We start from the raw sequence: 54,853 nt of genomic DNA, 5'->3' as shown, positions 1-54,853 counted from the left end.
AGGAACAGCGCATACGGCTGCTTGAGTTCGAACACGACCGTATGCGGGTCCGGCGTGCGCACGGCGAGCACGTGCGCGCCACGGCTGCCCTCGAACACGCCGCGGCAGACGAAGTTCGAGCGCGGGTCCATGAGGTAGTCGAAGCTCCATTTCACTTCGGCCGACGTGACGGGTGCGCCGTTGTGGAACTTCACACCCTCGCGCAGGCGGAACGTGTACACGGTGCCGTCGGGCGAGATCGTCCAGCTATCGGCCAGCATGGGTGCGACCGACATGTCGCTGCGCAGCGCGACGAGCGATTCCACCACGTGACCGAGTATGTCGTCGGTGCTCGTGTTGCGCGCGACGTTGCCGGGCATCGAGGTGGGCGTGTCGATCGGCTCGGCGTAGCGGATTTCGGGCATGGCGCTCGTGCTTGCCGGAGCCGGAGCCGCAGCGGCGGCAGGGGCGCTTTGCGCGGTGTTCAGGAGCAGCAGCGAGAGCGCGAGGGGGCGAAGGACAAAACGCATCATGACGCCGCCACGCACTGCACGCCCGGCCGCACGCGCGCGCCGCTGTTGGTATTGACGCCGCGCTCGAAGCGCAGCGCGCCGTTTTCGAACGTGCAGGCCACGCGGTCGCAGAACGTCGTCTCGTCGAAGCACCAGCGCATGTCGAAGCGCTCCGGCGTGGTCCATACGCCTTGCGCCACGACGCTTAGCGTGTCCGGCTGATATTCGTGGTGCAGCTTGTTGCCCGTCATCGTTGTGGTGCCGCGAATCTGCTGGCCGATACCCGCGACGATCGTGTGTTCGCCGCGCGCATCGACATAGTTGAAAGTGCAACGATCGTGTTCGAACGCGAGTGCGATCGAAACGATGCCGTCGTCGTTCGGCTCGGCGAGCCAGAGGCGGCCGTTCACCGCCTGGGCGAGGGCCGATGTGGGCAGGCCCGCTGGCAGGCCGGGCAGCGAGAGGGCGGTCAGGCGCGCGCAGAGGGCATCGTCAGCCTGGCCATCATGGACGATGTCGTCCACGGCGGGCAGCAGGTGCTCCCAGATGAGCGGCTTGAGCGCCTTGTCGTCGATGGAAAGCGCGGCGTTGAACACGAGCACAAGGTCAAGCGCAGGAAACACATAGCAGCGCTGGCCAAAAAAGCCGGAAGCGAGAAAGCCGCCGTCTTCGGTCATCCACCACTGGTAGCCGTAGCCGGGGCGGCGCTGGCTCGCATCGGGCTCGGCGCGGCCGTCGCGGCTAAAGCACATGCCCGCGAGCGAGCCGATCCACGCCACGTCCACCTGGTTGCGCGTGGCGTCGCGCACCCAGGCTTCGGGCAGCACGCGCTGGCCTTGCCAGAGGCCGCCGCGCAGATGCAGCAGGCCGAACTTTGCCATGTCCTCGGGCGAGCACGACAGGCCGTTGCCGCCCGTGTTGTAGCCCTCGGGCGACACGTCCCACGTGACCGAATGCATGCCGAGCGGCGCGAATACGCGCGCGTCGAGCAGTTCGTGCGCGGTCTTGCCGCTCGCCTTGCTCACGATGGCCGAGAGCATGTAGCTGGTGCCGCTGCAATACATGAAGTTGCCGCCGGGCGCGTCTTCCACGGGCACTTCAAGAAAGAGGCGCACCCAGCTTTCGTTGCGCCCGCGCCATTCGCCGCCCGAGATGCCCACGCGATGGCCCGTGCGCATGGTCAGCAGATCGCGCACGGTCATGGCCGCGAGGTTCGCGCTCACGGTGGCCGGCAGATGCTCGGGGAAGTAGTCGATCACGCGGTCGTCGAGGGCGACGAGACCATCGCCCACGGCCACGCCCATGGCGGCGGCGGTCCAGCTTTTCGTGGCCGAGTGCTGCATGTGGCGGCTGCCGCGCGCATAGGGTCGCCACGCGCCTTCGGCGATCACGGCGTCGCGGCGCACCATCATGAAGTGGTGCAGTTCCAGCCCGGCTGCTGCCGCCGCGTCGAGGAACCGCTCGACGCGCGCCGCATTCACGCCCGCTTCGGAAGGACGCCGTCGCTCCAGCGCGCCCTTCACGGTGTCTTGATTCATTGCCTGCTCCATTGAACGAACGGGTCTCGCGCCCATCCTGGTCTTCTTCGCTTGCCCGCGTCGTGTGCCGTCGGGTAAGTGGGATGCGGCGAAGTGTGGACTAAAAAAATAAAAAAAACAATAAATCAGGAGATGAAAATGTAAGAAACGAGAGGCTAGACGGTTCTGCATCCCTTCGGTGAAGCAGGAGAATCGGCATAAATTGCCATGTTTATTGAGTTTTGTGTGATCTCGGCATGCCGTGAAGACAATCTTAAGCCCTGTTTCGCCTGTATCGCGAAGTTGTATTTTTTTGTTGTTTAGATCAGAATGCGCTCAGGCAAAACCCGAGGACCCTCTATGCATTCCCCGTCTCAACTCTCCGCTGCACCCGCCACGGGCCGCGACGCCTTCTGGATGCCGTTCACCGCCAACCGTCGCTTCAAGTCCGTATCGCAGCCGCTGTTCGTCGAAGCGGACGGCATGTATTACGTGCGCGACGACGGCAAACGCGTGCTGGACGGCATCGCCGGGCTGTGGTGCGTGAACGCGGGCCACCGGCGCACGGAAATCGTCGACGCCATCGCGCACGCGGCGTACCGGCTCGACTACGCCTCGTCGTTCCAGATGGGCCATCCGCTCGCCTTCGAATACGCCGAGGCGCTGCTCGACACCGCGCCCGCCGGCTTCGGCCAGGTGTTCTTTTCCAACTCCGGCTCGGAGGCCGTGGACACCGCGCTCAAGATCGCGCTCGCCTATCACCGCGCGCGCGGCGAGGGCCAGCGCGTGAGACTCATCGGCCGCGAGCGCAGCTATCACGGCGTGGGCTTCGGCGGCCTTTCGGTCGCGGGCATCGGCGGGCAGCGCAAGGCGTTCGGCAACCTGCTGCCGTTCGTCGATCACCTGCCGAGCACCTACGACCGCTCGCAGATGGCGTTTTCGCGCGGCCAGCCCGCATGGGGCGCGCATCTTGCCGAAGACCTGGTGCGCCGCATCGCGCTGCACGATCCTTCGACCATCGCGGCGGTGATCGTCGAGCCGATCGCGGGTTCGACGGGCGTGCTGGTGCCGCCCGTGGGCTATCTGGAGCGTCTGCGCGAAATCTGCGACGCGCACGGCATCCTGCTGATCTTCGACGAGGTCATCAGCGGCTTCGGGCGCGTGGGCGACACGTTCGCGGCCACGCGCCTGAACGTCACGCCGGATCTCATCACGAGTGCGAAGGGCCTCACCAACGGCGCCGTGCCGATGGGCGCGACCTTCGTGCGCGCGCCGGTGTACGAAGCGCTGATGCAAGGCTCGATCGACAGCATCGAGTTCTCGCACGGCTATACCTATTCGGGCCACCCGCTCGCCTGTGCGGCGGGTCTCGCGGCGCTTCAGATCTATCGGCGCGAAAATCTGTTCGAGCGTGCGCGCGGGCTCGAAGCGCACTGGGAGAAGGCCGCGCATGAACTGGCTTCGCGCCGGGGCGTGCTCGACATCCGTAATTTCGGACTGCTTGCGGCTATCGATCTCGCGCCGTGGCCCGGCGCGCCGGGCAAGCGCGGCTACGACGCGCACCGGCGCTGCCTCGAAGCGGGCGTGCTGATACGCGCGGCGGGCGACACGATGCTGCTTTCGCCGCCGCTCATCGTCACGCCGGAGCAGATCGACACGCTGTTCGCAACGCTCGCCGACGCGCTCGACGCGAATGCCGACGGAGCGAGCGCATGACCCTGGACGCACAACAGCCGCACATGTTCATCGGCGGCGCATGGACGGCGGGCGAGGGGCACCCGCTCGTGCTGCGCGACCCGGCCACGGCGCAGCCGTTCGCCGAGTATCGCGGCGCGTCGTCCGCACAGGTTGCGCAGGCGCTCGACCGCGCGGACGCTGCGTTCCCGCGCTGGGCGGCCACGCCCGCGCGCGAGCGGCGCGCGCTGCTGCGCGACGCCGCGGCGCGGCTCGTGGAGCGCATGACGCCGCTCGCGGCGCAGCTCACGCGCGAGCAGGGCAAGCCGCTCGCCGAAGCGGTGGGCGAATGGCAGGCCGCCGTCGATACGCTGATCTGGTACGCGGACGAAGCGGTGCGCGCGTATGGCCGCCTGGTGCCCGCCCGCCAGGACGGCGTGCAGCAGGGCGTGCAGCACGAGCCGATCGGCCCGGTCGCGGCCTTCGCGCCGTGGAACTTTCCGGCGCTCACGCCCATGCGCAAGATCGGCGCGGCGCTCGCGGCGGGCTGCACCTGCATCATCAAGCCCGCCGAGGAAACGCCGCTCAGCACGCTCGCCATCGCGCAGGCGCTGCGCGAAGCGGGATTGCCGGACGGCGTGCTCAACGTCGTGTATGGCGACGCGCCCGCCATCGCGGCGGCGCTGATCGAGAGCCCCCTCATCCGCAAGATTTCGTTTACCGGGTCGACGCCGGTGGGCAAGGCGCTCGCCGCGCGCGCGGGCGCGCATGCGAAGCCGCTCACGCTGGAGCTGGGCGGCCACGCGCCGGTGGTGGTGTTCGACGACGCCGATCTCGATCTCGTGGTGCGCCAGGCCGGTGCGGGCAAGTTCCGCAACGCGGGGCAGATTTGCGTGGCGCCGACGCGCTTTATCGTCCACGAGGCCGTGCACGATGCGTTCGTCGCGAAGCTCGGCGCTTACGCGCAGGCCTTGCAGACCGGCGCGGGCGCGCACGCGGGCACGCAGATGGGGCCGCTTGCGAACGCGCGGCGCGTCGCCCATATGGCGGCGCTCGTGGAGGACGCGCGCGCGGGCGGCGCCGTGGTCACGACGGGGCGCACGCACGACGGCCCGGGCTTTTTCTGGCCCGCGACCGTGCTGCACAATCTCGCGCCCGACGCACGCATCCTGCACGACGAGCCATTCGGCCCGCTCGCGCCGTGCGTGCGCTTCGGCCACTTCGACGAGGCGATGCGCATCGCCAACGGCGTGCCGTTCGGGCTCGCCGCCTATTGCTTCACGCGCTCGCTCGACACGGCGCACCGCGCGGGCAACACCTTGCACGCGGGCATGGTGGGCGTGAACACGACGCGCGTTTCCCTGCCCGAGCTGCCGTTCGGCGGCGTGGGCGAAAGCGGTTATGGGCGCGAGGGCGGCGTGGAGGGGCTGGAGCCGTATCGGGTCACGAAGTCGGTGAGTCTCGCGTGGGGCGCGGCATGAGCGGCGCGCCGGGGTCCGGTAGAATCCGCGAGTATCTTCTTTCGACCGGATTGCCCGCATGAGCCGTTCCGCCGCCACGCCCGATGCCGCCGAGCACTTCAGCCCGCTCCAGATCGATCTCGCTCGCCGCCTCACGCAGCAGATCGTGAGCGGCGATCTCGCGCCGGGCCGCCATCTCTCCGAAAACAGTCTCGCGGCGGAGTTCCAGGTCTCGCGCACGCCGGTGCGCAGGGCGTTGCAGTTGCTCGTCGAACACGGGCTCGCGGAATTTCGCGCGCAGGAGGGCACGTTCGTGGCCGCCGCGCCGCCGCGCGTGGCCCCCGATATTGGCGGCAGCATGACGAGCGACGAGCTGTGCCACCGCCTGCTCGACGACTACGCGCACGGCCGGCTGCCGAGCGCGTGGAACGAGTCGGAACTGCTGGAGCGCTACGACGCGCCGCGCAGCGTGCTGAACAAGGCGCTCGTGAGCCTCGCTTCCGACGGCCTGATCGAGAAGCGCAAGGGGCACGGCTGGCGTTTCCTGCAACCGGTGAGCGAGCCGGGCACGACGGAGGAGAGCTACCGCTTTCGCATCATTCTCGAATGCGGGGCGATGCGCGAGCCCGGCTTCCGGCCCGACCCGGCGCAGCTTGCGCGCCTGCGCGAGACGCACGAAAGGCTGCTCGCCCAGACCGACGCGCAGCCGCACGCGGCGGAACTCTTCGCCGTGGGCACCGACTTTCACGAAACCATCGCGAGCTTTTCCAACAACCGCTTCGTGCTGCAAGCCATCCAGCAGCAGAACCAGATGCGCCGGCTCTCGGAGCATCTCTCGCACTTCAACGGGCCGTGGCACGTGCCGTCCTGCAACGAGCACCTCGACATCATCGCGGCGCTCGAAGAAGGCGACATCGACTGGGCGATGGCGCTCATGCGGCGCCATCTGATGCAGTCGCTCACGCGCAGCGCGGAAATTTGAGCGCCGGGCCCGCGGGTGCCTGACCCCGCGCGGCTTACTTCGGCGAAACGTCGATATCGCCGAAGTATTTACGCGCGAGCGACGTGACCGTGCCATCGGACTCCAGCTTCGCGATAGCCGCGTTCAGGCGCTCGCGCAACGCGGTGTCGCCCTTGCGCAGGCCAAACGCCACGCCGCTGCCAAGAATCTTGTCGTCGCGCGCGGCTTCGCCCACGAAGGCAAAGCCCTTTCCTTCGGGCTGCGAAAGAAAGCCCTTCTGTCCGGCGGGTGCGAGCACGAGCGTGCCGTCCAGGCGCCCCGCGCCGAGATCCGCGTAGATCTGGTTCTGGTCCTGGTAGGGCACGACGGTCACGCCCGCGGGCTCCCAGTGCACCTTCGCGTATGTTTCCTGAATCGACGACTGGAGCACGCCCACGCGCTTGCCCTTGAGCGACTCGGGCGTGGCCACGAGCCCGCTGTCGCTGCGCGCGATGAGCCGGCTCGGCACGCGGTAGATCACGGTCGTGAAGTCGATGGCCTCGCGGCGCTTGGCCGTGGCGTTCATGGCCGAATTGATGGCGTCGAACTTGCGGCCCTGGAGCGCGGGGATCAACCCGTCGAACGAGGTTTCAACCCATTTGCAGGTCATGTGAGCCGTGGCGCACACGGCGTTGCCGATGTCGATGTCGAAGCCCTGCAGCGTGCCGTCGGCGGCCTTGGTTTCGAACGGCGGGTACTGCGCCTCCACGCCGAAGCGCAGCAGGTTCGTATCGGCATAGGCCGAGGCCGGGCCGAGCACGCCGGCTACGCATGCCAGCGCGAGGAGCGCGTTGAGTCGCTTCATGGGAAATCTCCGTGCCGTGTGGTTCTGTGATGCCGTGAATGCGGTGGGCTCAGATCGTGCAAAGCCGGCGTGCGCCCTCAAGCAATGTTTCGTCATCCTTCGCAAAGCTCAGGCGGATCAGGCCTTCGTCGGTGCCGTCGGTGTAGAACGCCGAAAGCGGAATGGTCGCCACGCGCGCGTCGCGAATCAGGCGCAGCACGAAGTCGCTGTCGCGCTCGTCGGAGAACGCGCGAAAGCGCGCGAGCAGGAAGAAGCTGCCTTCGCCCGGCAGCAACTCGAAGCGGGAGCCTTCGAGCGCGCGCACGAGCAGGTCGCGCTTGGCCTGATAGAACGCTGAAAGACCCAGATAGCTTTGCGGCTCGGCCAGTGCTTGCGCGAACGCGTACTGCATGGGCGTGTCGGCGGAAAACACCATGAATTGATGGACCTTGCGGATCTCGTCCATCAGCGCGGCCGGTGCGAGGCAGTAGCCCACGCGCCAGCCCGTGACGTGATACGACTTGCCGAACGACGAAACGATCACGCTGCGCTCGGCCAGCTCCCGGTAGCGCGCCATGCTCCGGTGCGGCGCGCCGTCGAACACCACGTGCTCGTAGACCTCGTCGGAGAGGATCACGATGCCGGTGTCGCGCGTGAGCGCCGTGAGGCGCGCAATGTCGCTCTCGCCGAAGATCGTGGCCGTGGGGTTGTGCGGCGTGTTCACGATGATCATGCGCGTGCGCGGCGTGATGGCCGCGCTCACGGCGTCCCAGTCCACGCGGAAGTGAGGTTGCGCGAGCTTGATGGCCACGGGTTTGGCGCCTTGCAGGCGCACGATGGGCGCGTAGCTGTCGAACGAGGGCTCGAAGTAGATCACTTCGTCGCCGGGATGCACGAGCGCGCTGATCGTCGAATACAGGCCTTCGCTCGCGCTCGCGAGCACGGTCACTTCGCTGGCCGGGTCGTAGCGCGCGCCGTGCAGCGTTTCGAACTTCGCGGCGAGCGCCTCGCGCAGCGCGCCGAGGCCGGCCATGGGCGCGTACTGGTTGTGGCCCGCGCGCATGGCGGCGGCCACGCCGTCGATGAGCGCGGCGCTCGGGTCGAAGTTCGGCGCGCCCTGTGAAAGGTTCAACGCCTGATGTTCGGCGGCAAGCTGGCCGATCACGGTGAAAATCGTCGTGCCCACATCGGGCAGCTTGGAGCGGGCGGGGGCGGCGCTCTGCATGGTCGGTCTCCCTGAGGGCGGCGCGTGGGCCGCAGGACTTAAGGACGCGAGACTGCCGAAAGACGGGCTTTCGGGCCTCGGGCCAGGCGGCCCATTACGCCGAAAGAGCGCCGCGCATGCAATCGATTAATTCTCATGGCCGCCATGCGCCACCGTCATGGCGCGTTTTGATGGGGCTTCAGGGCGCTTCAGGGTGCATCCACGCCGCGGTCCTGCTCGATCCACGCGCTGAAGAGTTGCACCTTCTGTTGCTGCGCCACGCATTCGGGATAGACGAAATAGTAGCGCGAGCCCGTGGGCACGGCGAGTTCGAACGGCATGACGAGGCGGCGCGCTTCGACGTCCTCGCGCACGAGCGTGCGGTCGCCGATGGCGACGCCGAAGCCCTGCATGGCCGCCGTGCCCGCAAGGTCCAGCGACGCGAACGTGGGGCCGAGGTTGGCGTCGACCTTCTTCGCGCCCGCGCGCGCGAGCCACAGGCGCCAGTCGGCGTGGTCGCGCGTGGGGTGCAGCAGGGTTTGGTGCGCGAGGTCGTCGGGCTTCCTGAGCGCGCGGCGCGCGAGCACCTCGGGGGTGCACACGGGCGTGAGATATTCGTCGAAGAGCGGCACCGCGTGCACATCCGCGCCCGGAGACGAACCGTAGATGATCGCGGCATCGAACGGCTCCGCCTGGAAGTCCACTTCGTGCCCCCACGTGGTCGTGATCTGGACTTGCAGGTCGGGGTGCTCGTTCTGGAAGCGCATGATGCGCGGGAGCATCCAGCGCATCACGCAGGTCGGCACCTTGAGCGACAGTTCGGTGCGCTGGCGCGTGAGGCGCTGCGAGGCTTCCTCGATGCGCCCGAAGCCGTCGCGCACGGCGGGCAGCAGTTGCTCGCCCTCGGCGGTGAGCGTGAGTCCTTTCGGCGAGCGGCGAAAGAGCGGCAGGCCGTAATACTGTTCGAGCGCGAGGATCTGGCGGCTCACGGCGCCCTGCGTGAGACACAGGTGCTCGGCGGCGCGCGTGAAGCTGCCGTAGCGGGCGACGGTTTCGAAGATGGGCAGGGCGTTGAGCGGAGGCAGGCGTCTCATGGCGGTCGAGGGAGCGGACGGGCTCGCGCGCCGCTCGAGGGGACTTGAGGGCGCGATCGAGTCGCTATGATACGACGAGCCCGGCGTTGCGCCTGCCGTGCGCCCGCGAGGTCAATCGCTTGCGCCGCCCTCGGCCGGATGCATTTGCGCCGCGCGCGCCGCGTCGATCGTTGCCTGCGCACCGAACAGCGCGCGCAATCCCGCCGCCGAGAGGAACATCGCCTGCGCGTCATGACCGGCATCCGGCACCTCGTGCCACTGGTGGCGCAAGTGGGGATGGCGTGCGCGCAAATACGCGTAATAGGCGCGGGCGCGCGCGAGGCGATGCGGCCCTTGCGCGTTCGCCGCGCACGAGCGGTCGAGCGCCGGATGCGCCGCGTCGCAGTCGCGCGAGCCGGCCAGATAGACGACTTCGCGCTCCACATAGCGGCGCTCGAATGCCGCGGCGTCGTGCGACGCGGCCGCATAGCGCGGTAGCTTGCGCATGCCGTATTTCCAGTCGTCGACGTCGGGGCAGGCCGCGAAATCGGTCGGGCGAAATACGCCATCCGGTTGCGGGCGCAACGAATCGAAATACACATACGACGAGGGATTCGCGATCACGAACCGCACGGCCACGCCGCGCTGCGCGCAGCGCTCGGGCGCACCGCTCAGGATCGCGTGACGATGCGCGACCTGGGCCCCGCCCGAATGCCCCGCGATCACGATTTCGCGCAGCGCCGGATAGCGCGCACGATCGGCAAGCTGCTCGACAAGGGCATCGAGCACGTCGAACGAGCTGAGCGGAGCCGGGCCGCGCGCGTCGAAGCCGCCCATCCACGCGGTCCATTCCCAGTGCAGGCAGTCCGCTTGTGCGGCTTGTGCGGCTTGTGTGTGATGGTGCTCGACATCGGCGCTCGCGAGGAACTGCGGCACCACGACGAGCGTGCCGTCGTCGTGCGCCGAGGAGGCGGCGCGCGCGCGCAGCGTGGAGTGCAGGTAGGCGTCGGCGTCACGCAGGCGGCCATGCAGCACGATGAGGGCGCGCGTTGCTCGCGCGGGCTTGGCGCAGCCGCCGACGAACATCGGCACGCTCCCGCTGCCTTGCGCCGTGGCGACCGGCAGCCAGACGTCGCCGATCGCCCGCACCGGGTATTCGTTGCGCGCGCGCGTTTCGTCGGTTTCGCCGGTTTCGCCTGCTTTGTGCGTCTGGCTCGCAATGAACGGCTCGCTCATGCGGACTCCGATTCGGTGGGCCGCGCATCGGGCTCGCGCACGAGGCGGCGTCCCGAAGCGCTTGCCGCAACCAGCACCAGCGAAATCAGACCGCTGACGATCAAATACCAGGCCGGCACGATGCGCGAGCCGGTCACGCCGATCAGCGTCGAGACCGTGAGCGGCGCCATGCCGCCGAACAGCGTGACGGCGACGTTGTACGAGAGCGCGACGCCGGTCGAGCGCGTGGAGGTGGGAAAGAGCTGGGTGAGCATGCCCGGATGCGCGCCCGACATCAGGCTCAGCACGACGGTGGCGATCATTTGCGCGGCGAACACGCGCTCGGGCGTGGGCGCGGCGAGCACCCACGCGAACAGCGGCCAGGCCGCGCAGATCCAGACGATCGTCACCGGAAAGAACAGGCGGTAGGCGCCGAAGCGGTCGGCAAGCTTGCCCGCGAGCGGATAGCCCACGATGCCGATCAGCCCCGAGACCGCGGTGCCGAGCAGCGCGCTCTTGAGCGGCAGATGGAGCTGGCGCTCGACATAGAGCGGCATATACGAGTGCCAGAGATAGTTGGTCGCCGCACCCACGGCGATCACACCCACGGCGCACAGCGCGGCGTCGCCGCGCTCGCGCAGGAAGGTGCGCAGCGACTGGCGCGGCGCGTGGCCGAGCCGCTTGCGCAACTGCACGAACTCCGGCGACTCGGCCACCTTGTGGCGGATATAGAAGCCGACCGGCCCGACCAGCGCGCCGAGCAGGAAGGGCACGCGCCAGCCCCACGCCACGAGCGAAGCGGGCGAGAGCTGCGTGGTGAGCAGGAAACTGCACGCGGAAGACAGCAGCAGTGCGACGGCCTGCGAGGTCATCTGGAAGCTGCCGTAGAACATCTTGCGGCCGGGCGGCGCGTACTCGGTGAGCATGGAAGCGGCGGTGGCGAACTCGCCGCCCACTGAAAGCCCTTGCAGGATGCGCGCGCACAGCACGATGAGCGGCGCGGCGATGCCGATCGTCGCGTAGCCGGGCGTGAGGCCCATGAGCAAGGTGCTCGCGGCCATCAGCACGATGAGCGCCGACAAGGTTCTGCGCCGCCCGTAGCGGTCGGCGAACGCGCCGATCACGACGCCGCCGAGCGGGCGCACGACGAAGCCGATGGCGAAGGTGGCGAGCGTGAGCGTGATCGACAGGAAGCTGCTGTGCACGGGAAAGAACACGTGCGCGATGGTCTTCGCGAAGTAGCCGTAGATGAGGAAGTCGAACCACTCCAGCCCGTTGCCGATGACCGAGGCGAGCACCGCGCGGCGCACCTGGGAGGTGGTGAGGCGCGGGGCGTCGAGCGCCGCCGGGCCTGCTTCAAGGATCGATTGCATATGTCTCCGGGAGTCGTCGTTGGTGTTGTTCTCGAAGACTAAGGAGTCGCGCGGCAAATGTAAAATACATATCGGATGGGGTTGCCATATCCATAACCTATACCGGAGCTTTCGTATGGAGCTGCGTCACCTGCGCTACTTTCTCGCGGTGTGCGAGGAGCGTCAGTTCACCCGCGCGGCCGCGCGCTTGCATATGCAGCAGCCGCCGCTTTCGCAGCAGATCCAGGAACTCGAACAGGAACTCGGCTTCGCGCTCTTTACGCGCCAGCCGCGCGGCGTGGAACTCACCGCGCCCGGCGAGGCCTTCGCTGCTTGCGCGCGCAACCTTCTGCGCACGCTGGAGCAGGGTGTGACGCACGCGCGGCGCGTGGCGCTCGGGCAGGTGGGCACGCTCCATGTGGCGCTCACGAGTTCGGCCGCGTTTCATCCGCTCGCGCCCGCCGTGATCCGCGCGTTTCGTGACGGGTATCCCGACATCGCGATCGAGCTCAGCGAGATCAACGCGGCCGAGATCATCGAGATGATGCTGAACGGGAGTGTCGATGTCGCGATCCTGCGCAAGCCGATCGACATGCCCGCGGAGCTGCGCTTCGAACTGATCGCGCAGGAGCACATGCTGCTCGTGCTGCCGGTCGGCCACCGGCTGGCGGGCGCGCGTGCAGTGTCGCTCAAGCGTCTCGCGGGCGAACCGTTCATTTTCGTGCGGCGGCCCGGGGCGCCCGGCATGTACGCCGATTTCGTGCGCGCGTGCGAGGCGCAGGGCGTCCAGCTGCGCGTGGTCGACGAGGTGCCGCGCATGGTCACGGCGATCAATCTCGTGGCGGCGGGCGGCGGCGTGACGCTCGTGCCCGCTTCCATGCGGCGCTACCAGCAGGAGAGCGTGCGCTACTGCCGCGTGGCCGGCGACGACGCGTTTCGCGCGCCGCTGCACCTCGTGACGAAGCCCGCCGCGCAGAGCCCGGCGGTGGAACGCTTCCGGCAGACGGTGTTCGCCTTCGCCCAGCGAAGCGGCGCGCGCGGCTGAGCCGGGGTGCCGAGACCACGCCTACGGCCGACCGCCGTGGCGAAAAAATTTGGTTCCCACCCCTTTCGTATTGCCCGGCCTTGCCGTTAACCCGTATGCCTCGAAGCGGGCGCAAGCGCAATCACACGAGCAAGACGAAGGGAACGTGGCAACGAGAATCATCGAAGGGGCGGCAGTCCGGGCCGCCACAGGGGTAGAAGCGGCTCTCGCAGGGCGTGTGCCTGTGCAGGCGGACGCGGCGGGCGTGCATGCCGCGAGCGGGCTTGCGAAGCTGCGCCGGTTGAGAAGCCATAAGGCGGAACTCATTTTGCTGGCGGTCGCGACAGGCTGCGTGATGGCTTTCGCCTTGTGGCTCGACGGGCAACTGCGCCCGGCGCTCGACACGCGCGAGCGCAACGAGCGCGCCGCCGAGGAACTCCACGAGCGCATGGCGCCCTGCCTGCCGAACGCGGGGCGCAGCCCCACGTCCTGGTGCGGCGCGGTGACGATTCCCCCGCCGCCGCCCATACCGGTTTCGCCCATTCCGCTCATCGCGGGCGCGCCCGCGGCATTCTGCACGGCCAACGGCAGTCCGTCCTGCTGATCGCTTTTTCGCGCGTTGCCGTGGCGCAGTCGCCGGTGGCGTTGGGGGAAGTTGATGAGGCGCAATCCCAGCGGCACTGCACACGCAACTCGTGATAGCAATGCTTGCACTTCCGGTCCTCGATGCTATCATTGATAGCAGGTATTTGAGGAGCCTGGCGATGGCAAATTTACTGGTCCGCAACGTCGACGAAAGTCTCGTGCAAAGTCTTCGTGAACGTGCTGCCGCGCATGGCCGCAGCGCGGAGGCGGAGCATCGGGACATTCTGGCAAAGGCGTTGCGTACGCCGAAGCGCAAGAGCTTCGTGGAGGTGCTACAGAGCATGCCCGAGGTTGGCGAGGACTCGGATTTCGACCGGATCGACGACGGAGACGCTCCGCGTGTATTTGGTTGATACGAACGTCATCAGCGAGGTCCGCAAACGCGAGCGCGCCAACAAAGGCGTGCGGTCGTTTTTCCGCGAAATCGCGCGCAACGACAGCGAACTCTATCTTTCCGTTGTCACGATTGCGGAGCTCCGGCGCGGCGTCGAGTTGATCCGGCACAGGGGGGACACGGAGCAGGCCGCGATCCTCGAAACCTGGCTGGGCGCGATTCTGCGCGAGTACGGACATTGCGTGCTGCCCGTCGACGAGGAGGTCAGCCAGGTGTGGGGGCGTCTTCGCGTGCCCCATCCCGAGCATGCGTTGGACAAGCTCATTGCGGCCACGGCCCTGATCCACGATCTGACCGTCGTCACGCGCAATGTGGACGACTTCTCCGGTACGGGCGTGCGGCTTCTGAATCCTTTCGAGTAGGCGTGGGGCCGCGCGCCACGGCCGCCCATCGTCACACTTCCGCCTCTGCCCCCAACCCCTCGCACGTCCCGAACAACAACGCGCGCACCCAGCGCTGCCCCGGCGCGCGATGCGAGCGCTCGTGCCACGCGAGCGTCTTGGTGAACCCCGGCACCTCCAGCGGCGGCTCGACGACTGCCAGCCCCTGCACGCCCTGCGCGAGCCGCGACGGCACCACGGCGATCAGGTCGCTCGTGAGCAGGATGTCGGGCAGCACGAGAAAGCTGTTCACCGAAACCGTCACGCGCCGCGCTCGCCCGATGCGCGCCAGCGCTTCGTCCGTCACGCCGCTCAGGCTGCCGCCCGCATACGACACCAGCGCATGATCGAGCGCGCAAAAGCGCTCCAGCGTGAGCCGCCGGGCGGCGGCGGGGTGGTCCGCGCGCATCACGCAAACATAGCGCTCGTCGAACAGGCGCCGCGCGTGCAGGTCGGCGGGCGTCGTCTCCGGTGTGATCAGGGCCATATCCACGTCGCCGCTTTCGAGTTGCGCTTGCAGGCGCTCGTGCTGCACCGGCACGATCACCGCGCGGATGCCGGGCGCCTCCTGGCGCAGCCGCGCGAGAAAGGGCACGACCACGGCGCGCAGCGCGTAGTCGGTCGAGGCGATGGTGAGCGTCAGCTCGGCCTCGCGCGGCTCGAAGGCCGGCGCTTGCAGCATCTGCTCGATGTCGCTCAACACCTGCTTGAGCGGCGCGGCCAGTTGCAGCGCGCGCTCGGTCGGCACGATGCCACGTTGCGAGCGCACGAACAGCGGATCGTCGAAACTCTCCCGCAGGCGCGTGAGCATCGCGCTCACGGCGGGCTGCGTGAGCGAGAGGCGCTGCGCCGCGCGCGTGACGTTGCGCTCGTCGAGCAGGGCGTCCAGCGCCCTCAAGAGGTTCAGATCGAGCATTCTGATATCACCAAGGTTTATGGCTGAAATAATAAACCTCGATTGGCGTTATTTCAGCCTGGCGCGCATGATTTCTCGTGTCCACCCAATCCGACCGCATCGAAAGGTAACGAACATGAACGAGATTTTCTGGCCCGAAGACTATCTGCCCGGCACGACCGACAACTTCTGCTCCAACGAAGTCATCGTCGCGGGCCTGAGCACCGCCGACATCTGGCCGCTCCTGAACAAGGCGACGGCGTGGCCGAGCTACTACGACAACGCATCCGATGTGCGCTTTCACGACGGCAAAGGGCCCGAACTCAGCGCCGGTGCGCGCTTTCAATTCAAGACCTTCGGCTTTCCCGTCGAATCGGAGGTGACCGAGTATGTGCCGCCCGCCGCCGGACAGCCCGCGCGCGTGGCGTGGCACGGCTGGGCCGAAGGCGACGCCGAAACGCGCCTCGACGTGATTCATGCGTGGCTCATCGAAGACCTTTCCGGCGGCCGCGTGCGCGTGCTCACGCAGGAATCGCAGAAGGGCCAGCCCGCCCGGCAACTCGCGAAAACGCGCCCCAACCCGATGATCAACGGGCACCAGGACTGGCTAGACGGGCTCGTCGACGCCGCGCGCCAGGCCCAGGGAGCACGGCAATGAAGGCCGCCGTGGTGCGTGCGCCGGGCGGGCTCGACCGCATCGAGATTCTCGACATCGCCGAGCCCGGTGCGCCCGGCGCGGGCGAGATCCGCGTCGAGCTGCATGCCACGTCGCTCAATTTTCACGATCTGCTGGTCGCCAACGGCGCGATCCCCACGGCTGACGCTCGCGTGCTGATGTCCGACGGTGCGGGCGTGGTGTCGGCGGTCGGCGCGGGCGTGACCGAGTTCAAGCGCGGCGATCACGTGGTGTCCTGCTTCTTTCCGCAATGGCCGGACGGCCTGCCGTGGCAGGCCGTGGGCAACTTCGCGCAAACGCCCGGTGATGGCGCGGACGGTTACGCGACCTTGCACGCGGTGCGGCCCGCGAGCGCCTTCACGCTTGCGCCGCGCGGCTGGACGCATGCGGAAGCGGCCACCATCACCACCGCGGGCCTGACCGCGTGGCGCGCGCTGGTGGCGGACGGCGGGCTTAAGGCCGGCGACACGGTGCTCACGCTCGGCACGGGCGGCGTATCGATCGCGGCCGTGCAGATCGCACGGATGATGGGCGCGTCGGTCATCGTCACGTCGTCATCCGATGAGAAGCTCGCGCGGGCGAAGGCGCTGGGCGCCGATCATGTCGTCAACTACCGGCAGCACGAGCAGTGGGGCGCGCTCGTGCGCGACATCACGGGCGGCAAGGGCGTGGATCACGTGATCGAAGTGGGCGGGCCGGGCACGCTCGCGCAGTCGATCGACGCGGTGCGCGTGGGCGGCCACATCGCGCTGATCGGCGTGCTCACCGGGCGCGAGGGCACCGTGCCGACTTCGGTGCTCATGGCGAAACAGGCGCGCCTGCAAGGCCTGATCGTCGGCAGCCGGCGTCAGCAGCAGGACTATGTCGCCGCGCTCGATCATGCGGGCATTCGTCCCGTGCTCGACCGCACGTTCGCCTTCGACGAGCTTGCAGATGCCTTCCGCCATCAGCAAGCCGGTGCGCACTTCGGCAAGGTTTGCGTGGCGTGGTGAGCCTGGCGGCGCTCGTGGAGCGCCGCTTTTCTCGTTTTGTAATTAATAAGCATTTCGAAATGATGGGCGAGGCTTCGCGCATCCACGCATTTACAACGCCTCACGAGATGATATAAATGAAGCGCGTACGGCAAAACCGATAACGACAAGAGCCGGGTACATCCCCTGCTCAGGAGCCCCCATCATGCCGCTTTCCCGTCGTCGTTTCATGATCCTCGCCGCTTCCGTTGCCTCCTCAGCCGCGCTTTCCTCCGAAGCGCACGCCGATGCGCCGGTTCTCTCGGAAAGCGATCCCACCGCCATGGCGCTCGGCTACAAGACCGACGCCAACAAAGTCGACAAGGCGAAATTTCCGCGCTTCCAGGCCGGTCAAACCTGTGCCAACTGCCAGCTTTTTCAGGGCAAGCCCGGTGCGCCCAACGGTCCGTGCGCGACCTACGGCGGCAAGCTGGTCGACGCCAAGGGCTGGTGCAACGCGTACGTCAAGAAAGCTTGACGCGCGTGTTCAGGGCTTGCGCCCGAACGCTTCGCGCAGTTTCCCTTTTGCCTTCACGAGCGTGTCGCGGCGCGACCTCGGCAGGTTTTTGCCTGCGCGATTGATATAGAAGTTCAGCATCGACATGGCCGACTGAAACGGCGTGCCCTTGCGGCGGCGGCTGCGCAGTGCCGACGCTTTGAGCGACTGCGCAATCGCCTCGGCGCTGTAGCTCCTGAACACGCCCGCTTCGATGTCCATGGCGTCGCTCGTTTGCGTCACGCGCTGCGACCAGCGGGTCGTCGCGCCACGTTTTGCGTGCCGAGCTTTCGTGTGAGCTTTGGCGGCGCTCGCATACGCGTGACGTTGCCGCGCCGGGCGGCCGCCTTTGCGCCGTGTGGAAGGGTGCCCTCTCGTGCTCATGCGCTTCACTCCTGACGATTTCCCTTCGCTGCGCAAACGCGGTGCCGCTGCTGCGCTGTCCGGTGGCCTGATGGACCCGGCACGCCTGATGCGTCTACTCAGGCGTGCACGTACAAGGTTCGAAGAAGGTGCCCCGTGCGAGTGCGCAACCGGCAAGGAGGGAATCGATCATGACATCAACTCCACGCTTCGAGGTGAACGTGTGCGGGGGCGATTTCCAGCACGTCTGTGAATGCTTCCGCGAATGGAAAAAGGAGGTCCTGATCTACCGAAAGGACCAGAAGATGTTCGAGGGCCGCGAGGAGGTGCGCCCGCTTAAGCGGCGCAACTACGACAACACCGAACAGGCACGCAAGGCGCTGCAAAACGCATGCAGCCCGCAGGACGCCTATGCGCTGGCCGCCGAAGTGAGCAATGGCGAACGCGACATGTGGATCGTGATGGCCGCTTACCACGAGTAGGACGAATAGAGGCTGCGACCATCGTGCCATTAAGCCTCATTGGAGGTGGGGTTAAATAATTACAAGCAGCGCGTGCGCAATTGCAATCGGCGCACACGAGGGAGGGATCAGATGAAGAGCACTGCGAAACGAGATGCACCGCGAGGTGCACAGCGAGCCGCACGGCGCTACGCGCTGTGGGTGCTCGGCGCGCTCGTGCTCACGCAGGGCGCTGCGGCGTGCAAGCGCGTGAACGAAGGCGAGCACCCGCAGACCCAGAGCAGCACGAGCGGGCAGATATTGAACGGCGTGGCGTCGCCGTCGCCGCAAACCGCGCAGCCGGGACCGGCCAGCGGGACGCGGCAGTGAGCCGGTAAAAAGAAAGCCTTCGCCCGCTTCGATCACGCGTCGGCGGCCGGGTGCGTCATCGTGAGCACCATGCGGAACCTCGCCTCGCCGGATTTCATCTTCCGCCAGGCTTCGTTGGCGCGCTCGAACGGCAGCGTTTCGATCATCGGGCGCGCGCCGCTCAGCACGCTAAAGCGCAGCGTCTTTTCGTTCTCCCAGGGCGAGCCGGTGAGCGAGCCCACTACGCTTTGCTCGCTCACGACGAGCGGCCCGGCGGCCACCGCCAACGGATCTTTTCCCGCGCCCAGCAGCACCATGCGTCCTTGCGGCGCGAGTCCGCGCATGAGCGCGCCGACGCTCGCCGCGTCGCCCGCGGTGGCGACGATCGCCTGTGCGCCACCCATCTGCGTGAGGCGCGCCGCTGCGTCGTCGCGGGCCGTGTCGAGATAGTGATGTGCCCCGAGCGCGAGCGCGTCGGCGGCGATATCGTCGCCCCGGCCAATGGCGACGACTTCGAAGCCCATGCGGCGCGCGTACTGGAGCGCCATATGCCCCAGTCCGCCGATCCCGAACACGGCGACGACATCGCCCGCGTCGGCGCCGCATTTCCTGAGCGCGTTGAATGTGGCGATGCCGGCGCACAGGATCGGCGCGGCCTCTTCGGCGTTTAGTTCGGCGGGGATCGCCACGAGCCCGGTGCTGCGCGCCAGCATCATTTCCGCGTAGCCGCCGTCGCAGGTCGCACCCACGAATGGCTGCTGGCGGCAGAGTTGAAACTGACCGCGACGGCACGCGTCGCAAGCGTTGCAGTGGCCGCCCAGGCGTCCTACGCCCACGCGCTGCCCCACGCGCCACAGGGGCGGCGTATCTGAGCCCGTTGCCGCGCCCATTGCCGCGATGCGGCCCACCACCTCATGGCCCGGCACGCGCGGCGAGGCGAGCGTGGGGTCCGCCTGTTCGATATCGGCGGCGTCCGCACCGCATACGCCGCATGCTTCGACCTCGATCAGCACTTCGCCGGGGCCGGGCGCGGGCACGGGACGTTCCACCAGTTCGAGCACGCCGGGGCGCGTGACCTGCATGGCGCGATACGTGGTTTTCATGATGCAGGATTCCTGACGATATCGATGGCGTGCTCGTGGGGGAAAGGTCGCGCGATCAGGCTTTCGGCAATGCGGCGTGCGCGTCGAGCACGCGCGCCGAATACGTGAGCGCCGCGCCCGCATTGAGCGCGATCGCCACGCCCAATGCTTCGGAGATTTCCTCCACCGTCGCGCCATGCTCGACCGCCTTCTTCACATGCACGGCGATGCAGCCGTCGCAGCGCGTGGTCACGGCCACCGCCAGGGCGATCAGTTCATGCATCTTCGGTTCGAGCTTGCCCGTTTTCGCGGCTGCGCCGTCGATCGTCATCAGGCCGCGCATGACGTCCGGGGTGATCTGCGCGTATTCGCCCACGCGCGCGAGCAGCGCGTCGCGGTAGAGGTTCCAGTCTTGCATCATCGTCGTGTGTCCGGTTGGGTTAGGCGTGCAGCGGCTTCAGGCGGCTTCGTAGATGCGCACATTCGGCGCATCTTCCAGCAGCGGCTTGAGCGCGCCGACGACATCGGCCGTGAACAACGCGCTGGCGAGATAGGACTGCGCATGCGCGGCGCTTTCGAAGCCGTGCAGCACCTGCACGTCCTCGTCACGCACGAGCAGTTCCTTCGACTTCGCGCCTGCGATCGTTGCGAGGAACGGCGCTTTGTATTGGCGATAAACGCCTGCGGCGGCGGCACGGTTGGCGGCGGCGATTTTCAGGGTGATTTGCAGGTAGACCATGGTCGGGTTCCGGTATGTGGCGGGGTCGAAAGGTGAGGCAGGTTTCAGGCTTGGCGCCCGGCCATCACGCCGCCGTCCACGGGCAGCACAGTGCCGGTGATCCACGAGGCGTGGGGCGAGGCGAGGAACAGCATGGCTTCGGCGATATCGGCGGGCTGGCCGTTGCGCCCCAGCGGGTGGAACGCGTCGAACGACGGCAGCGTCGCCTTGACTTCGTCCTCCGTCATGAAGGTGCGATAGACCGGCGTTTCCACCACGCCCGGCGCAACCGTATTGATACGGATGTTCGACGAAGCGAGTTCGATGGCGAGATTGCGCGTGAGCGCGTGCACGCCGGCATTGGCTGCGGAATAGGCCGCGGAAGGCGTCGCGCCGATGGCCTGGAGCGCCCAGAGCGAGCCCGTCTGCACGATCGCGCCGCCGCCGCGCTTCTGCATGGCCTTCGCGGCCGCCTGCGCCATGAAGAACTTGCCCTTGAGGATCGTGTCGAGAAAGCCGTCGTACTCGGCCTCGGTCACGTCGAGGAAGGCCTTGGGCCGGAAAATGCCGGCGTTGTTGATGAGAATGTCCACGCCGCCGAACGCCTCGGTCGCCAGATCGACCAGCGCGGTCGCGGTGGCGGGCAGGGCGATGTCGCCCGCGTGAAAGCGCACGTTCGCGCCCGTGGCGTCGATCTCGGCGGCCGCCTCGCGCAGCTTCGCCGCATCGCGCCCGCCGATCACCACGCGCGCGCCCGCCTTCACGAGCCGCGCGGCGACTTCCTTGCCGATGCCGGAACCGCCGCCCGTGATGATGGCGACCCTGGACGAAAAATCAAAAGAAAAACTTTGGCTCATGACGACTCCTCGGAGAGGCTGAAAGGGGACAAAGAGCGCGGAAAATGCGTTGGATTCGCGTCCTTGATTGATGCCTATTCTGTGCGTGTGCCGCAACGTCCACAAATCAGATATTCTGTCTTCGGTTGATAGAAAATCTTTGGATCATGACGACCCCGGTCTATCTGAACGCCATGCGCGCATTCGAGGCGAGTGCCCGCCATCAAAGCTTTTCCGCGGCGGCGGCCGAACTGAACGTCACGCCCGCGGCCGTCGGGCAGCTCGTGCGCAGCCTGGAGGACTGGCTCGGCACGCCGCTGTTCGTGCGCGGCACCGGCGGCCGGGCGCGGCTCGTGGCCACCGAAGTGGCCGAGCGCGCGCTGCCCGATATTCGCGCGGGCTTCGACCGCCTGAGTCTCGGTCTCGAACGGCTCAAGGAAGGCGCGGCAAACGGCGTGCTCACGGTCACGGTCAGCCCCGCGTTCGCCGCCAAATGGCTGCTGCCGCGCATCGACGGCTTTCAGGCCGCGTGGCCCGACACCGATGTGCGGCTCGACACTAGCCTGAAGCTGATGGACTTCGTCGCGCAGGGCGTCGATATCGGCGTGCGTTATGGCGCGGGCGCGTGGCCGGGCCTCACGGCGCTCAAGCTCATGGACGAGGAGGTCTACCCGGTATGCTCGCCCGCCATGCGCCGCGCGGGGAAATGGCGCACGCCGCGCGAGCTGGCGCGCGCGACGCTCATTCACGATCTTTCGGTCGATAGCCACGCGGGCTTCGCGTCGTGGGACGCCTGGTTCGGGAGCGTGGGCGCGCGCGGCGCGGCGGCCAGCCGCGGCATGAAAATCAACAACTCGGCCGCCGTGCTTCAGGCCGCGATAGACGGGCACGGCGTGGCGCTCGCGCGCAGCGTGCTGGCGCGCGACGATCTCGCGGCCGGCCGTCTCGTGCGCCTCTTTCCGGACGTGACGTTCACTTCGGCGCTCGCGTACTACGTGGTGTACCGGCCCGAGTGCGCGAGCCTGCCGCGACTCGCCGCGTTTCGCGACTGGCTCGTGAGCGAGGCGCGCAAGGACACGCGCAAACGGGGCAACGGGAGCTAGCCCTACAGGCTAGACGCGGGGCATCGACCAGAAAGCCGGCGTAATGCCGATAATCCAGGCAAAATGCCCATCGGGTTGCACATTCTGACTAACACGAATGGCGCGTGCCGGGCATTGCCTGCATAGTCGCGGGTTTCGACAAGCATTACGGCAAGCGTTTCAGCCAGCGTTTTGGCAAAACACGCAGGACATTCGACATGATTACCCTCGACGACGTCGATCGCCAACTCATCGCGCTCCTGCGCGACAACGCGCGCACCTCGGTCGTCGCGCTCGCGAAGCAACTGCGCGTCGCGCGCGCAACGGTGCAGAACCGCATTGCGCGGCTGGAGGAAAACGGCGTGATCGTCGGCTACACGATCAAGGTGAAGCCCGCGGCGGAGAAGCATCGCATCCGCGCGCTGATGTCGATCGCGGTGGAGGGCAACCGGGCCGCCGAAGTGGTGAAGGCGCTGCGCGGCTACCCGAACGTTTCGACCATCTACAGCACGAACGGGCGCTGGGACCTGATCGCCGAGCTCCAGGCCGATTCGCTCGAACATTTCGATCGCGTGCTCGGTGCGATTCGCCTGATCGACGGCATCGGCAACAGCGAGACCAGCATCCTCCTCTCCACGCACAAGGCCTGAGCGAGCGTCGCGCCGGGTTGTCAACGTGCCAGCACAAGCGGGCAAAGTGCCACATTTGCTGTGCGTTTTGCCAGCTTTGCTCTCTTCTGGCTGGCGCGCTTCACCGAAATAATCTCCTTATCACGTGGCGTAACGCCGCGCATCCATCAGGAGACATTTCATGACCCGCTTTCTCGACGTTCCCGCCACCCGCCGTCTGATTGCGCGAATGGGTGTGCGCCGCTTCCTGAGCGAACTTGTCGACGTGCTCGAATCCGACTACCGGCGCTGGGCCGATTTCGACAAATCGCCGCGCGTCGCGTGCCATTCGCGCGAGGGCGTGATCGAACTCATGCCCGTGGCGGACGCGCAGCGATTCGCCTTCAAGTACGTGAACGGCCACCCGGTCAACGCGCTGCGCGGGCTGCACACGGTCATGGCGTTCGGCGCGCTCGGCGACGTCGCCACGGGCTATCCGTTGCTGCTCGCGGAACTCACGCTCACCACGGCGCTGCGCACGGCGGCGACTTCGGTACTGGCCGCGAAGCATTTGGCGCGCGCGAATGCGCGCACGATGGCGCTGATCGGCAACGGCGCGCAAAGCGAATTTCAGGCCGTGGCGTTCCATGCGCTGCTGGGCATCGAGGAGATTCGCGTGTTCGACATCGACACGAAGGCGACCGACAAGCTCGTGCGCAATCTGGCAGCGTTCCCGCGCCTGAAGGTCGTGCGCGCGGACTCGACCGCGCAGGCGGTGCGCGGCGCCGACATCGTCACGACGGTCACGGCCGACAAGGCGTACGCCACGATCATCACGCCGGAGATGATCGAGCCGGGCATGCACCTGAACGCGGTGGGCGGCGATTGCCCCGGCAAGACCGAACTGCACGCGGACGTGCTGCGCATGGCGCGCGTGATCGTCGAATACGAGCCGCAGAGCCGCATTGAAGGCGAGATCCAGCAAATGCCCGCCGACTTTCCGGTGACCGAGTTCTGGCGCGTGCTGCAAGGCGAGGCGGCGGGCCGCGAGAACGCCGCGCAGGTCACGGTATTCGATTCGGTGGGCTTCGCGCTGGAGGATTATTCCGCGCTGCGCTATCTGTATGCGCTCGAACTGGAGCACGGCGAGGGCAGTGAGATTGCGCTGATTCCGCCCGCCGAAGACCCCAAGAATCTCTTTGCGTTGATCAGTGAACCGGCGGCCCGCGCGAGTTCCCTCGCTCAGGGGGAGCCGGTGGATTCGGTGGCCTGATCGTATCGTCCGGTTTGGTTTCTCATTCGCTACGCCCCATGAATTTCCATTCGATCCAGGCGCCTCGCGCCGTCGTGATGATCCGGCCGCACCGTTTTCATCCCAACCCCGAAACGGCCGCCGACAACGCGTTCCAGTGCACGGCCGGCGCGAGCGGCGAGCGCGCCGGGGCCATCGCCGAGGCGGCGCGCGAGGAGGTGAGCCGCGCCGCGCAAACGCTCGAAGACGCGGGCGTGCGCGTGCATCTCTTCGACGACTTCGGCGAGCACGGCACGCCCGACTCGGTGTTCCCCAACAACTGGTTTTCCACGCACGCGGGCGGGCATGTCGCGCTCTATCCGATGTATAGCGGCAACCGGCGGCGCGAACGGCGCACGGATGTGATCGAGATGCTCAAGTCGGAGTATTGCGTCGAGGATGTGATCGACTTCTCAGGTCTTGAGCATGACGAAGTATTCCTGGAGGGCACGGGCGCGATGGTGCTCGACCATGTGGCCCGCGTGGCGTACACGGCGCGCTCGCGCCGCGCCGACCCCGTGGCGCTCGCGCGCTTTTGCAGGCGCTTCGAGTTCGAGCCCGAGTGTTTCGACACGACTGGCGCGGATGGCCGGCCGATCTATCACACCAACGTCATGATGAGCGTTGCGACCGAGTTCGCGCTGGTCGGCCTCGACATGATTAACGACGCTGCGCGTCGCGCCGAGATTCATCAGCGTCTGGAACGCAGCGGGCGCACTGTCATCGGACTGGAGCCGGAGCAGATCGGCGATTTCGCGGGCAACGCCATCGAGCTTTCGGCGCGTGATGGGCGCGTGCTCGCGTTGTCGCAGCGTGCGTTCGATTGCCTGACTGCGCAGCAGCGAAGTGTGATCGAACGCTCGGCGCAATTGCTGCCGCTGAAGGTGCCGACCATCGAGATGGCCGGCGGGTCGGTGCGCTGCATGCTGGCCGGCGTGCATCTGGAGAAGCGGCACTAGCCGCCTGCGCGCGCTCGCGGCGGGCGAACTCAGCGCCCCGCGAGCATCCGGCCGCCAAGCGCGATCAGCACGACGCCCACCACGGAGTCGAGCGCGGCCTTGCGCCGGATGAGGAACTGGCGCACGGCGGGATGCGAGGCGAGCAGCGCCATCGTGCAATACCACGCGCACGAAATGAGGATCGCGATCACCACGACCGCGATTTCGAGCCAGCGCGGCGCACCGGCGGGCACCATCAGCGCGAAGATACTGCCGTAGAACGCGATCGCCTTGGGATTGGTCATGCTCACGACATAGCCCTTTTTCGCGGCACTCCAGCCCGAGGTTGCGCCATGCGCCGAAACCTTCAAAGGCTGGCGCGCCGTGAGCAGCATTTTCGCGCCGAGCCAGATCAGATAGCCCGCGCCCGCGATGCGCAGCACGGTGCCGATCCAGGCGACGTGCGCGACGATCAGGCTCAGGCCCGCGATGGCGATCCACGCCCAGGTGCCCGAAGCGGCGGCGAGCCCGAGGCCCGTTGCGAGCCCCGCGCGGCGCGAAGCGACTGCCGTGGACGTGACGATGACGAAGTTCGGTCCGGGGCTGGCGACGCTCAGGAACAGAACGCCGGAAAGCGCGAGCAGGACATTGAAATAGTTCACGATGGCAGGTTCCGCGGCAGGGTGGAGGCGTGGTCTCCATCTTACCCGAGCCTGCTCATGGGGATCAGCCGGCCTTGAGCAGACGCCAGAGCGTGGTGCGCCCGATGCCGAGCGCGCGGCTGGCGGCCGCGCGATTGCCGCCGTGCGCCGCGAGCGCGCGCTCGACTTGCGCGCGCGTGACGGGCGTGCTTTCGCGTTGCGTTTGCATTGCGCTCACGGCGGCGCTTGCTTGCGGCGCGACCTCGGTCACGTCCTCTGTCCGCGCGAACTCCGGAAAAATATCGTAGAACGAATCATCGTCCGGCGCGTTGGGGGATTCGTCGCCGAGGAAAATCGCCCCGCGCGCGAGCAGGTTCTCCAGTTCGCGCACATTGCCCGGCCACGCATAGCGCGCGAAATACGGTGCGAACAGCGTGAGCACGCGCTCGATCGCGGCGGCGCGCAGGCCGTAACGCTCGGCCATGCGTTCGAGCAGGTGGCGCGCCAGCGCGGCGATGTCCTCGCGGCGCTCGCGCAGCGGCGGCAAAGCGATCGGCAGCAGATTGAGGCGGAAATACAGGTCGGCGCGAAACGCGCCTTCCTGCACCATCGCGCGCAGGTCGCGATGCGTGGCCGCGATCACGCGCACGTCCACGGGCGTGGCGCGGCTTGCGCCGAGCTTGGTCACCTCGCGCTCCTGGAGCACGCGCAACAGGCGGCTTTGCAGCGCGGGCGGCATTTCGCCGATTTCGTCGAGAAAGATCGTGCCCGTGTGCGCGACTTCGACGAGACCCGGCTTGCCGCCGCGCCGCGCGCCCGTGAACGCGCCTTCCTCGTGACCGAACAGTTCACTTTCGATCAAGCCTTCGGGCAGCGCCGCGCAGTTGAAGGCGACGAACGGATTGCCACGCCGCCGGCTCGCGTTGTGAATGCCCTGTGCGACGAGCTCCTTGCCGGTGCCGCTTTCGCCCGTGAGCAGCACGGTCGCGTCGTGCGCCGCGCTCATGGCGGCGAGGCGCCGCAGGCGAGCCATTGCGGGCGCCGCGCCCACCAGGTCGTCGAGTTCGTAGCGCGCCACCAGATGGCGCGGGCGCTGGGTGGTGCGCAACGAGCGGTCGATGCGTTGCGCGACCAGCGCGTCCTGCGCCGTCACCACCGCGCCCGAGCGCGCGCCCTGCTCGACGATGGGCACGCAGCTCACGATGAGCGAACGCCCGCCGATCTGCTCGACGCGCTCGTCAACGGGCGCGTCGCCGCCCGCCACTTCGCGCAGCAGCGGACCCACCGAGTGCGCAAGCTGCGTGCTCACGTCGCGCGCGCGGTCGAGGCCGAGCAGATCGAGCATGGCCGGATTGACCGCTTCGAGCCGGCCCGCTTCGTCGAAGGCCGCCACGCCGTCGCGCAGGTGCGCGACGATCGTGTTCAGGCGCACGCGCTTCGACTCTTTCTGGCGGCTCACGCGCGCGAGCTCCACGGAACGCTCGAACGCCTCGTGCACCGCGCCGAGCGAGTAGAGGAACACGCTTTCGAGCCCGGCCGCCTGGGCCAGGTCGCAGGCCATGCCGGGGCCGATGATCACGTGGCAGCCCACGGCGGCGAGCGCCGTGACGGCGGCGCGCACTTCGTCGACGCTGCGATAGGCGCGCTGCGTGAGACTCAGGTTGAGCCACGCGCCGATATCGGCGAGTTCGTGCGAGACGCTTTCGTGCAGGATCAGGCCGATGGGCGCGCCGGGCCAGGTGGCGTTCGCATGAGTGATGCCGGACAGCACGTCGAAGCCGTTCACCTTCACCATGACGACGGGCACGCTCAGGTTGTCGCGCAGGTAGGCGCCGTTGGACCCGGCGGCGAGCACGACGTCCACCGCGCCCGCTTCGATATGGGGTTGCAGCGCCGTCACGGCGTCGCCGTAGCCCTCGCGTATGTTGAAGAAGCGCGCCTCTTCGGCGTAGCGTGGCGCAACGGCTTCGCAGAGACTGCGCAGGCGGCTGATGCTCACGAGCGCGATGCCCGGGCGGCTGGCGGTTTGGGGCTGGCTGGGCAGGGGCACGGCACTGACCTCGGGAAACAAGGGAGGGTCTGTTCCATGGGTTGTTTCGAAATGCGTTCCATGAAACGTTTCAGGCATTGTGCCACGAAACACTCGCAATCCCAGCGAAACCCCTAAGTCGTTGTTTTATCGGGCTTGGAGCACCTTCCACCTTAACTGGCATGCTTCGTGCGGAAAGGCTATCCATCCCAATCCCCAACTCATGGAGTGACTGCAATGACGAATTCCACTGCTGCGCGCCGCGCTGCGTTCCGCGCCAAGGTCAACGAACGCCGCGGCCTGCTCGTGCCGGGCGCTTTCAACGCGATGAGTGCGCGCGTGATCGAGGACGCCGGTTTCGAAGCGCTTTACCTCACGGGCGCAGGCGTGACGAACATGTCGTTCGGCTTGCCCGACCTCGGCTTCATCGGCCTTTCCGACGTGGCGGAGCACACGGCGCGCGTGCGCGACGCGGTGAACCTGCCGCTCATCGTCGACGCCGACACGGGCTTCGGCAACGCGCTGAACGTGCGTCAGACCGTGCGCACGCTGGAGCGCAGCGGCGCGGACGCGATCCAGTTCGAAGACCAGATCATGCCGAAGAAGTGCGGCCACTTCGCCAACAAGGAAGTGATCGGCACGAGCGAGATGGTGGGCAAGATCCGCGCGGCCGTGGATGCGCGCGAAGACGGCAACCTGCTCATCATGGCGCGCACCGACGCGGCGGCGGTGCACGGTATCGAGGACGCGATCGCGCGCGGCCACGCGTTCATCGAGGCGGGCGCGGATATCCTCTTTATCGAAGCGACTGAAAAGCTCGAAGACATCGAGCGCCTGCCGAAGCTCATCGACGCGCCGCAACTCATCAACATCGTGATCGGCGGCAAGACGCCGGTGCAGTCGCGCGAGGCATTGGCGGGCCTGGGCTACGCGCTGGTGCTGTACGCGAACGCCGCGCTGCAAGGCGCGCTGGTGGGCATGCAGCGCGCGCTCGGCATGCTGAGCGCGAACGGCCGCCTCGACGAAGACGCGAATATCGTCGCGCCGTTCGCGGAACGCCAGCGCCTCGTGAACAAGCCGCTGTTCGATCGCCTCGATCGCGAATACGCGGCCAAGGAGTAAATGCGGGGCGGGTCGCCGGTGCGTGAAGCCTGTTGCGCGCGCCGGCGACCGGAACATATCCGCAGCCATTGACCGGAAAATAATCAGTGGTACGGAATAATTGAAGAACTCACGCGGCCTGTACAGAGACACACGGCCGCTCCGATCCTCACTCAACGTCCACGCGCAAGCTGGTTGTTCACCGAGGTCACACCGTCCACGGCCGCCGCACTTTGTCCGGCCATCGCGACATCCTCATGCTGGGGCACCCACCCGACCAGCGTGACCGCACCCCCGCGGGAAAACACAAACACGTGAGACAGCCCAACACCGTGGCGCGCCGCATTGACGCGCACGTTGTGTTCGATCTGCCGGTCGCTTGCGCTCGAACCGGTGTCGGCGTGAACGGCCGGAGCCAGCGTGCCGGCGATCAATAACGCGAGCGTGGAAGTCATGGTTGTTTTCACAACACCTCCTTACATTGGCAAGTGCGCCGGCAAACTCCGGCAGCACGTCTTCCGGTCCAACACCATGCGGGGCCGCGAAGTCATCGGACAAAATTCCTCGCCATGGGCTCCCATGGCCACGCTCCGCAAGGGCGCTTCGAGAATCTTGCCGCGCCGGGCATGAAACGGTCGTGCCGTTACCCGGCGAAAGGTTTGCAGGTGCATCGGGATCGGACGGGACGCCGCGGGTGCGACGTGGCGAAAGAACAGCGGGAGCCGGCGAGTCGTTGCATCTTCACAACATTGAACACGCTCCAAAGACGCTGTCAAGCTTGAAATCGCTTTCATGCTAACGGAATTTTTTGCGCGGTTTTCCGCGTGCACCGTTTTTTCGCTCACGAACCCGAACCGGTTTGCCAGGCAGGTGACCATGACCTCATGGTCATAAGACGGGGTGGTACAGCGTGGCCACATTGCGCGCAACTGTTATCGGTAACGTCGTTTTCCCTGGGCAGGAAGTTCGATGGGCGGCGCAGGGGCCTCCCTATAATCGCTCCGAAATGTGATTCGAGCATTTCAGCCAGGCAGCAAAGGTGCAGCGCACACACGGCCTGGATGGTTTGGAGACGCCAGAGGATATATAGGAAACCTAATGAAAACGAAAGTCATTGCTTTGTCTGTCATGGCAGCGGCGGCTACGGTGGCCCACGCCCAGAGCAGCGTCACGCTGTACGGCCGTATCGACAACGGCGTGCAGTACGAGACCGGTCTTCCGGGCGGCAACAAGTTCTCGGCGCAGAGCGGCGACTGGGGTTGCTCCTGGTTCGGCCTCCTCGGCTCCGAGGATCTCGGCGGCGGCACGAAAGCGGTCTTCCAGCTCGAAGGTCAGCTCAATACCATGACCGGCGCTTCGGCGGGCAACCTGTTCGGCCGTCACGCCACGGTGGGTTTCACCAACGAGCGCTTCGGTCTCTTCAAGATGGGTAATCTCGGCGCCGGCGAACTGGCGCAGGATAGCTGGGGCACGGACCCGCAACTGATGCAGCGTTACGCGATTTCGACACTCGTGCGCGGCCGCAACTGGACGAGCACGAGCAACGGTGCGGAGTACGACTCGCCCGTGCTGTTCGGCGGCCTCGTGCTCAAAGGCCAGTATTCGCTGACGAATAACACGAGCTGGAACTCGGCGCCCGTCAACGCGCAGGGCGTGCCGACCGGTCAGGGCCGCACGAACGCCGTGGAAGGCATTTACACCTGGGGCAGCGGCGACTTCCGCGTGATCTACGACGAAGTGCGCGGCGCCAACGGCTCGTTCAACAACGTCTACTCGGCTTCGCGCTCGATTCTCGCGGGCGGCACCTACGTGTTCGGGCCGGTGAAACTGTACGCGGGCTACCAGCACCTGAGCGCGCCTGATGCCACCAACGCGAGCATGGGCGTGAGCGACGCCTCGCAGCCGGCCGGCGTGAGCGCGCCGACCAGCGTGAACCACGAATGGATCGGCGCCGCATGGCAGGTGAACGACGCCTCGGCGATCACCGCAGCCGTGTTCCACGCCAACGCGAACAATGGCAACGGCAACGCCACGCTGTACACGCTCGGCACGACGTACAACCTGTCGAAGCGCACCTTCCTTTACGCGGAAGCCGGTTACGTGCACAACAGTTCGACGTCGAACATCAACCTGGGCAACGGCCCGTACGGCAACAACAATTTCGACGCGGCCTCGGGCACGTCGTCGAACGACAACCCGAGCTACGGTCATAGCCAGACCGGCGTGTTCGCGGGCGTCATGCATATGTTCTGAGTTGTTCCTGTCTGACCTGTCGTTGTAGTGATCTCTGAGTGTTAGGTACTGCTTAATTCTCTTGTATGGAGAGGCCGATGCGACAACTCCTCCACCCGGGTCGCATCGGCTGCTTTTTTCGAGTGCGGGGTTTCGGGCGCGCACCACGGATCACACCTTTCTTTAATTGAAAGCGCTTTCAGGCAATCATTCAGGCGGAACTCATGACCGACGGCCCTAACGAAAATCGCGACGCACCCAAAGAGGACATCAGCTCGCCCAATGTCAAGCTCGAGGAGATCGCGCGCGCAGCCGGGGTTTCTCCGAGCACGGTGTCGCGCATCCTCAATGGTTCGGCGCGCGTTCTGCCCGAAAAGCAGCGCGCCGTGGAAGAGGCGATTGCCCGTTTCAACTATCGGCCGAACGTGCTGGCGCGCAGCCTGGCGAGCGGCCGGACCGCAACGATCGGCGTGCTCACGCAGGCCGTGTCGAGTCCCTTTTACGCGGAGTGGCTGCGCGGCATTGAGGAGTCGCTGTACGAGCCCGGCTTTACACCGATCTTCGTGAGCAGCCGCTGGAATCTCGACGACGAAAAGGCGCGCCTCGAAGAACTGATCGCGCGCCGCGTGGAAGGCGTCATCCTGCTGCATGCGCAGCTCGATGAGCCCTCGCTTGCGGAATACGCGCGGCACGCGCCGATGCTCGTGCTGGGGCGCTCGTTGCACAACGGCCCCGCGCTGGCCGGTTTGCCGATCGACAATCTCAAGGGCGCGCGCGACGCGACGCGGCATCTGATCGAAGAGGGGCATCGCGAGATCGCCTTCATTGCCGGGCCGAGCAGTCACGAGGACGCGATCGAGCGGCTGGACGGCTACCGCATCGCGCTGGAGGAAGCGGGCATTGGCTTTGACGCCGGTCTCGTGGAACAGGGCGACTACCTGGAGACGGGCGGGCTGGCCGCGATGGAGCGTCTGATGGCGCGCCGCCCGACATTCAGCGCGGTGTTCTGCGCAAACGACCAGACCGCGTATGGCGCGCGCCTCGCGATGTTCCGCCGTGGCGTGCGCGTGCCCGAAGACATTTCGCTGGTCGGCTTCGACGATCTGCCCACGTCGTCGTACATGACGCCGCCGCTCACGACGGTACGGCAGCCGACGTTTGAAATCGGCCGCCTCGCGGCGCAGGGCATCGTGCAGATGATCCGCAAGCAATCCATCTCGCTCAGCCCGGTTCCGCTCACGCTCGTGACGCGCGAAACCACGCGGCGCATCGCACCGCCCGCGAGTTCGGGAGCACAGCCGGGGTAACGCAGGGACCGCCGGGGGGCGGATCTTTCAGCACGGATGTGAAAGCGCTTTCACCTGGCGGGAAGCAGTACGAAGTAATCGATGAGCAGTCGAACGTTATTCACGAACGTATCATCAGGAGACAAAACATGAAGTTCCGTTTTTCCGGCGCGGCCGCCGCAGTGCTGCTCAGCCTCGCAACAGTGGGCGCGCAAGCCAACACCACGTTGACGGTTGCGGTTTTCCCGAAGCTCGACCAGGAAATCAAGGATGCGATTCCCGCGTGGAAGAAGCTCCATCCCGATGTCGATATCAAGGTGTCGTCGCTCGCGATCGCCGATCACCATAACGCCATGACCACCGCGCTCGCCACGAGCTCGGACCTGCCCGATGTGATGGCGGTCGAAGTGGGTTTCATTGGGCGCTTCGCGGCGGGCGGCGGTCTCGAAGACCTCTCGAAGCCGCCGTATAACGCAGGTCAGTACAAGAGCGAGTTCATCAATTACACGTTCGCGCAGGCCACCACGCAGGACGGCGCGATTGTCGGCATGCCGGGCGACATCGGTCCCGGTACGCTGTTCTACCGCAAGGACATTCTCGACAAGGCGGGCGTGAGCGAAGCCGATCTCACGAAGTCGTGGGACTCGTATCTCGCGGCCGGCCAGAAGATCAAGAAGGCGACGGGGGCGTACCTGATGGCGTCGTCGCGCGATATCGAGGACATCTATATTCGCGCCGACTTGAAGCCGGGCGACGGCGTGTACTTCGACAAGGCCGGCAACCCCGTCGTGACGTCGCCGCGCTTCGTGAAGGCCTTCGAGCTTGCGAAGAAGGCGCGCGATCTCGGCCTCGACGCGAAGATCACCCCGTGGTCGAACGAATGGGCCGAGAGCTTCAAACGCGGCACCGTCGCGACGCAAATGATGGGCGCATGGCTTGGCGGCCACCTCTCGTCGTGGATCGCGCCCGACACCAAGGGCTTGTGGCGCGCGACCAATCTTCCCAATGGCGCCTACGCGTCGTTCGGCGGCACGTTCTGGTCGATTCCCGTCAAAGCGACGCAAAAGCCGATGTCCTGGGAATTCATCAAATTCCTGACGACGCGCCAGGACACGCAGCTTGCTTCGTTCCGCTCGATCGACGCGTTCCCCGCGCTGCTCTCCGCGCAGAACGATGCGTTCTTCGCGCAGCCGGTCGCGTTCCTCGGCAACGAGAAGGCCCGCCTGATCTGGCGCGACGCGGCCACGCACATTCCGGCGATCCAGCGCAGCAAGTATGACCAGGTCGCCGAGGAGGCGGTGCATTCCGCGCTCGACAAGGTGGTGGACAGCAACGAGGACATCCACACGGCGTTGCAGGAAGCCCAGGATCAGATCGCGCATCGGGTCCGCCGGTAAGCGGCCTTCGGGAAACGGCGCGGCAGGCTTCGCGCCGCCGCCGAAGCTGGCTGTCACAGCGTGGCCGCTCATGAAGCGCGGCCACGCCAGAATGGACGGAACTACTGATGAACTATCCACTGCCCACCACCGAACCCGCCGCCCCCGAGGGGCGCATGAGCGACGGCCTGGCGCCGTTCGCCACGCCTCGCGCCCGATCGCGGCTGCGCACGGTGAAGATCGCGCCGTACCTGTTTCTTGCTCCGTTTTTCCTGCTGTTCGCCGTGTTTCTCGCGTTTCCGCTGCTCTTTTCGCTGTATCTCTCGTTCCAGAGCTGGGACGCGACGGCGGGACTCGCAAGCATGAAATGGGTGGGCATCTCGAACTTTACGTTCACGCTGACCGATCCCTGGTACTGGAAATCGCTCTACAACACGGCTTCCATGGCGATCTTGTCCGGCGTCCCGCAACATCTCGTCGCGCTGCCGCTCGCGTTCTTTCTGCAAACCGCGTTTCGACGCTGGCGCAATGTCGTCGTGGGGTTGTATTTCCTCCCCTTCATCACGTCGAGCGTGGCAATTGCGCTGATTTTCTCGTCGCTGTATTCGACCGACTTCGGGATGATCAACCTCGCCATCGCCGAAATCGGCAAGATTCCGGGGCTGCACTGGATCGTGCCTTCGAAGCCGGTTGAGTGGCTGTATAACCCGGCGAATGTGAAGCCGGCGGTGTCTCTCGTGGTGTTCTGGCGTTATGTGGGCTGGAACACCGTGCTGTATCTCTCTGCACTACAGACCATTCCAAAGGATATCTACGAAGCGGCGCGCATTGACGGCGCGAATGGCTGGCAGCAGTTCACGCGCATCACGATTCCGCTGCTGAAGCCCATGATCTTCTTCGCGGTGACGCTGTCCATCATCGGCGGTTTGCAACTGTTCGAGGAGCCATTCATTCTGCTGCCGAACGAAGGGATGGGGACGAGCCAGTCCGGCTTGACCACCGCCGTCTATATGTATCGCACGGCGTTTCATGACGGCGACTTCGGCACAGCCAGTTCGATTGCATGGCTGCTGTTCATCACGATTTCCGCGCTGATGTGGCTCAACACGCGAATTTTTCACCGCAGCGGCATGAACGAGGAGGCATCGCGATGAAACCGTCGAACAACAAGGCCCGTTACACCGGCTACGCCATCGTGCTCGCGGGCGCGGTGCTGATGTTCTCGCCGTTCTGGTTCATGTTCGTCTTCGCCACGCACACGAGCTCCGAGATTTTCTCGATGCCGCCGCCGCTCTGGTTCGGCAACGCGTTTCTCGACAATATGGCGTCGCTCATGCGCCATATTCCGTTCTGGCGCAATCTGGGCTGGAGCTTCTATACCTCCACCCTTCAGACGGTGCTGACGCTGCTCGTTACCTCGATGGCGGGCTATGCGTTCGCGATGTACGAGTTCCGCTTCAAGAAGGCGTTGTTCGCGGTGGCGCTCACGGCCATGCTGGTGCCGCCGTTCCTCAGCATGATCCCGACCTTCATGACGATGAACCTGCTTGGCTGGATCAACGAGCCCCGCGCGCTGTACGTGCCCGGCGCCGCTGCCGCGCTTGGCGTGTTCCTTATGCGCCAGTACGTGGCTTCGGCCATTCCTCACGACCTGATCGAGGCGGCGCGTATCGACGGTTGCGGCGAGTTCCGCATTTACTGGAGCATCGTGATGCCATTGCTCGGGCCGGCGCTGGGCACGCTCGGGCTCATCAGCTTCATCCAAAGCTGGAACAACTTCCTCTCGGCGCTCGTCGTGCTGCGTTCGCCTTCGATGTACACGCTGCCCCTCGCGCTGCGCATTCTGCAAAGCCCGACCAATTCGGACTGGGGCGCGGTCATGGCGGGGTCCGCGGTCGCGGTGCTGCCGCTGCTGGTGCTGTTCGCCTTCACTTCGCGACGCTTGATCGACGGCCTGACGGCCGGCGCGGTCAAGTCATGAAGTGCGCTCCATCTTCTCCACGCCTACGCGGGCATGACTATTGAGGAATACTTCGTTTATGTCGACGTTTCGATTCAAGGAAGACTTCGTCTGGGGCGTAGCCACCAGCTCCTATCAGATCGAAGGCGCAGCGCATGAGGACGGCCGCGGCGCGTCTATCTGGGACGCGTTTTGCCGGGTGCCCGGCAAGGTCGTGAACGGCGAAAGCGGCGACGTGGCCTGCGACCACTATCATCGTTTCGAGCAGGATCTCGACCTCATGGCGGACCTGGGCGTCAACGCCTATCGCTTCTCGATTGCCTGGCCGCGCGTGCAGCCGGATGGCAGCGGCGCGTTCAACGAAAAGGGCCTGGCGTTCTACGACCGTCTGGTGGACGGCTTGCTCGCGCGCGGCATTCAGCCATTCGCGACGCTGTATCACTGGGACCTGCCGCTCGCGCTCCAGGAGGCGCAAAACGGCTGGGAGAACCGAGATACGGCCTACCGGTTCGCGGACTATGCGCGCAAGATCGGCGGCGCGCTGGGCGACCGGGTCGCTTCGATCGCCACGCACAACGAGCCGTGGTGCACCGCGTGGCTCGGCAATGCCACGGGCTACTTCGCGCCCGGCAACGCCGACCTGAAGAAAGCCGCCCACGTGGCGCACCATCTGCTGCTTTCGCATGGTCTCGCCGTGCAGGCGCTGCGTGCCGACGGCGTGAAGACGCCGCTTGGCATCGTGCTGAACCAGTCGCCCGCGCACGGCGCGACGAATGCGCCCGAGGACCTGGCCGCCGCGTCGCTCGAATACGCGAAGTTCGTGCGCTGGTACATGGACCCGATCTTCAAGGGCGAATACCCGGCCGAGGCGCTGCATTGGTATGGCGAGAACGGACCGCAGGATGTCGTGCGCGAAGGCGACTTCGAGATCATCGGCGCGCCGCTGGACTTTCTCGGCATCAACTATTACACGCGAATTTTCGCGAGCGCATCGGGCGAAAAGCGTCCGCCGGGCGAGCACGGCTTCACGGACATGGATTGGGAAATCTATCCCGAAGGCCTCACCGAATTGCTGACGCGCTTGAACGCCGACTACACGCTGCCGCCCATCTACATTACCGAGAACGGCTGCGCGACGAAAGACGCACTCGAGCACGGCCGGGTGCACGACGCGCAGCGTATTCGCTTCTACGACCTGCATCTGGCCGCGCTGGCGCAAGCGGCGCAGCGTGGTGTCGATGTCGCCGGCTATTTCGCATGGAGCCTGCTGGACAACTTCGAATGGGCGTCCGGCTACGACAAGCGCTTCGGCATGGTGCACGTCGATTACGCAACCCAGCAGCGCACGCTCAAGGATAGCGCGCACTGGTATCGCGACGTGATCGCGGAACACGCCGGCGCGATGGCATCGCGCTGACGCGCACACGTAGTCAGGCGCGCCGTATCCCGCGTGGCGCGACAGCAGCAGGGCAGGGTCACGCGGGCATGCAAGCAAGAGGATTCAGGAGAACGTAACAATGGGCGAACTCGTATTGCGCAACGTCTCGAAGACGTACGGCGAAGGACCGCAGGTCATTCAGGGCATCGATCTGCACATTCCGGACGGCCAGTTCACGGTGTTCGTGGGACCGTCGGGCTGCGGCAAGTCCACCATGCTGCGCATGATCGCCGGGCTCGAAACGGTGAGCGGCGGCGACATCGTGATCGACGGCGTGAGGGTGAACGACCTGCAACCGGCGGACCGCGGCATTTCGATGGTGTTCCAGAGCTACGCGCTCTATCCGCATATGACGGTTGCGGACAACATGGGCTTTGCGCTCAAGCTCGCGGGCAAATCGAAGCGCGAAGTGCGCGAGGTCGTGGGCCGCGCCGCCGAGATCCTGCAAATCACGCACCTGCTGGAGCGCAAGCCCAAGGCGCTTTCCGGCGGCCAGCGCCAGCGCGTGGCGATCGGGCGGGCGATCGTGCGCAAGCCGCGCGTGTTTCTGTTCGACGAGCCGTTGTCGAATCTCGATGCCGCGTTGCGCGTGCAGATGCGTATCGAACTCGCGAAGCTGCACCGCGAACTGGGCACGACGATGATCTACGTGACCCACGATCAGGTCGAGGCGATGACGCTCGGCCAGCAGATCGTCGTGTTCAACAAGGGGAGGATCGAGCAAAGCGGCGCGCCGCTCGATCTGTATGACCGGCCCGCCAACCGTTTCGTCGGCGGCTTTATCGGCTCGCCGCAGATGAACATGCTCGGCGCGACGGTGGTGGCGCAGGGCGCGACGCAAACGGTGCTCGCACTGGGCGGCGCGGACCATCGTATCGCGCTGGCCGGCCGCCCGCCCAGCGCGCTGAGCGGCGAACTCACGCTCGGCGTGCGTGCCGAGCACCTGAGCATCGGGCCGGCTGACGAAGGGCTCGCCGCGCGCGTCGAACTGGTCGAGCATCTCGGCGACGTTTCGATCCTGCACGCGCGCCTGGACGGCATGGCCCACGCCATTGCCCTGAAGCTCGACAAGAAGGACGCGCAGCACGCGGTGGGTGCACGCGTGGGCGTGAAGGTGGCGTCATCGTCGGTCACGGTGTTCGACGCGAACGGCGAGACCGTGGCGTTCGAGCGTCCCGAAGTGGGGCAGAGCGCTCACGCAGTCGCTTGACGGCCTGGCGTGACGGTGGAGAGCGCAACGATGAACCAAGGATCGAAGGACGATTTCAACCGCGCGGCTCAGGGCGCTGCCGGTGACACGCCCGCCGCCGGACCGGCGTCACCTCGCTCGGGCCCAGCGACTGAGCGCGAAGCTTTGCACAAGATGATCGTGCATTTCGATGCGCAAGGGTCGTCGGGGCCGTGGCGACTGGAGCCGGATTCGGACCGGAACCTGCCTCCTGATGCGAGCGCGGACTGGCGGCCGGCAGACTGACGCCAAAGGATCACGGCGTGATAGAAGTGCCGCGGTCGAAAGCGCTTTCATCGCGGGGCTAACGTTAGCCGTATCGTCGCTCGCGTGCGCGATATCGCCGCTGGAGCGCAAGGAGATTGCATGCCGTGAAAGCCCTGCTGGGCGGGGATGGGCGACGATGACGCGACTTCGTTGGGCACACCGTGGAGCCTGGGTAAACCACGCATGGCGGCCCCGGATACGCGCCACTAACATGAACTAACGTTAAGGGTAACGTTTAGCAGGTTTCTTCTTAATTGATCGTCTGCGGCGCACGGATGTTACCGGTAAGAGCGCCTGCGACGGCAAGAGCCCGAACTTCATAAAGCGCCGCCGGGCCGCAGGCCCGATGCCAAAAATGATCGTCTGAAATTGTGATGGGTGGAGAGCGTCATGGAAAAGCGAGTATCCAAAGCCATTTTCAAGTCCCGCGCCTGCGAATTGTTCCGCCAGGTCGAAACGCTGGGCGAAACCGTCATCGTCACGGACCGGGGCCAGCCCACCATTGAAATCCGGCCCTATCGCAGCAAGAAAGAGAACCCGCTCGAACTGCTGCGCGCGTCGATCACTCACTTCAATCTGAAGCACGCGCTCGAACCGCTCGCCGCCGAGCGGGAAGAGTGATGATCACGCTCGATACGCTCGCGCTCGTGTGCTGGCTCGGGCGGCAAAAGGCGCTGAGCCAGGCCGCGCACGATGCGATCGACCGGGAACTGGACGGCGGTGACATCCTGATCTCGGCAATCAGCGCGCTTGAAATCGCGGACTTCGTCAAGCACGGCAGTCTCGGTCTTTCGATGGACGCGCGAAGCTGGCTGTCCACCTTCCTGAAGCTGGAGGGCGTGCGCATGGTGCCGGTCGACACCGAGATCGCACTGCGTGCGGCGACGCTGCCGCCCGCGCTCACCTCGCATCAACGGCTCATTGTCGCCACCGCGCGCACGCACGGCGGCGCGCTCGTGACCTCGGACGCGAAAGTGCGCGCCTCGACTTACGTCGAAACGATCTGGTGACGCGTGCGGCGTTGCTTCGTGCGCACCGGTCCGGTCGAGTCGCGCACCACGAGTTCGGCGGGCAGCGTGATGCGCTGTGACGCCGCGTCGATGCCCGCGATCTGCGCGAGCAGCGTGTTGACCGCCGAGCGCGCCATTTGCTGGAACGGCTGGCGGATCGTCGTGAGCGCCGGATGAAATTGTTCGGACATCGGAATGTCGTCGAAGCCGATCACCGAAATGTCGTCGGGCACGCGCAGGCCCGCCTCGCGAACCGCGGCGATCACGCCGAACGCGCTCTGGTCGTTGGCCGTGAAAATCGCCGTGGGCGGCTCGGCGAGATTGAGCAGATCGAACGTGACGTCGAACGCCATCATTTGCGAGAGGTCGCCTGCGGCGACGAGCGCCTCTTCGCGCGGCAGGCCGAGGCGGGCCAGCGTGTCGTGATAGCCGCGCTGGCGGTCGCGCACGCCTTCGATCGTTTCGTCGCCGGCGAGGAAGGCAATGCGCTTGTGGCCGAGATGCGCGAGATGCTCGACCGCGAGACAGGCGCCGCCGTAATTGTCCACCGAAACCGAGGGAAAGCCCGTGAGCGTGCCGCGCTGATCGACCACGACGACCGGCACCTTGGCCGTGGTGAGCGCTTCGAGACAGAGCGATTCGCGCGGCAGGATCGCAAGAATGCCGTCGGAGAACTGCTGGATCAAACCGAGCAGGTCGTGATGCGTATGGCGGTCTTCGTCGAACACCGTGTACACCAGCATTTCCATGCCCGCGCCGCGCGCCGCGCGGCCCGCGCCGAGAATCAGCTCGCTGGAGAACTGGGTGTCGAGCGTGGGCGTGATGATGCCGATGATGCCGTTGCGTCCGCCCGAGAGCTTTTGCGCGGTGCGGTTCACGACATAGCCGATGTCCGAAGCGATTCTCAGCACTTCGTCGCGTGTTTCGCGCGACACGCCGGGGCGGCCGTTGAGCGCGCGCGACGCGGTCATTTGCGACACCCCGGCAAGCTTGGCGACGTGCTCGAGCGTGGGGGTTTGCCTTGCCATGCGCGTAGAGGGTGTACGAGAGGTCATGTCAGGGTCGAGTCGCTATGGACGTTAGCGATACCGTTTATATGTTGGCTATTCTATCAGAAGCCCTGTATTTCATGCGCGTCCCGTTCTGCCAACCTTGCGCGGCGCGCAAGGACCATCGCGCCGTCCCAGGTAAAAGCCCGCATAGCCGGAGTTATTACGCAGGTCTAACATGCATTAACGTTAAGGCTAACGTTAGTGATTGAGCGGTTCTCAAAAACCCAGGAGAGGGGACACACACATGGCGTACCCGGCTTTCACCAAAGCGCGGTCCATCGTCGGCGCCACGGCGCTGCTGTTTTCATTGTCCGCGGCGGTGTCGACCGCCTTGGCGGCGGAGTCCGGCAAAACGATCACGGAATGGGACCAGCAGACCAACAAGACGTCGAGCAAGGTGTTGCGCGACGCGGCCGACCGCTTCGAGCAGCAGAACCCGGGCTACAAGGTCGAGGACTCGCATGTCCTGAACGAGGCGTACAAGACCAAGCTGAAGGTGGCCTTCGGCGCGGGCGACCCGCCCTGCGTGTTCGAGTCCTGGGGCGGTGGTCCGTTGCACGAATACGTGAAGGCCGGTCAGATCGTCGACCTGACGCCTTTTTTGCAGAAAGACCCTTCGTATAAGGATCGTTTCCTGCCCACCTCGTGGCACGCGGTCACGTTCGACAACAAGATTTACGGCGTGGCGGCGGAAAACGCCTCGGCGGCCGTGATCTTCTACAACAAGGACATCTTCAGGCAGTACAACCTGAGCCCGCCGCAAACGTGGGACCAGCTCATGCACGTGGTGCAGGTGCTGAACGCGCACGGCGTCGCGCCGTTCGCGCTCAGCAACAAGAACAAGTGGACCGGTTCGATGTACTACATGTATCTCGTCGATCGCATCGGCGGCCCCGAGGTGTTCCGCAAGGCCGTCGAGCGCGCGCCCGGCGGCAGCTTCGCCGACCCCGCGTTCGTCGAAGCGGGCAAGTACATCCAGGACCTCGTGAAGGCGGGCGCGTTCGCGCAGGGCTATAACGGGCTCGACTACGACGTTGGCGCGTCGCGCCGCCTGCTGTACTCGGGCAAGGCCGCGATGGAGCTCATGGGCGGCTGGGAAGCGTCGACGATCCAGAACGAGAACCCCGCTTTCGCGAGCAAGCTCGACTTCTTCCCGTTCCCGAGCGTGCCGGGCGGCAAGGGCGACCCGCGCGACGTGATCGGCACCGTGGGCGACGGCTTCATGAGCATCTCGACCGAGTGCAAGGACCCGGCCGCGGCGTTCAAGCTGATCCAGACGATGACCGACGACGCCTCGATGCGCGGCCGCGTGCTCGACAAGAAGATTCCGCCGGTGAAGAACGTCATGATCACCGACCCGTTCCTCAAGCGCTTGCAGGAGCTGATCGCCTCCGCGCCGAACGTGCAGCTCTGGTACGACCAGGAACTGCCGCCGAAGCTCGGCGAGCTGCACAAGGACACGTCGCAGGCGTTGTTCGGCCTCTCGCTCACGCCTGAGGCCGCAGCGCAGCAAATGGAAGCCGCCGCGAAGTCGGCGGGCAGCTAACCCTTCGCCCGAAGAGGAGTTTGGCGCGCGTCGCTCGACGCGCGCCGGACCACACGATCCGTGAACATCGCCATTTCCGCCGCGCCTGCCGAGCGAACGCGTATCTCGTCGCAATGGCTGGTCATTACGGTCTTTCTCGCGCCGGCTGTCGTGCTGCTGGCGATCTTTCTGCTGTATCCGCTGCTTTCCAGCCTGAAGCTCTCGCTGGTCGACTGGACTGGGCTTGGCACGCACTCGCGCTTCGTGGGCCTCGCCAACTGGGCGCAGCTTGCGCGCGACACGGTGTTCTGGCATTCGCTCTGGAACAACGTGCTGCTCGCGCTCGCCTCGATCGTGTTCGAACTGCCGATCGCGCTCGCGCTTGCCGTGTTGCTGGAGAAGGCCGGGCGCGGCTCGCGCCTGCTGAAGATCCTGTATTTCCTGCCTCTGCTGATGTCGAGCGTGGCGATTGGCGTGCTGTTCAAGAACGTCTACGATCCGAACTTCGGACCCCTGAACGTGGCATTGCATGCCGTCGGGCTCGACTCGCTCGCGCAGGACTGGCTGGGCGACACGCGCTTCTCGCTGGCTTCGACGATCGCGGTGATCTGCTGGCAGAACGTGCCGTTCTACATGATCCTGTTTCTCGCGGGCCTTTCGTCGATGTCGGCGGAAATCCGCGAGGCGGCGCTGCTCGACGGCGCGTCCGAATGGACGATCTTCTGGCGCATCAAGCTCCCGCATCTGCAAGACGCGATCCGCACGGCGGTGCTGCTTTCGGTGCTCGGCTCGCTGCGCTACTTCGACCTGATCTACGTGATGACGGGAGGCGGCCCCGAGGGCTCGTCGGAACTGATGGCGACGTATATGTACCGTACCGTGTTCAGTTCGTTCCAGTTGGGTTATGGCAGCACGATCGGCTCCGCGATGTTCCTCATCGTCTCGCTGGTCGCCGCTATCGCGCTGCGCTTCACGCGTCGTTACGAAACGGAAGTCTGAGCATGTCGAGCGCCACCTTTCGCCCCCGCTTGCCGCGCCTTCTGCGCGTTCCACGCATGCGCATCGGCGTGCCGCTGCTCGCGCTGATCTGGCTGGCCGTGACCACGCTGCCGTTCCTGTTCGTCGTGGTGACGAGCCTGAAAACGCAGGAGGAAACCTTCTCCGCGCCGGTATGGGCGTTGCCGGTACATGTGTATTTCGGCAACTACCTCGACGTGCTGCGCGGCCCGTTCTTCACGTATTTCGGCAACAGCGTGTTTATCGTCGGCATCTCGGTCCTGCTGATCGTCGTGCTGAGCGCCATGGCCGCGTACGTCTTCGCGCGCATGCGTTTTCGATTGAACCGGCTGCTGTTCGGCCTCGTGATTGCGGGCATGATCGTGCCGCTGCACGCCACGCTCGTGCCGATCTATCTGCTCACGCGCAACCTCGGCCTTTACGACACGCAGTTCGCGTTGCTCGGGCCGTATGTGGCGCTGAGCCTGCCGATCTCGATCTTCATCCTGACCGGGTTCATGCGCCAGATTCCGCGCGAGCTGGAGGAAGCGGCGCAACTGGACGGGTGCGGGCCGTTCAGGATTTTCTGGCGCATTTTCTTTCCGCTCTCCACGCCGGGGCTCGCGACGGTCGCGATCTACAACGGCATTGCGCTGTGGAACGAGTTCATCTTCGCGTACATGCTCACCTCCACGCCCGTGCATCGCACGCTGCCGCTTGCCGTGTGGGACTTCCAGGGGCAGTACTCGTCGAACATTCCGGCCATGCTGGCGGTCGTGACGATGACGTCGCTGCCGCTCATCGTCGCCTATGCATTCGGCCAGGAACGCCTGATCAAGGGCATGATGGCCGGCTCGCTGAAGGGCTGACCCAGTTTAACCGCGGACACGATACGAGCTATGGCAAGCATTACTCTGAGCAAAGTACAGAAAGCGTACAGCAGCAATGCGCCGGTGATTCGCGACGCGCACCTCGAAGTGGGAGACAGCGAGTTCTGCGTGTTTCTCGGGCCTTCGGGATGCGGCAAGTCCACCTTGCTGCGCATGGTCGCGGGACTCGAAAGCATCACGGCGGGCGAGTTGCGTATCGACGGCCAGTTGATGAACGACGTGCCGCCCGCGCAGCGCCGCGTGGCGATGGTGTTTCAGAACTATGCGCTGTATCCGCATATGAGCGTGTACGAGAACATGGCGTTCGGCCTGCGCCAGGCGAAGATCGACCGGGCGACGATCGACAGCAAGGTGCGCCGCACGGCGGCCGCGCTACAGCTCGACGGCTTGCTCGAGCGGCGGCCCGCCGCGTTGTCGGGCGGGCAGCGGCAACGCGTGGCGATTGGCCGCGCGATCGTGCGCGAGCCCGGCGTGTTCCTGTTCGACGAGCCGCTTTCCAATCTCGACGCCTCGCTGCGTGTGCAAACCCGCATCGAGATCGCGCGGCTGCATCGCGAGTTTCGCCGCGCGAGCGCGATTTACGTCACGCACGACCAGATCGAGGCGATGGCGCTCGCGGACAAGATCGTGCTGCTGCACGCGGGCGCTGAGATGGAAAAGCACGGCAGCATCGCGCAGATCGGCGCGCCGCTCGACTTGTATCACCGCCCGAAAAGCCGCTTCGTGGCCGGCTTCATCGGCTCGCCGAAGATGAACTTTCTGCCTGCCATTGTCTTTGCGATCGACGCGCATGGCGTGGAGGTCGAATTGACCACGGGCGAGCGCGTGCGCGCGCAGGTGAACGGGGCCGGGCTGCGCGTGGGCTCGCAGGTGACGCTTGGCATCCGGCCGGAGCATCTCGGCCTGCCCATGAACCGGCCCGGTGCGCAGACGATCCGCTGCGCGGTGCGCCTTGTCGAGCGCATGGGCGAGCACAGCTATGTGCATCTCGAAGGCGGCAGCCGCGAGGGCGGCGCGATCGTCGCAAAGCTGCCCGGCGACGGCGGCGTGGCGCGCGACGACCGCATCGAACTGACGCTCGCGCCCGAAGCTTGCCACGTGTTCGACGAAGGCGACTTCGCAGTGCCGCGTCTGCATTAGCCGGTATCGCTTCGCGCGCGTTGCGATCCGCGTTGCGTCGGCGTTCGGTCAATAAAAAGGATTGCGAAATTTTATAAGCAGTATGAAATTCGTATAACAGGGCCCATACAGGAGTTACCGATGTTGCTTCGCCAAAGTGAAGGTCCGCTTTACCGCAATCCCGCGGCGTCTGTGCAGGCGCGCGTTGCCGATCTGATGGCGCGCATGACGCTGGACGAAAAAATCGCGCAGCTTCACGCCGCGTGGCTCAAACTCTCGGCCGATGGCGAACACAAGGCGCGCAGCATCGACTTCGCGCGCAGCGCCAATGAAATCACCGTCGACGAGATCCTGCGCCACGGCCTCGGGCAGATCACGCGCCCGCTCGGCACGCACACGGTGGACCCGAAGGAAGGCGTGCGCGCGCTCAACGCGTTGCAGCGCAAGATGGTCGAAGACACGCGCCTGGGCATTCCCGTGATGTCGCACGAGGAATGCCTCGTGGGCCTAATGATCAAGGACGCCACGCTGTTCCCGTCGCCGCTCAACTATGGGGCCACCTGGAATGCGGATCTGGTGGGCGAGGTCGGGCGCATCATCGGCGAGCAGGCGCGCTCGATCGGTTGCCATCAAGGGCTCGCGCCGGTGCTCGACGTGTCGCGCGACCCGCGCTGGGGCCGCACCGAGGAAACGCTCGGCGAGGACCCGTATCTGGTTGGCGTGCTCGCGTGTCATTACGTGCGGGGTCTGCAAGGCGAGCGGCGCGACGTGCTCGCGACGCTCAAGCATTTCGTCGGCCACTCGGCGAGCGAAGGCGGCCGCAATCATGCCCCCGTGCATGTCGGCCCGCGCGAACTCAACGACGTGTTCATGCTGCCGTTCGAGATGGCGGTGAAGCTGGCGAACGCGGGGTCGGTCATGCCCGCGTATCACGACATCGACGGCGTGCCCAGCCACGGCAACCGCGCGCTGCTCCATGACACGCTGCGCGAGAAGTGGGGTTTCGACGGACTCGTCGTCGCCGACTATGCGGGTGTGGATCTGTTGTTCAGCCATCACGCGGTGGCGCGCGACAGCGCATCGGCGGCGGCGCTCGCGTTCAATTCGGGGCTCGACGTCGAATTGCCGGGGCACGAATGCGCGGTACACCTGAAAGAGGCGCTGGCGCGCGCAGAGATTGCCGAATCGACGATCGACGCGGCCGTGGCGCGCGTGCTTGGCATGAAATTCCGCCTCGGCCTGTTCGAGAATCCGTATGTCGATCCCGAGCGTGTGGACGTGAAGGGCGCGGCGGCGAGCGATACCGCGTACCGGGTCGCGCTCGAATCGGCGGTGCTGCTGCGCAACGAAGGCGGCGTGCTGCCCTTGAACGAGAACGGTGCGGAGAAGATCGCCGTGATCGGCCCGACCGCCGACGATCCGCTTGCGCTGCTCGCGGGCTACAGCTTCCCCGTGCATTTGATCAACAGCGGCGAGCCGTCCACCGCGACAATGCTCACGCCCTTGCGCGCGCTGCGCGCGCGGCTCGGTCACGAGCGTGTGCTGCATGCCAAAGGTTGCGACATCATCAAGGAGCGGCGCGCGGGCGCGCCGGTGTTCCCCGGCGATGTATCGTTGGCCGCGAGCGCCAACACGCATCGCGACGAACTGATCAGCAAGGATACCGAAGGAATTGCGGGCGCGGTCGCGGCGGCGCGGCAGGCGGGCGTGGCGATCGTGTTCGTGGGCGATCTCGCGGGCCTGTTTCAGTCCGGCACGGTGGGCGAGGGCTCGGACACCGACAGCCTCGATCTGCCGGGCGTGCAGCAGGCGCTGCTTGCGGCCGTGGTGGAAAGCGGCACGCCCACGGTGGTCGTGATGACGGGCGGCCGCCCGTACAACCTGGGCGGTCTCGAAGAACGCATCGCCGCGCAGATCATGGCGTTCGCTCCCGGCGAGCGCGGCGCCGGGGCACTGGCCGATCTGCTCACGGGCCGCGCCAATTTCAGTGGCCGTTTGCCGCTTTCCGTGCCGAAGAGCGCCGGGGCCGTGCCGTATGTCTACAACCATCGGCTCAAGAGCGCCGGCACGCCCGTTGCCTATCACTTCGGTTGCCGTTATCCGTTCGGCTTCGGCCTTGGCTACACGCGGTTTCGCTACAGCGAACTGGCGCTCGCGCGGCGCGCAGTGCCGATAGAAAACGGCACGATTGAACTGAGCTTCACGCTCGAAAACGTCGGCCCGCGCGAAGGCACCGAGGTCGTGCAGGTTTATGTGCGCGATCAGCTTGCGTCGTCGGCGCGGCCCGTGCGCGAACTGAAGGCGTTTGCACGCGTGCCGCTCGCGGCGGGCGCGTCCACGCGAGTGCGCGTGACACTGCCCGTCGACATGCTCAATTTCACCGATGGCCGCGGCGAACGCATTGTCGAACCGGGCGACTTCGATCTGATGGTAGGCAGTTCGAGCCGCGACGTTCATCTGACCGGCATGGTGTCGGTCGAGGGCAATGCGGTGCGAACGCTCCCGCGCGACTGGCGCATGGTGAGCGAGGTGCGCGTTGAGGCGTGAGCGGCGGCAGGGGGAAGGGCGGGCGCCGTGAGCGAGGCACGATGGGCGGCGCCTGTGTGGGGATTGAATCGTAATAGGTGGAAGATCAGATGTCGTATGCAATCTATCCGAGTCTCTCGGACAAAACGATCGTCGTGACCGGCGGCGGCAGCGGTATCGGCGCTGCGATCGTCGAGGCGTTCGCGCAGCAGGGCGCGCGCGTGTTCTTTCTCGACGTGGCCGAGCACGACTCGCTCGCGTTGCAGGAATCGCTACGTCATGCGAAATATCCGCCGGTCTTCCGGCGCTGCGATCTGTGCAATATCGATGAGATCGAAAGCACGTTCGCCGCGATCGTCGATGCCGTGGGGCCGGTCGACGTGCTCGTGAACAACGCCGGCAACGACGACCGCCACGAAGTCGGCGCGCTTGGCGCGAGCTATTGGGACGCCCGCATCGCCGTGAACCTGCGGCATCAGTTCTTCTGCGCGCAGGCGGTGGCGCGCGGCATGCGCGAGGCGGGGCGCGGCGTGATCCTGAACTTCGGCTCGGTGTCGTGGCACGTCGCGCTGCCGAATCTCGCGCTCTATTTGACGGCGAAGGCCGGTATCGAGGGGCTCACGCGCGGCCTGGCGCGCGATCTGGGCGGCGAGGGTATCCGTGTGAACTGCATCATTCCGGGCGCCGTGAAAACGGCGCGGCAGATGACCATGTGGCAAACGCCCGAAAGCGAAGCCAGGGTCGTGGCGAGTCAATGTCTGCAACAGCGCATCGAGCCCGGGCACGTCGCGCGCATGGCGCTCTTTCTCGCATCCGACGATGCCTCGCGCTGCTCGGGCCGCGACTATTACGTCGACGCGGGCACGTACGGGGAATGAGCATGCCGACACCCTCATGCATCTGGCCAGTGGGCGCCGAGCTTGGCGAGGGGCCGCTCTGGCAGGCCGCGGAAAACGCGCTCTATTTCGTCGATATCAAGGGGCGCCGCATTCATCGCCTCGCGGCGCAGACCGGCGAGCACCGGTCATGGCAGGCGCCTGACCAACCCGGCTTCCTTGCGCCGCTTGGCGGGCAGGCTTTCGTGTGCGGCCTGCCCGACGGCCTGTATCGCTTCGATGCGGCGAGCGGTCAATTCGGCAAGCTGATGGACATCGAAGCGCATCTGCCCGGCAACCGGCTCAATGACGGTTTCGTCGATGCGCGCGGCCGCCTGTGGTTCGGCTCGATGGACGACGCGGAGCAGGCGTCGAGCGGCACGCTGTATCGCGTGGATGAAAACGGCGCGCTGAGCACGCAGGACAGCGACTACGTGATCACCAACGGACCGGCCATGAGCCCGGACGGCCGCACGCTCTATCACAACGACACGGTGCGCCGCGTGGTGTACGCATTCGATGTGGCCGAGGATGGCACGCTCTCGCGCAAGCGCGTGTTCGCCGCGATTGCGGGCGAGGGCCACCCGGACGGCCTGGCCGTGGACGCCGACGGTTTCGTGTGGATCGCGCTGTTCGGCGGCTGGCGCATCGAGCGTTACTCGCCCGAGGGCGAGCATGTGGCCGAGGTGCGCTTTCCGTGCGCGAACATCACGAAGCTCGCGTTCGGCGGCGACGATCTGCGCACGGTGTATGTGACGAGCGCGTGGAAGGGGCTCGATGCCGTCGAGCGGCAACAGCAGCCGCAGGCGGGAGGTCTGTTCACGTTCCGCTCGCCGGTGGCCGGGCAGGTTCAGGCACGCTGCAAGGTCGCGCTATGACGCCGCGCCGCCCGCGCGGCGCACGAAACGTTGCTCGACCACTGGCGTGCCCCACTGGTCGCCTTCGCATTCCTCGGCGAGCCGGAAGCCGAACGATTCATACAGGTGGCGCGCGGCGTCGAGGCCCTTGAACGTCCAGAGGTAGGTCTGCGCGTAGTGCGCGTCGACGAAGCGCATCGCGCTTTCCATCAACTGCCGGCCGATGCCGCTGCCGCGTAACGCGTCGTCGACGATGAACCAGCGCAGGTGCGCGCTGGCCGTGGCGTCGCCGCCGTGCCCGTCGATGGCGAGCGACGCCAGCGTGCGCTCGCGTTCCACGGCGAGCCACAGTGCCCGGCCTTCGGCCGGCAGATCGTTGGCGAACGCGGCGAGTTCGGTCGCGACCTTCTTCTCGAAGTACGCGCCGAAGCCCCAGTTCGCGGCGTAGAAGCGCGCGTGCAGGCTCGCGACGTCGCCGATGCAGCCGGGGCGGTAGCCTTCCACGATCTGCACGCCCGCACTTTGCGCGGCGGTGCTGGCCACATTCGGGTTGTCGTGCGCCAGGGCGTCGGCGTAAAGCGCGAGCGCGCGCACGAGGGTCTGCTGATCGGCGGGAACGAGCCGGCGCAGCGCGCCGGAAACCTGGTCGGTCGCGAAGCGGTCGATTTTCGTGCGCAGCTTCTGGCCCGCCGCGCTCAGGTGAAGCTCGGTGGAGCGCGCGTCGTCGGCGGCCTTGCGCTTGACGAGGCCGGCCGCTTCGAGTCGCGCGACCTGGCGGCTCGTGTTCGACTTGTCGAGCCGCAGGATCTCGCCGAGCGCCTTGGCGTTGATGCCGGGGCGCGCGCCGATCTCGATGATGGCGTGCACGGCGGAGGGCGCGAGATCGCTGTCGGCGAGCGTCGTGCGCATGAAGCCGAGTTCGCGCACGAGCCGCCGCGAGAATTCGCGCAGCTCCAGGATGGTCGTTTCGCGCGGTTGCGCCGGCATTTCCACGAAATCCATGGCCGTCTCCATGCGGTGTGGTGCAGTTTGGTTGCGTGTCGCAACCAATATAGGCGGCGCGGCGCCATTGTGCAAGGCCCCGGCGACGGCCGCGACGAGCGTCCTGCGAGACAGCCACCAGGGACAAACCGCCACGAGACAATGAAAGCGAAAAAAGGGCGGGCAACGCCACCCGCGTTCGCCCGCCCGTATTGAAGTGCGCTTTTGCCGCCGCGCGCTGTTTAGTCGATCGCCTTGTTGCCGGTTTCCTCGAACATCGAAACGGCGATGAGCGAAATCAGCACGCAGCCAATCATGTACCACGCGGGCGCCATCTTGTTGCCCGTTACCTGAATGAGCCACCCGGCCACGAGTTGCGCCGTGCCGCCGAACACGGAAACCGCGATCGCATACGCGCTCGACATATAGCCCGCACGCAGATGCTTCGGAAAATTCTCCGGCATCAGCGCATAAGCCGGTGCGGAGCCCATCGTGTAGCAGAGCATCAGCACGATCAGCGCGGCGAGCACGACCGGCAGCGAAGGAAAGTGCGTCATGATCCAGAACGCCGGATACAGCAGCACGACGAGCGCGATGCGGCCGATCACCGTGAGCGGCTTGCGGCGGCCCATGCGGTCGGACCACGCGCCGTAGATCGGGCACATCACGAGCGAGATGGTGCTCGACGCCACGCCCGCGAGCATCGACATCTTGGGTGGCAGTCCCAGGTATTGAATACAGTAGGTCGGAATCGACTGAGAGCCTCGTCCAGTAAGGCTTTGCGAGCGTCGTCAAATAAAAATCCAATATTCGTCAAAAATCATGACGCTTTCAACTTCACTTCCTGCCACTCCTGACCACGGCTGTCGGTGTAGAGAGCCGTCATCTTTGCGGACTTGTGGCCGAGCAACGCTTTCGCGAATTCCTTCCCGTATGCCTCGGTGTAAAGGCGAGCTGACAGGGACCTTATCTCGTGGAATGTGGTCGGCGTCTTGCCTGCCGGAAGCTTCAAATCTGCCAGATCACGGTATTGCTTGAACACTTCCGAAAACGAATCCTTCGCGACCGGCGATCCTGGCTTCCCTAGCCCAACGGTGCGAACGTGGTGGATAACGTGTCTTGACACGATCGTGTCGCGACACTGCTTGAGCACGTCGTCGAGAGACATGCCAATGGCAGGCAGATAGAGCGCCAGCGGGATGCGTAGCTTCGTCTCATACCCAGACTTCCCCTTGCTCTGCTGGACCCACAGGAAGCCGTCCTTGACCTGTGAGAACAGCATCCCGGACAGATCTTCCCGGCGCTGCCCGCATACCAGGCCGAGCAGCATGGCGTTCTCCAGCCAGCGCATGCCTTTGGCCTCGCGAACCTTCGCCAGCACAGCATTGAAGTCGTCGAGTGTCATGCGTGAGCGCGTCACAATAACGTGTGGCTTTTCGGTCGGTGCCACCGGGTTTTTGCCAAGCTCGATGTGGCCTTTCGCTTCAGCCGAACGGAAGATGTTGCGCGCGCGAATATGCACGAGCGACGCCATGGTCGGGTGCTTCTTGGCCATCTCGTCTATCCATGTGGCGATGTCATTTGTCGTCACCTCACGGATCTGCTTGGCTGCGAATGGCGCATTGCGCACGGCATTGATCTGATGGCCGACCGTCTTGATGGTATCGGCTTTCTTCTGGCCTTTCTTTTTGTAGGCTTCCTCGAACTCATCGCACCACTTGGCGAGCGTCATTTTTCCGTGATCGATACGCTCCAGCAGGTCCGTATCGCCCTTGCGTCGCGCCAGTTCTGCGTTCACTGTGCGCACCTTTGCCGCAGCCGACTTGAAATCGCGTCCCAAGCCAAAGGTCTCTCCGGTGTCAGGATGCCGGAACCAGAGATAGCCTTTTCCGTTCTCGTACAGATTCTCCGGCCAGTTGCGGCGTTTGGCTTCTCGTTTTCTAGCGGCGGCCATTTACCATCCTTTCGATTTCTTCGGCGTGCGGATCGACGTAGCGGGCCGTAGGCTGGCAGAAGTAGCGGCTGCCTACCTTGATCGGGACCGGCGTGATTCTGCCGTTGTGTATCCAATTGAGCAATGTGTTCGGATGCGGGGAAAACTCACCGAATATCTGCGCCGCCCACGTGCGTACGGGGATCAGTTGAGCGCTCATACCTTGATCCTCCAGTCATCAACGCGCGGAAGTTGGCTCATTGCCCTCTCTCCATAATTAACAGCTGCCAATCACCATTTCCTGGCTTCGCAGAAGCGAAACAGTCTGCTCTTAATGATTTTGAGATTCTTCCGTTCTCGTCTATTGAGTCCCAAAAACCAAGATGTGGTTCAGGCTTTGACTGGTGCAAATAAAGTCTTCCGTTAGAACACTGAACCAGCCAATTCCATTCGCTAGATACATGGCTCCAGTCGATAGAAGGAAGGACAAATTCCTTATCACCATAATCATTCATGCCGCGCTCCTAGATTGACCCCATTCGTCGATATCCATCGACTGCTTGTAGACGCGCCCGGTCCACTGCGTTGGCTGCGTCGCAACGCACTCGCCGAATAGCCACACGTCATGCGGATGGCGGAAGATGTTCGGCTGGAGCGCGACTTTTTTATCCGGCCCACGTTGCATCCTGTACCTCTCACGATACTTCGCCTGCTTGGCGCGGAATTCTTCGTCCGTCTGCTTCGGGGGCTTTGGCGCTCTCTCGCCAGACCCAACCGACCACATTGCCGCAGTTCCCCCACCAGGTATCGATGCATAGTGGTGAAGGTGAGCTTCCTTGTGGAACTCAAGCGACTTCATTGCTTCCTGAACCGTATGCACGGAATAGGGAAGAACGCTCGCGATCTCATGGACGGTTCGCATGCGACCGTCCTTGAGAAGCTGCAACGTGGCCGCTACGGACTCGCAAGTGAGCGGCTTGATGTGCGTGTATCGCTTTGATTTGTCAGCGTATGGCATGATCATTTCCCCTCTTTGCGTCGCCGCTCGATGTATTCAAGTTCCTTCCACGTCTCTCGCACGTATTCCGGATCTTTCGGTGTGAAATCCGGTCTGTAGCGCGGAGTCGGCGGGGAAGGCGTTGTCGGTATCTTTCCGTGTGTGAGCATGCTTACTCCCCGCGCTCGATCTCGGCTTTGCGTAGCGTAGCTTTCAACACATCCGCCTTTTTGCCGATGTCTTCTGATGCTCGTCTTGCCGCGTAGGATCCTGCAAAGTCATCCGCATCGCTCATGCGCTCGATCTCGGTTTTGCGGGCGGCGACCTCACCGCGAAGCGCATATGCCAGTTGCTCTGCGTTGTAGTCCCATTGCGTCGCAGGTTGGGGCGGCGAATCGAAGCCGTCTTGTTCGTAAGTGACCGCCTCCGCGATGCAGTTCGCCGCTTCTTCGATCAGCTTAAACAGACCATCGCTCGTGTGCTCGGTCGGCGCTTGGGTGAGGGCGCGGAGCAAGTTGCCCACTTTCCCGATGGCCTCAGCGGAATTCCCGCCGTCTGCGCGTGCGTCGCCGTATGCCTGCACCGCATAAACGATTTCATCCAGCGCTGCTTGCGGTGCTGCCGCGCGGGTTTTCTCTCGACCGGCAATGTGGCCGTCATCCCATCCGCGCTCGTATGCTTCCTTCTCGCCGGATTGCGGGGAGGCGGTGCGGGCTTTTGCGGAGAATTCGGCACCAGCCTGCCACGCCGTCCACGCATCGACGACGCCCGGCGCCGCAGCGTAGTCTTGGCCGTATCCATCGAGCAGTTTCTTGGCGAAATCGCGATGCGCTTCAGGTACATCGCGCAGCCACCACGCCTCGAACGCCGCCCGCTCGCCGTCCTTCATCGTTTCATTGCTCATTGCTTGGCTCCTTGCGAGGCGGCTTTGATCGCCTCCCGGCCTTTGTCGGTGATTTCGAAGTGAGTGCAGTCGAGCAAGCCGTCCGCTACCCACTTGAGCAACAGGGAGTGATCGACATCTGTTTCGTTACAGTCCGCAAACTGCTCCTCCATCCGAAGGAACTGTTCGCGTTCCGCATCGCTCATGGGCTCGTCGGGCTGCGCTGCCGTGCGTGCCTTCAGTTCCTCAATGGCTTCGATGATCGGCTCTGCACCACCATCCTCGGGATCGAGGCCAAGCGCTTCGTTGATCGCGCCAAGGTCGGCCGCCGCCGCAAGGAACAGGCGCTTTGTCGTCGCGAGTTCTTCGCTGTGGGCCCGGTACAGGTCAACTTCGAGGCGCAGCACCTGGGCGGCCTTCTTGACGCGCTCGATGGCGTTCAATGCTTCGTCCTCGGGCCGCGCATCGTCGCCGATGATCGTGGCGTACACCTCGGCCAGCGTCTCGGTCATGCGCTGCGCTACGTAGGCATCCTCGCTCGGCGCTGCCGCATTTGCGGCGACGGTAGGCGTAGGGGCGGCGAGCGTAACGGGGGCGCCAATAATTACCGCGTTGGTCTTGGTTTCCTCCCAAG

57 protein-coding genes and 1 pseudogene (1 of these 58 cut by a window edge) are annotated in these 54,853 nt (G+C 65.5%); 33 read left to right on the top strand and 25 right to left on the bottom strand.

What is annotated here, in order from left to right:
* Positions 1 to 512 carry the beginning of an ABC transporter substrate-binding protein gene (locus C7402_RS43615; protein WP_116614936.1) on the bottom strand. Its footprint begins 1,102 nt before the window's first position, so the window shows 512 of its 1,614 coding nt (coding positions 1-512); its start codon is at positions 510 to 512; the stop codon falls past the left edge of the window.
* Positions 509 to 2,029, bottom strand: coding sequence for a serine hydrolase domain-containing protein (locus C7402_RS43610; RefSeq protein WP_116614935.1), 1,521 nt, complete (start codon positions 2,027 to 2,029; stop codon positions 509 to 511). The genes C7402_RS43615 and C7402_RS43610 overlap by 4 nt, the downstream gene beginning before the upstream one ends.
* A gap of 339 nt (positions 2,030 to 2,368) precedes the next feature.
* Between C7402_RS43610 and aptA the strand changes: the two genes are divergently transcribed.
* The 3 genes from aptA to C7402_RS43595 are packed head-to-tail and all read left to right on the top strand — an operon-like array spanning position 2,369 to position 6,124.
* Positions 2,369 to 3,724, top strand: coding sequence for an omega-aminotransferase AptA (gene aptA, locus C7402_RS43605; protein ID WP_116614934.1), 1,356 nt, complete (start codon positions 2,369 to 2,371; stop codon positions 3,722 to 3,724).
* Complete coding sequence (locus C7402_RS43600) at positions 3,721 to 5,163, top strand: NAD-dependent succinate-semialdehyde dehydrogenase (protein ID WP_116614933.1); 1,443 nt, start codon at positions 3,721 to 3,723, stop codon at positions 5,161 to 5,163. The genes aptA and C7402_RS43600 overlap by 4 nt, the downstream gene beginning before the upstream one ends.
* Before the next feature lie 58 nt (positions 5,164 to 5,221).
* Positions 5,222 to 6,124: a GntR family transcriptional regulator gene (locus tag C7402_RS43595; protein ID WP_112174508.1), complete on the top strand. Its 903-nt coding sequence runs from the start codon at positions 5,222 to 5,224 to the stop codon at positions 6,122 to 6,124.
* Between the two features lie 34 nt (positions 6,125 to 6,158).
* Here C7402_RS43595 and C7402_RS43590 read toward each other — a convergent pair whose 3' ends face one another.
* The 5 genes from C7402_RS43590 to C7402_RS43570 all read right to left on the bottom strand — a co-directional run bounded on the left by C7402_RS43590 (position 6,159) and on the right by C7402_RS43570 (position 11,791).
* Entirely contained in the window at positions 6,159 to 6,947 is a 789-nt protein-coding gene (locus C7402_RS43590; protein ID WP_112174507.1) for an ABC transporter substrate-binding protein, read from the bottom strand.
* A gap of 49 nt (positions 6,948 to 6,996) precedes the next feature.
* Positions 6,997 to 8,151, bottom strand: coding sequence for a pyridoxal phosphate-dependent aminotransferase (locus tag C7402_RS43585; RefSeq protein WP_116614932.1), 1,155 nt, complete (start codon positions 8,149 to 8,151; stop codon positions 6,997 to 6,999).
* A gap of 188 nt (positions 8,152 to 8,339) precedes the next feature.
* The gene (locus C7402_RS43580) at positions 8,340 to 9,224 is read right to left on the bottom strand and encodes a LysR substrate-binding domain-containing protein (RefSeq protein WP_112174505.1); all 885 of its coding nucleotides are present in this window, start codon (positions 9,222 to 9,224) and stop codon (positions 8,340 to 8,342) included.
* A gap of 111 nt (positions 9,225 to 9,335) precedes the next feature.
* Positions 9,336 to 10,439, bottom strand: coding sequence for a hypothetical protein (locus tag C7402_RS43575; RefSeq protein ID WP_116614931.1), 1,104 nt, complete (start codon positions 10,437 to 10,439; stop codon positions 9,336 to 9,338).
* Positions 10,436 to 11,791, bottom strand: a complete 1,356-nt coding sequence (locus tag C7402_RS43570) for an MFS transporter (protein WP_116614930.1) — start codon at positions 11,789 to 11,791, stop codon at positions 10,436 to 10,438. The genes C7402_RS43575 and C7402_RS43570 overlap by 4 nt, the downstream gene beginning before the upstream one ends.
* Positions 11,792 to 11,906: 115 nt before the next feature.
* On the opposite strand from C7402_RS43570, the gene C7402_RS43565 reads away from it, so the two are divergent.
* The 4 genes from C7402_RS43565 to C7402_RS43550 all read left to right on the top strand — a co-directional run bounded on the left by C7402_RS43565 (position 11,907) and on the right by C7402_RS43550 (position 14,195).
* On the top strand, positions 11,907 to 12,815 hold the full coding sequence (locus C7402_RS43565) for a LysR family transcriptional regulator (protein ID WP_116614929.1): 909 nt from the start codon (positions 11,907 to 11,909) through the stop codon (positions 12,813 to 12,815).
* A gap of 145 nt (positions 12,816 to 12,960) precedes the next feature.
* Positions 12,961 to 13,398, top strand: a complete 438-nt coding sequence (locus C7402_RS43560; protein ID WP_133254658.1) for a hypothetical protein — start codon at positions 12,961 to 12,963, stop codon at positions 13,396 to 13,398.
* Between the two features lie 160 nt (positions 13,399 to 13,558).
* Positions 13,559 to 13,792, top strand: coding sequence for a FitA-like ribbon-helix-helix domain-containing protein (locus C7402_RS43555; protein ID WP_112174539.1), 234 nt, complete (start codon positions 13,559 to 13,561; stop codon positions 13,790 to 13,792).
* Positions 13,779 to 14,195, top strand: coding sequence for a type II toxin-antitoxin system VapC family toxin (locus tag C7402_RS43550; protein WP_116614927.1), 417 nt, complete (start codon positions 13,779 to 13,781; stop codon positions 14,193 to 14,195). Before C7402_RS43555 ends, C7402_RS43550 begins: the two co-directional genes overlap by 14 nt.
* Positions 14,196 to 14,226: 31 nt before the next feature.
* On the opposite strand, the gene C7402_RS43545 is transcribed toward C7402_RS43550, so the two are convergent.
* Entirely contained in the window at positions 14,227 to 15,129 is a 903-nt protein-coding gene (locus tag C7402_RS43545; protein ID WP_116614926.1) for a LysR family transcriptional regulator, read from the bottom strand.
* Positions 15,130 to 15,244: 115 nt separating this feature from the next.
* On the opposite strand from C7402_RS43545, the gene C7402_RS43540 reads away from it, so the two are divergent.
* The 3 genes from C7402_RS43540 (at position 15,245) to C7402_RS43530 (ending at position 17,272) form a co-directional block, all read left to right on the top strand.
* Positions 15,245 to 15,766: an SRPBCC family protein gene (locus C7402_RS43540; protein ID WP_116614925.1), complete on the top strand. Its 522-nt coding sequence runs from the start codon at positions 15,245 to 15,247 to the stop codon at positions 15,764 to 15,766.
* Positions 15,763 to 16,776, top strand: a complete 1,014-nt coding sequence (locus tag C7402_RS43535) for a zinc-dependent alcohol dehydrogenase family protein (protein WP_116614924.1) — start codon at positions 15,763 to 15,765, stop codon at positions 16,774 to 16,776. Before C7402_RS43540 ends, C7402_RS43535 begins: the two co-directional genes overlap by 4 nt.
* Positions 16,777 to 16,960: 184 nt before the next feature.
* On the top strand, positions 16,961 to 17,272 hold the full coding sequence (locus tag C7402_RS43530) for a high-potential iron-sulfur protein (protein ID WP_116614923.1): 312 nt from the start codon (positions 16,961 to 16,963) through the stop codon (positions 17,270 to 17,272).
* Positions 17,273 to 17,281: 9 nt separating this feature from the next.
* Here the strand turns inward: C7402_RS43530 and C7402_RS43525 are convergent, their stop codons facing one another.
* Positions 17,282 to 17,674, bottom strand: a complete 393-nt coding sequence (locus C7402_RS43525) for a DUF3175 domain-containing protein (RefSeq protein ID WP_112174495.1) — start codon at positions 17,672 to 17,674, stop codon at positions 17,282 to 17,284.
* Positions 17,675 to 17,844: 170 nt separating this feature from the next.
* Between C7402_RS43525 and C7402_RS43520 the strand changes: the two genes are divergently transcribed.
* On the top strand, positions 17,845 to 18,135 hold the full coding sequence (locus tag C7402_RS43520; protein ID WP_112174494.1) for a hypothetical protein: 291 nt from the start codon (positions 17,845 to 17,847) through the stop codon (positions 18,133 to 18,135).
* Positions 18,136 to 18,246: 111 nt separating this feature from the next.
* Positions 18,247 to 18,483: a hypothetical protein gene (locus C7402_RS46640; protein ID WP_133254657.1), complete on the top strand. Its 237-nt coding sequence runs from the start codon at positions 18,247 to 18,249 to the stop codon at positions 18,481 to 18,483.
* Between the two features lie 32 nt (positions 18,484 to 18,515).
* On the opposite strand, the gene C7402_RS43515 is transcribed toward C7402_RS46640, so the two are convergent.
* The 4 genes from C7402_RS43515 to C7402_RS43500 are packed head-to-tail and all read right to left on the bottom strand — an operon-like array spanning position 18,516 to position 21,119.
* Complete coding sequence (locus C7402_RS43515) at positions 18,516 to 19,565, bottom strand: alcohol dehydrogenase (RefSeq protein ID WP_116614922.1); 1,050 nt, start codon at positions 19,563 to 19,565, stop codon at positions 18,516 to 18,518.
* Positions 19,566 to 19,620: 55 nt separating this feature from the next.
* On the bottom strand, positions 19,621 to 19,965 hold the full coding sequence (locus tag C7402_RS43510) for a carboxymuconolactone decarboxylase family protein (RefSeq protein WP_112174492.1): 345 nt from the start codon (positions 19,963 to 19,965) through the stop codon (positions 19,621 to 19,623).
* 36 nt (positions 19,966 to 20,001) lie between these two features.
* A complete protein-coding gene (locus tag C7402_RS43505; RefSeq protein WP_112174491.1) occupies positions 20,002 to 20,283 on the bottom strand; it encodes a hypothetical protein in 282 nt (93 codons plus the stop codon).
* Between the two features lie 44 nt (positions 20,284 to 20,327).
* A complete protein-coding gene (locus C7402_RS43500) occupies positions 20,328 to 21,119 on the bottom strand; it encodes an SDR family NAD(P)-dependent oxidoreductase (protein WP_116614921.1) in 792 nt (263 codons plus the stop codon).
* Positions 21,120 to 21,265: 146 nt separating this feature from the next.
* Here C7402_RS43500 and gcvA point away from each other — a divergent pair, with 146 nt between their 5' ends.
* The 4 genes from gcvA (at position 21,266) to ctlX (ending at position 25,038) form a co-directional block, all read left to right on the top strand.
* Positions 21,266 to 22,201 carry a transcriptional regulator GcvA gene (gene gcvA / locus C7402_RS43495; RefSeq protein ID WP_116614920.1) on the top strand — a complete coding sequence of 312 codons (936 nt, stop codon included), beginning with the start codon at positions 21,266 to 21,268 and terminating at the stop codon, positions 22,199 to 22,201.
* 197 nt (positions 22,202 to 22,398) lie between these two features.
* Complete coding sequence (locus tag C7402_RS43490; RefSeq protein ID WP_112174488.1) at positions 22,399 to 22,830, top strand: Lrp/AsnC family transcriptional regulator; 432 nt, start codon at positions 22,399 to 22,401, stop codon at positions 22,828 to 22,830.
* 160 nt (positions 22,831 to 22,990) lie between these two features.
* A complete protein-coding gene (locus C7402_RS43485) occupies positions 22,991 to 24,061 on the top strand; it encodes an ornithine cyclodeaminase (RefSeq protein WP_116614919.1) in 1,071 nt (356 codons plus the stop codon).
* A gap of 38 nt (positions 24,062 to 24,099) precedes the next feature.
* A complete protein-coding gene (ctlX, locus tag C7402_RS43480) occupies positions 24,100 to 25,038 on the top strand; it encodes a citrulline utilization hydrolase CtlX (protein ID WP_116614918.1) in 939 nt (312 codons plus the stop codon).
* A gap of 29 nt (positions 25,039 to 25,067) precedes the next feature.
* Here ctlX and C7402_RS43475 read toward each other — a convergent pair whose 3' ends face one another.
* Positions 25,068 to 25,679, bottom strand: coding sequence for a LysE family translocator (locus tag C7402_RS43475; protein WP_372460509.1), 612 nt, complete (start codon positions 25,677 to 25,679; stop codon positions 25,068 to 25,070).
* Between the two features lie 64 nt (positions 25,680 to 25,743).
* Complete coding sequence (gene prpR, locus C7402_RS43470; protein ID WP_244315089.1) at positions 25,744 to 27,708, bottom strand: propionate catabolism operon regulatory protein PrpR; 1,965 nt, start codon at positions 27,706 to 27,708, stop codon at positions 25,744 to 25,746.
* 216 nt (positions 27,709 to 27,924) lie between these two features.
* On the opposite strand from prpR, the gene C7402_RS43465 reads away from it, so the two are divergent.
* A complete protein-coding gene (locus tag C7402_RS43465; RefSeq protein WP_112174483.1) occupies positions 27,925 to 28,809 on the top strand; it encodes an isocitrate lyase/PEP mutase family protein in 885 nt (294 codons plus the stop codon).
* 152 nt (positions 28,810 to 28,961) lie between these two features.
* On the opposite strand, the gene C7402_RS43460 is transcribed toward C7402_RS43465, so the two are convergent.
* On the bottom strand, positions 28,962 to 29,243 hold the full coding sequence (locus C7402_RS43460; protein WP_224044443.1) for a BON domain-containing protein: 282 nt from the start codon (positions 29,241 to 29,243) through the stop codon (positions 28,962 to 28,964).
* Between the two features lie 643 nt (positions 29,244 to 29,886).
* On the opposite strand from C7402_RS43460, the gene C7402_RS43455 reads away from it, so the two are divergent.
* From C7402_RS43455 to C7402_RS43415, 9 genes are all read left to right on the top strand, one after another.
* On the top strand, positions 29,887 to 31,041 hold the full coding sequence (locus tag C7402_RS43455; RefSeq protein WP_116614914.1) for a porin: 1,155 nt from the start codon (positions 29,887 to 29,889) through the stop codon (positions 31,039 to 31,041).
* A 203-nt stretch (positions 31,042 to 31,244) separates the two neighbouring features.
* Positions 31,245 to 32,327: a LacI family DNA-binding transcriptional regulator gene (locus C7402_RS43450; protein ID WP_112174480.1), complete on the top strand. Its 1,083-nt coding sequence runs from the start codon at positions 31,245 to 31,247 to the stop codon at positions 32,325 to 32,327.
* Positions 32,328 to 32,455: 128 nt separating this feature from the next.
* Complete coding sequence (locus C7402_RS43445; RefSeq protein ID WP_112174479.1) at positions 32,456 to 33,703, top strand: ABC transporter substrate-binding protein; 1,248 nt, start codon at positions 32,456 to 32,458, stop codon at positions 33,701 to 33,703.
* A gap of 107 nt (positions 33,704 to 33,810) precedes the next feature.
* A complete protein-coding gene (locus C7402_RS43440) occupies positions 33,811 to 34,836 on the top strand; it encodes a carbohydrate ABC transporter permease (RefSeq protein WP_112174478.1) in 1,026 nt (341 codons plus the stop codon).
* Positions 34,833 to 35,663 (top strand): carbohydrate ABC transporter permease, encoded by an 831-nt coding sequence (locus C7402_RS43435; protein ID WP_112174477.1) that lies wholly within the window; start codon positions 34,833 to 34,835, stop codon positions 35,661 to 35,663. The genes C7402_RS43440 and C7402_RS43435 overlap by 4 nt, the downstream gene beginning before the upstream one ends.
* Before the next feature lie 58 nt (positions 35,664 to 35,721).
* Positions 35,722 to 37,059, top strand: a complete 1,338-nt coding sequence (locus C7402_RS43430) for a GH1 family beta-glucosidase (protein ID WP_116614913.1) — start codon at positions 35,722 to 35,724, stop codon at positions 37,057 to 37,059.
* 100 nt (positions 37,060 to 37,159) lie between these two features.
* The gene (locus C7402_RS43425) at positions 37,160 to 38,290 is read left to right on the top strand and encodes an ABC transporter ATP-binding protein (RefSeq protein ID WP_116614912.1); all 1,131 of its coding nucleotides are present in this window, start codon (positions 37,160 to 37,162) and stop codon (positions 38,288 to 38,290) included.
* 675 nt (positions 38,291 to 38,965) lie between these two features.
* Entirely contained in the window at positions 38,966 to 39,196 is a 231-nt protein-coding gene (locus C7402_RS43420; RefSeq protein ID WP_116614911.1) for a type II toxin-antitoxin system Phd/YefM family antitoxin, read from the top strand.
* On the top strand, positions 39,196 to 39,585 hold the full coding sequence (locus C7402_RS43415) for a type II toxin-antitoxin system VapC family toxin (RefSeq protein ID WP_112174472.1): 390 nt from the start codon (positions 39,196 to 39,198) through the stop codon (positions 39,583 to 39,585). The genes C7402_RS43420 and C7402_RS43415 overlap by 1 nt, the downstream gene beginning before the upstream one ends.
* Here the strand turns inward: C7402_RS43415 and C7402_RS43410 are convergent.
* Positions 39,564 to 40,640 (bottom strand): LacI family DNA-binding transcriptional regulator, encoded by a 1,077-nt coding sequence (locus tag C7402_RS43410; protein WP_244315088.1) that lies wholly within the window; start codon positions 40,638 to 40,640, stop codon positions 39,564 to 39,566. The genes C7402_RS43415 and C7402_RS43410 overlap by 22 nt on opposite strands.
* A 241-nt stretch (positions 40,641 to 40,881) precedes the next feature.
* Here C7402_RS43410 and C7402_RS43405 point away from each other — a divergent pair, with 241 nt between their 5' ends.
* The 7 genes from C7402_RS43405 to C7402_RS43375 all read left to right on the top strand — a co-directional run bounded on the left by C7402_RS43405 (position 40,882) and on the right by C7402_RS43375 (position 49,446).
* Positions 40,882 to 42,183, top strand: coding sequence for an extracellular solute-binding protein (locus tag C7402_RS43405; protein ID WP_116614909.1), 1,302 nt, complete (start codon positions 40,882 to 40,884; stop codon positions 42,181 to 42,183).
* Between the two features lie 60 nt (positions 42,184 to 42,243).
* Positions 42,244 to 43,161, top strand: a complete 918-nt coding sequence (locus tag C7402_RS43400; protein WP_181565697.1) for a carbohydrate ABC transporter permease — start codon at positions 42,244 to 42,246, stop codon at positions 43,159 to 43,161.
* 2 nt (positions 43,162 to 43,163) lie between these two features.
* On the top strand, positions 43,164 to 44,027 hold the full coding sequence (locus tag C7402_RS43395; RefSeq protein ID WP_224044425.1) for a carbohydrate ABC transporter permease: 864 nt from the start codon (positions 43,164 to 43,166) through the stop codon (positions 44,025 to 44,027).
* A 30-nt stretch (positions 44,028 to 44,057) separates the two neighbouring features.
* Positions 44,058 to 45,188, top strand: a complete 1,131-nt coding sequence (locus C7402_RS43390) for an ABC transporter ATP-binding protein (RefSeq protein ID WP_112174469.1) — start codon at positions 44,058 to 44,060, stop codon at positions 45,186 to 45,188.
* Positions 45,189 to 45,308: 120 nt separating this feature from the next.
* Positions 45,309 to 47,714, top strand: coding sequence for a glycoside hydrolase family 3 N-terminal domain-containing protein (locus C7402_RS43385; RefSeq protein ID WP_116614908.1), 2,406 nt, complete (start codon positions 45,309 to 45,311; stop codon positions 47,712 to 47,714).
* Positions 47,715 to 47,803: 89 nt separating this feature from the next.
* Positions 47,804 to 48,571 carry a D-xylose 1-dehydrogenase gene (gene xylB / locus C7402_RS43380; protein ID WP_116614940.1) on the top strand — a complete coding sequence of 256 codons (768 nt, stop codon included), beginning with the start codon at positions 47,804 to 47,806 and terminating at the stop codon, positions 48,569 to 48,571.
* Positions 48,568 to 49,446 carry an SMP-30/gluconolactonase/LRE family protein gene (locus tag C7402_RS43375; protein ID WP_116614907.1) on the top strand — a complete coding sequence of 293 codons (879 nt, stop codon included), beginning with the start codon at positions 48,568 to 48,570 and terminating at the stop codon, positions 49,444 to 49,446. Before xylB ends, C7402_RS43375 begins: the two co-directional genes overlap by 4 nt.
* On the opposite strand, the gene C7402_RS43370 is transcribed toward C7402_RS43375, so the two are convergent.
* The 8 genes and pseudogenes from C7402_RS43370 to C7402_RS43340 all read right to left on the bottom strand — a co-directional run.
* A complete protein-coding gene (locus C7402_RS43370; RefSeq protein WP_116614906.1) occupies positions 49,441 to 50,427 on the bottom strand; it encodes a bifunctional helix-turn-helix transcriptional regulator/GNAT family N-acetyltransferase in 987 nt (328 codons plus the stop codon). The two genes, C7402_RS43375 and C7402_RS43370, sit on opposite strands and share 6 nt — an antisense overlap.
* A 221-nt stretch (positions 50,428 to 50,648) precedes the next feature.
* Positions 50,649 to 51,158, bottom strand: a complete 510-nt coding sequence (locus C7402_RS43365; RefSeq protein WP_279635611.1) for an MFS transporter — start codon at positions 51,156 to 51,158, stop codon at positions 50,649 to 50,651.
* Positions 51,159 to 51,226: 68 nt separating this feature from the next.
* Positions 51,227 to 52,360 carry a tyrosine-type recombinase/integrase gene (locus C7402_RS43360; protein WP_116614905.1) on the bottom strand — a complete coding sequence of 378 codons (1,134 nt, stop codon included), beginning with the start codon at positions 52,358 to 52,360 and terminating at the stop codon, positions 51,227 to 51,229.
* Positions 52,347 to 52,559, bottom strand: coding sequence for an excisionase (locus C7402_RS43355; RefSeq protein ID WP_116614904.1), 213 nt, complete (start codon positions 52,557 to 52,559; stop codon positions 52,347 to 52,349). The genes C7402_RS43360 and C7402_RS43355 overlap by 14 nt, the downstream gene beginning before the upstream one ends.
* 37 nt (positions 52,560 to 52,596) lie before the next feature.
* Positions 52,597 to 52,854, bottom strand: coding sequence for a hypothetical protein (locus C7402_RS46635; RefSeq protein ID WP_133254656.1), 258 nt, complete (start codon positions 52,852 to 52,854; stop codon positions 52,597 to 52,599).
* Positions 52,851 to 53,357, bottom strand: a complete 507-nt coding sequence (locus tag C7402_RS43350) for a hypothetical protein (RefSeq protein ID WP_133254655.1) — start codon at positions 53,355 to 53,357, stop codon at positions 52,851 to 52,853. The genes C7402_RS46635 and C7402_RS43350 overlap by 4 nt, the downstream gene beginning before the upstream one ends.
* A gap of 151 nt (positions 53,358 to 53,508) precedes the next feature.
* Positions 53,509 to 54,240 carry a hypothetical protein gene (locus tag C7402_RS43345; protein WP_116614902.1) on the bottom strand — a complete coding sequence of 244 codons (732 nt, stop codon included), beginning with the start codon at positions 54,238 to 54,240 and terminating at the stop codon, positions 53,509 to 53,511.
* Positions 54,237 to 54,853 (bottom strand): annotated as a pseudogene (locus tag C7402_RS43340) (hypothetical protein); the annotation flags it as partial. The gene C7402_RS43345 and the pseudogene C7402_RS43340, both read right to left, overlap by 4 nt.

The organism is Paraburkholderia unamae (genome assembly GCF_003096875.1).
Lineage (GTDB): Bacteria > Pseudomonadota > Gammaproteobacteria > Burkholderiales > Burkholderiaceae > Paraburkholderia > Paraburkholderia unamae.
This window is presented reverse-complemented; position numbering and strand designations above follow the sequence as displayed.

Bases quoted from the DNA above. Each gene is read 5' to 3' on its own strand.
- C7402_RS43610 (WP_116614935.1), bottom strand. From the start codon at position 2,029: ATGAATCAAGACACCGTGAAGGGCGCGCTGGAGCGACGGCGTCCTTCC.
- aptA (WP_116614934.1), top strand. From the start codon at position 2,369: ATGCATTCCCCGTCTCAACTCTCCGCTGCACCCGCCACGGGCCGCGAC.
- C7402_RS43600 (WP_116614933.1), top strand. From the start codon at position 3,721: ATGACCCTGGACGCACAACAGCCGCACATGTTCATCGGCGGCGCATGG.
- C7402_RS43595 (WP_112174508.1), top strand. From the start codon at position 5,222: ATGAGCCGTTCCGCCGCCACGCCCGATGCCGCCGAGCACTTCAGCCCG.
- C7402_RS43590 (WP_112174507.1), bottom strand. From the start codon at position 6,947: ATGAAGCGACTCAACGCGCTCCTCGCGCTGGCATGCGTAGCCGGCGTG.
- C7402_RS43585 (WP_116614932.1), bottom strand. From the start codon at position 8,151: ATGCAGAGCGCCGCCCCCGCCCGCTCCAAGCTGCCCGATGTGGGCACG.
- C7402_RS43580 (WP_112174505.1), bottom strand. From the start codon at position 9,224: ATGAGACGCCTGCCTCCGCTCAACGCCCTGCCCATCTTCGAAACCGTC.
- C7402_RS43575 (WP_116614931.1), bottom strand. From the start codon at position 10,439: ATGAGCGAGCCGTTCATTGCGAGCCAGACGCACAAAGCAGGCGAAACC.
- C7402_RS43570 (WP_116614930.1), bottom strand. From the start codon at position 11,791: ATGCAATCGATCCTTGAAGCAGGCCCGGCGGCGCTCGACGCCCCGCGC.
- C7402_RS43565 (WP_116614929.1), top strand. From the start codon at position 11,907: ATGGAGCTGCGTCACCTGCGCTACTTTCTCGCGGTGTGCGAGGAGCGT.
- C7402_RS43555 (WP_112174539.1), top strand. From the start codon at position 13,559: ATGGCAAATTTACTGGTCCGCAACGTCGACGAAAGTCTCGTGCAAAGT.
- C7402_RS43545 (WP_116614926.1), bottom strand. From the start codon at position 15,129: ATGCTCGATCTGAACCTCTTGAGGGCGCTGGACGCCCTGCTCGACGAG.
- C7402_RS43540 (WP_116614925.1), top strand. From the start codon at position 15,245: ATGAACGAGATTTTCTGGCCCGAAGACTATCTGCCCGGCACGACCGAC.
- C7402_RS43535 (WP_116614924.1), top strand. From the start codon at position 15,763: ATGAAGGCCGCCGTGGTGCGTGCGCCGGGCGGGCTCGACCGCATCGAG.
- C7402_RS43530 (WP_116614923.1), top strand. From the start codon at position 16,961: ATGCCGCTTTCCCGTCGTCGTTTCATGATCCTCGCCGCTTCCGTTGCC.
- C7402_RS43525 (WP_112174495.1), bottom strand. From the start codon at position 17,674: ATGAGCACGAGAGGGCACCCTTCCACACGGCGCAAAGGCGGCCGCCCG.
- C7402_RS43520 (WP_112174494.1), top strand. From the start codon at position 17,845: ATGACATCAACTCCACGCTTCGAGGTGAACGTGTGCGGGGGCGATTTC.
- C7402_RS46640 (WP_133254657.1), top strand. From the start codon at position 18,247: ATGAAGAGCACTGCGAAACGAGATGCACCGCGAGGTGCACAGCGAGCC.
- C7402_RS43515 (WP_116614922.1), bottom strand. From the start codon at position 19,565: ATGAAAACCACGTATCGCGCCATGCAGGTCACGCGCCCCGGCGTGCTC.
- C7402_RS43510 (WP_112174492.1), bottom strand. From the start codon at position 19,965: ATGATGCAAGACTGGAACCTCTACCGCGACGCGCTGCTCGCGCGCGTG.
- C7402_RS43505 (WP_112174491.1), bottom strand. From the start codon at position 20,283: ATGGTCTACCTGCAAATCACCCTGAAAATCGCCGCCGCCAACCGTGCC.
- C7402_RS43500 (WP_116614921.1), bottom strand. From the start codon at position 21,119: ATGAGCCAAAGTTTTTCTTTTGATTTTTCGTCCAGGGTCGCCATCATC.
- gcvA (WP_116614920.1), top strand. From the start codon at position 21,266: ATGACGACCCCGGTCTATCTGAACGCCATGCGCGCATTCGAGGCGAGT.
- C7402_RS43490 (WP_112174488.1), top strand. From the start codon at position 22,399: ATGATTACCCTCGACGACGTCGATCGCCAACTCATCGCGCTCCTGCGC.
- C7402_RS43485 (WP_116614919.1), top strand. From the start codon at position 22,991: ATGACCCGCTTTCTCGACGTTCCCGCCACCCGCCGTCTGATTGCGCGA.
- ctlX (WP_116614918.1), top strand. From the start codon at position 24,100: ATGAATTTCCATTCGATCCAGGCGCCTCGCGCCGTCGTGATGATCCGG.
- C7402_RS43465 (WP_112174483.1), top strand. From the start codon at position 27,925: ATGACGAATTCCACTGCTGCGCGCCGCGCTGCGTTCCGCGCCAAGGTC.
- C7402_RS43460 (WP_224044443.1), bottom strand. From the start codon at position 29,243: ATGACTTCCACGCTCGCGTTATTGATCGCCGGCACGCTGGCTCCGGCC.
- C7402_RS43455 (WP_116614914.1), top strand. From the start codon at position 29,887: ATGAAAACGAAAGTCATTGCTTTGTCTGTCATGGCAGCGGCGGCTACG.
- C7402_RS43450 (WP_112174480.1), top strand. From the start codon at position 31,245: ATGACCGACGGCCCTAACGAAAATCGCGACGCACCCAAAGAGGACATC.
- C7402_RS43445 (WP_112174479.1), top strand. From the start codon at position 32,456: ATGAAGTTCCGTTTTTCCGGCGCGGCCGCCGCAGTGCTGCTCAGCCTC.
- C7402_RS43440 (WP_112174478.1), top strand. From the start codon at position 33,811: ATGAACTATCCACTGCCCACCACCGAACCCGCCGCCCCCGAGGGGCGC.
- C7402_RS43435 (WP_112174477.1), top strand. From the start codon at position 34,833: ATGAAACCGTCGAACAACAAGGCCCGTTACACCGGCTACGCCATCGTG.
- C7402_RS43430 (WP_116614913.1), top strand. From the start codon at position 35,722: ATGTCGACGTTTCGATTCAAGGAAGACTTCGTCTGGGGCGTAGCCACC.
- C7402_RS43425 (WP_116614912.1), top strand. From the start codon at position 37,160: ATGGGCGAACTCGTATTGCGCAACGTCTCGAAGACGTACGGCGAAGGA.
- C7402_RS43420 (WP_116614911.1), top strand. From the start codon at position 38,966: ATGGAAAAGCGAGTATCCAAAGCCATTTTCAAGTCCCGCGCCTGCGAA.
- C7402_RS43415 (WP_112174472.1), top strand. From the start codon at position 39,196: ATGATCACGCTCGATACGCTCGCGCTCGTGTGCTGGCTCGGGCGGCAA.
- C7402_RS43410 (WP_244315088.1), bottom strand. From the start codon at position 40,640: ATGACCTCTCGTACACCCTCTACGCGCATGGCAAGGCAAACCCCCACG.
- C7402_RS43405 (WP_116614909.1), top strand. From the start codon at position 40,882: ATGGCGTACCCGGCTTTCACCAAAGCGCGGTCCATCGTCGGCGCCACG.
- C7402_RS43395 (WP_224044425.1), top strand. From the start codon at position 43,164: ATGTCGAGCGCCACCTTTCGCCCCCGCTTGCCGCGCCTTCTGCGCGTT.
- C7402_RS43390 (WP_112174469.1), top strand. From the start codon at position 44,058: ATGGCAAGCATTACTCTGAGCAAAGTACAGAAAGCGTACAGCAGCAAT.
- C7402_RS43385 (WP_116614908.1), top strand. From the start codon at position 45,309: ATGTTGCTTCGCCAAAGTGAAGGTCCGCTTTACCGCAATCCCGCGGCG.
- xylB (WP_116614940.1), top strand. From the start codon at position 47,804: ATGTCGTATGCAATCTATCCGAGTCTCTCGGACAAAACGATCGTCGTG.
- C7402_RS43375 (WP_116614907.1), top strand. From the start codon at position 48,568: ATGAGCATGCCGACACCCTCATGCATCTGGCCAGTGGGCGCCGAGCTT.
- C7402_RS43370 (WP_116614906.1), bottom strand. From the start codon at position 50,427: ATGGATTTCGTGGAAATGCCGGCGCAACCGCGCGAAACGACCATCCTG.
- C7402_RS43360 (WP_116614905.1), bottom strand. From the start codon at position 52,360: ATGGCCGCCGCTAGAAAACGAGAAGCCAAACGCCGCAACTGGCCGGAG.
- C7402_RS43355 (WP_116614904.1), bottom strand. From the start codon at position 52,559: ATGAGCGCTCAACTGATCCCCGTACGCACGTGGGCGGCGCAGATATTC.
- C7402_RS46635 (WP_133254656.1), bottom strand. From the start codon at position 52,854: ATGAATGATTATGGTGATAAGGAATTTGTCCTTCCTTCTATCGACTGG.
- C7402_RS43350 (WP_133254655.1), bottom strand. From the start codon at position 53,357: ATGCCATACGCTGACAAATCAAAGCGATACACGCACATCAAGCCGCTC.
- C7402_RS43345 (WP_116614902.1), bottom strand. From the start codon at position 54,240: ATGAGCAATGAAACGATGAAGGACGGCGAGCGGGCGGCGTTCGAGGCG.